The following is a 57,671-nucleotide window of genomic DNA, read 5'->3' on the forward strand; positions in this document are numbered from 1 at the left end:
CAGGCCCAGACGTTCGGCATCGACCACGCGCAGGTTGATGTTTTGTGCGTGAGCCTTGTCGTGCAACGCGGCAGTTTGCGTGCCGGTGTTGAGGGGCAGGGTGTCGAAGAAGCTTTCCTGCTCGACCTTCAGACCGATGGTTTTCAAGCCTTGGGCCAGAATCGCGGTCAGGTGATGCACGCGGTTGGCGATCTGCGTCAGGCCTTTCGGGCCGTGGTACACGGCGTACATGCTGGCGATGTTGGCCAACAGCACCTGGGCGGTGCAGATGTTCGACGTGGCCTTCTCGCGGCGGATGTGTTGCTCGCGGGTCTGCATCGCCAGGCGCAGCGCCGGCTTGCCGAAACGGTCCACCGAGACACCGACCAGACGGCCCGGCATGTCGCGCTTGAACGCATCCTTGGTGGAGAAATACGCCGCGTGCGGACCACCGAAGCCCAGCGGCACGCCGAAGCGTTGCGCGCTGCCGATGGCGACGTCGGCGCCGAATTCGCCCGGCGGGGTCAGCACGGTCAGGGCCAGCAGGTCGGCGGCCACGGCGACCAGTGCGTTGGCGGCGTGGAAGCGTTCGGTCAGGGCGCGGTAATCAAACACATCCCCGTTGCTCGCCGGATATTGCAACAGGGCGCCGAAGAACGGCGTCACGTCAGTCAGTGTTTGCTCGTCGCCAACGACAATATCGATGCCCAACGGCTCGGCGCGGGTGCGCAGCACGTCGAGGGTTTGCGGGTGGCAATGCACGGAGGCGAAGAACGCATGGCTGCCTTTGTTCTTGCTCAGGCGTTTGCAGAAGGTCATGGCTTCGGCAGCGGCGGTGGCTTCGTCGAGCAGCGAGGCGTTGGCGATCGGCAGGCCGGTGAGGTCGCTGATCAGGGTCTGGAAATTCAGCAGCGCTTCGAGACGGCCCTGGGAAATTTCCGGCTGGTACGGGGTGTAGGCGGTGTACCAGGCCGGGTTTTCCAGCAGGTTGCGCAGGATCGGCGACGGCGTGTGGGTGCCGTAGTAGCCCTGGCCGATGAAGGTCTTGAACAGCTGGTTTTTGCCGGCGATGGACTTGATCAAGGCCAGGGCATCGGCTTCGCTCAGGCCGTCTTCCAGACCGAGGACGCTGGTGCCCTTGATGCTGTCGGGGATGACGCTGGCGCTCAGGGCTTCCAGCGAGTCGAAACCCAGGCTGTTGAGTATGGCTTGCTCGTCGCCGGCGCGCGGGCCGATGTGGCGGGCGATGAATTCATTACGGGTGTCGAGGAAGTTAGTCATGCAGAAGTCCTCAAGCGTGTCGAGGAAGTTAGTCATGCAGAAGTCCTCAAGCGTCGTCGTTGGTCAGGCGCTCGTAAGCGGCCTGGTCGAGCAGGGCGTCCATTGCACTTGTGTCGCTGGGGCGCATACGGAAGAACCAGCCCTCACCCAGTGCGTCTTCGTTGATTAATTCGGGGGAGCTTTCCAGCGTCGAATTCACCTCGACCACTTCGCCGTCCAAGGGCATGTACACGCTGCTGGCGGCTTTCACCGATTCCAGCACCGCCACCTCATCGCCAGCGCCGAAGGTGCGCAGTTCAGGCACCTGAACGAAGACCACGTCACCCAACGCTTGCTGGGCATACGCGGTGATACCCACGGTGATCAGGCCATCGCTCTCAAGACGCAGCCATTCGTGATCGACGGTAAAACGCAATTCGCTCATATCAACTCCTCATTGTTCAGACTCATCCACTGCTGGTGGCGGATGACGATGGACAGGCTCGCGTCGGGCAGCGAGCGTGGCTTGAGGGTTGATAGCAAGGGTGGTGCCAATCTTAATTATTTGTTTTAAATCAATGGCTTGATGTGTCTATAGGAGAATTGGTATGCAGCTTCCGTATTGAAATCAATACAGGCATGCGCAGAGGAAGGAGCGAAGTCTGGGCCAGACGCGCCGAGAAGGTTTTGTCTTGATTTCGATACGCTGTATCGATTTTAAGACAGTAGTCAGGATTTTCCGGGAATGCCGTATTTACGCAGCCGGATAGCGATCGCACTGTGCGAGGTGTGCAGGCGCGCCGCCAGTAAACGGCTGGATGGATAGCTTTGGTAAAGCTGTTCCAGCAAGTTCTTTTCAAACCCTTCGACGGCCTCTTCAAGGCTGCCAACCTCACCGTCGTTTTGCCGCTCCATCGTCGTTCTGGCGATGTCGAGGTCGTCGATGTCCACCAGCGGATTTTCGCAAATAGCGGCGGCGCGAAAAATTACGTTTTGCAGTTGCCGCACATTGCCCGGCCAGCGGTTACCGAGCAGCGCCGGGTAGGTCCCGGGCGCCAGGCGGCAGACCGGACGCTGGATTTGCGCGCACGCCTGCTGCATGAAATGGTTGGCCATCAATAGGATGTCGTGGCCGCGCTCGCGCAACGGGGGTACTTGCAGGTTGAGCACATTCAGGCGGTAAAACAGGTCCTCGCGAAAACTGCCTTCGCTGACCATTTTTTCCAGATCACGGTGCGTCGCGCTGAGGACGCGGACGTTGACCCTGACCTCACGATCGCCACCCACTCGACGGAAGCAGCCATCGCTTAAAAAGCGCAGCAACTTGGCCTGCAAGTAGGGCGACATTTCACCGACCTCGTCGAGGAACACCGTGCCCTGGTCGGCCAGTTCCAGCAGGCCGAGTTTGCCGCCGCGCTGGGCGCCGGTGAAGGCGCCCGCGGCGTAGCCGAACAGCTCGCTTTCGGCCAGGCTTTCCGGCAGTGCCGCGCAGTTCAGGGCCAGAAAGGGCGAGTCATGCCTGGCGCTGATCGCGTGGCAGGCACGCGCCACCAACTCTTTGCCGGTGCCGGTTTCGCCCTGAATCAACAGCGGCGCATCGAGCGTTGCAACACGCTGGGCGCGGGCCTTGAGGGTACGAATCGCCGGAGATTCACCGAGCAGCGCGTCGAAACCTTCGGCATGGTCATGGTGCAGCGCCGAGAGCCGTTCACCGATGCGGTTGGGTTGATACAGGGTCAGCAGGGCGCCGGCATCGGTGATCGGCATGGCGTCCAGCAGCAGCGTCTGGCCACCGAGACTGACCTCGTGCATGGGCAGGCGGTAACCGTGTTCGATCAACGTCTGTTGCAAAGAGGGATCATCGAAGAGCGCCGTCAACGGCTCACCGGCGGGTTCACGGCCGCAGAGTGCGATCAGCGCCGGGTTGGCCAGCAGCACATGACCGCGCTCATCCACTGCCAACACCGGGTCGGTGCTGGCCGCCAGTAACGCATCAAGTTGCAAGCGTCGGCGCTGCCCCGGGAGGATGTCGACCATCGTCACCGCTTGCACGCCCTGGACGCCGAGAAAGGCCTCGCGCAACTCCTCCAGCACATCGGCGCCGAGGGTGGGCGCATCGATGTAAACGTTGGGCGGCACCATCTCGACGGCATCCAGATTGAAACGGCGCCCGCCAAGCAGGGCCAGCACTTCCTGGGTGATGCCGACGCGGTCGATGAAGGTGACGTGGATGCGCATAGGTGACCTGCAAGGGTTGCGAACAGAATGAGTATGACCGGCACCACCTGTGTCTGTCAGGTGGTGCCGGTGGTGCGTGAACAGGCGGCCAGATCCTCAAGGAACGCCTGAAGGATTGGCGGCGGGGCAGTGCCGCGTCGGGTGATCACGTCGAACGGCGACATCAGTTGCAAGCTGCTGGGCGCCAGTTGATGCATCTCGCCGGTCTTGACCCACTGGGCGGCGAAGTGCATCGGCAGAAAGCCCAGATAGGCGCCGGAGATCAGCAGAATCGCTAGCGCTTCGATGTTGTCCACCGTAGCCGCAGCCTTGCTGACGCCCAGGTGTTCCAGGTCGTATTGCTGCATGTAGCCCCTGACCACAATCCGGCTTGCGGCAATCTCTTCGAGCAGTTCGTCGCCCTCGGCCTTGCTCCCATACAGCGGATGCCGCCGCCCGCAATACAAGCCCAGTGCTTCCTGATACAGCGGCGAGTGCAGCAGGCCCGGAACGTAGATCGGGAAGTGCCCGATGGCCAGGTGCAGTCGGCCGTCGAGCACGCGTTCTTCCAGTTCTGCGGGGGTGCCGACGTACACGTTCAGGTGCACATCATGCCCTCTGGATACGAAGCGCTGGGTGGTGCGCGGCAGTGGAGAATCGGGATCGGTAATGGTGGTGTCGATGATCCCCAGATTGAGTTTGCCGCTGATGTGCTGCTTGAGCACGTCAGCGTCCATGCAGAAGTTTTCCACCGCCGAGAGCAGGCGCTGAGTGGCTTCGTGGATCGCCACACCTTGCTCGGTCAGGCGAAAGCCGCTGCGCCCGCGTTGACAGAGTTTGACCCCCAGCCGGGTTTCCAGATGAGTCATCTGTTCGCTGATGGTTGACTGGCCGGCATTCAACGCCGCCTGCGCGGCAGAGAAACCGCCGCACCTGACAATCGTGGCAAACACCCTGAGCAGTTTCAGATCGACATCGTGTAGCTGGATCACCTCGAACCTCCCGCGTGTGGATGCATCGGTAATGCCGATATGAGTATCTGATGTTTAGCATTTTTTCCACGAAAACCTGCGCCCATAGTCATTCCAACGGCGGTCGCCTTCCACGTCCGCTAGCTGATAACAAGAATTGGAGATGCCTGAAATGTCGAACAACGGTTATGAATCCGGTCGCCTGAACCTGCCATTCGTGGGTCACTGCACCTTTGGCAAATCCCCGGTGTGCACCGATTGGGATGCATTGGATGCGGACGTGGCGGTCCTCGGTGTGCCCAACGACATGGGCACCCAGTGGCGTTCCGGCGCACGCTTTGGACCACGCGGCATTCGTGAGGCATCGACCCTGTTTTCCTTCGGCCATGCCGGCGCCTATGACCACGAAGATGACGTCATGTACCTGACCGCCGCCGACGTGCGCATGGTCGACGTGGGTGATGCCGACATCGTGCACACCGACATGGTCACCAGCAACGAGAACACCGAATACGCCGTACGCAAGATTCTGGATGCCGGTGTCATGCCGGTTGTACTCGGTGGCGATCACTCGGTTCACGCGCCGGTGATCAAGGCGTTCGAGGGCCGTGGCCCGATCCACATCATCCACTTCGATGCACACCTGGACTTCGTCGACGAGCGTCATGGCGTTCGCTACGGCCATGGCAACCCGCTGCGTCGCGCGTCCGAAATGAACCACATCGTCGGCATGACCCAGATGGGCATCCGCAACGTGTCGTCGTCCAACCGTGACGACTATGAAGCCGCCCATGCAGCCGGCTCGAAGATCCTTTCGGTCCGTGATGTACGTCGCCTCGGCGTCGAAGGTGTGCTGGCGTTGATCCCGCAGAACATCAACTACTACATCACCATCGACATCGACGGTTTCGACCCGTCCATCGCCCCTGGCACCGGTACCCCAAGTCACGGCGGCTTCCTTTATTACGAAGTGCTGGAAATCATCCAGGCCCTGGCCAAACGCAGCCAAGGCAACATCGTTGGCATGGATCTGGTGGAGGTTGCACCGGTTTATGACCCTACCGGCATGACCTCGATTCTGGCGGCGCAACTGCTGCTCAACAGCATCGGTTTCATCTTCCATGAGCGGGCTCAAGCACGGAACGCCATGAGCGAAACCACCACGGCCACGGCGTGATCTGACCGCCGCACAGAGGGTATGAAAATGGACACGATCGTTAAGCAGTATTTGCAGAAATTCGGTGTATCCGAAGCCACCCAAACCTTCCTCAGCAAGGTTCAGAAAATGTTCATCGGTGGCGCCTTTGTCGAGGCCAGTGACGGGCAGACATCCGATGTTATCGAGCCGTCGACCGAGGGCCTGATCACCCGTATTCCGATGGGCACTACCGAGGATCTGGACCGCGCCGTGCAAGCCGCCCGCGCACAGTTTGACGGTGGCGCCTGGCGTCAGGCCAAACCGGCAGAACGCGAGCGGTTGATGCAACGCCTGGCGGACCTGATTGAAAGCAACGCAGCCGAACTGGCGGAAATCGAATCAATCGACATGGGCAAGTCAGTCGCCTTCGCGCGGGATGTCGATATCCAGGGCACCGTCGACACGCTGCGTTATTTCGCCGGCTGGGCGACCAAGCTGCATGGCCGAACCGTTGAACCGTCTCTGCCCGGCAACTACCTGGCTTATACCCGCAAGGAAGCGGTGGGTGTGGTCGGCGCCATCGTGCCCTGGAACTTCCCGCTGCAAACCATGGCCTGGAAGCTCGGCGCGGCGCTGGCAACCGGTTGCACCGTGGTGGTCAAACCCGCTGAACTGACTTCGCTGTCGGCCTTGCGCTTTGCCGAACTGGTGCAGGAAGCCGGCATCCCGGACGGGGTGATCAACATCGTGACCGGACGCGGCAGCGTGGTCGGTGCGGCGATGGCCACACACCCCGGTATCGACAAGCTCACCTTCACCGGCTCGACCCCGGTCGGCCGTACCGTTGGCCGCGCCGCGCTGGACGAAATGAAGCGACTAACCCTCGAACTCGGAGGAAAATCACCGGTAATCGTATTGGCCGATGCCGACGTGCCGGCCGCCGCCCAGGCCATTGCCAACGGCGTGTTTTTCAACTCTGGCCAGGTGTGTGATGCCGGTACTCGCGCCTACATTCATCGCAGCGTCTACGACGAATTCCTGCGCGAACTGATTGCCTACACCCGCACGCTGAAAATCGCACCGGGCCTGGATCCGGACTGCTTCATCAGCCCGTTGGTCTCGGCGTTGCAGAAGCAGCGAGTGACCGACTACATCGAAACCGGCAAGCAAGAGGGCGCCGAACTGGTCTACGGCGGCCAGCCTGTCGAGGGCCCCGGCTTCTTCGTCGAGCCGACCATTTTTGCCCATTGCCGCAACGACATGCGCATCGTCCAGGAAGAGATCTTTGGTCCGGTGCTGGTCACCGCACCGTTCGACGATGAAGAAGAGGCTTTGGCCCTGGCCAATGACTCGCCCTACGGCCTGGCGGCGGCACTGTATTCCAATGACCTTGGAAAGGTGCACAGCCTGATCCCGCGGCTGAAAGCGGGTTCGGTCTACGTCAACGCCCATGGCACCCTCGACCCGTCGATGCCGTTCGGTGGCTACAAGCAGTCCGGGTTCGGCAAGGACCTGGGCGCGGAGCAGCTCGATTACCTGCTCGAAACCAAGGCGGTCTGGATCACGCTCCCCTGAGTCATGGCTGACTCAACCCCTGTGGGAATTCGCTCCCACAGGGTGCGTCGTATACCCAAAAGAACGCAGTTACCTCGTCATGATCTTCCAAAAATAAGAGTACATCATGAACATTGACGCCAAAGCCGCCCCAAGCGTGTCGCTCCTCGACGACAAACCTATCGTCGAAGGGCATTCAATCGATTTCATTCCGGAGAACGAGCGCACCGATAAACTGTCGAGCCAGGGCCCGTTCTGGTTCCTCGGCAATTTCACCTTCTTCACCATGACCATCGGCTTCGTCGGCCCGAGCGTCGGCCTGACCGCGCTCTGGACCACACTCGCCGGCACGCTGGGCATCATGTTCGGCACGCTGTTCATGGCGTTTCACGGCTCGCAAGGCCCGCACCTTGGCCTGCCGCAGATGATTCAGTCCCGTGCGCAGTTCGGCTATCGCGGTGTGATCCTGGTGCTGCTGGCGACGCTGTTTGTGTTCGCCGGTTTCAACATCGTCAACCTGGTGTTGATGATGCAGGGGCTGCACACGCTATTCGGCTTCGACCCCGCGCTGATCGCGGTGGCGGTGACGATACCGGCGGCAGTGTTGGCGATCCTCGGGCATGACTGGATGCACCGCAGTTTCAAATGGGCGTTGTACCTGTCGCTTCCGCTTTACGGCCTGGTGACGTTAGCGGTGTTGATGGGCTGGGTTCCCGATGCCGCGATGCCGGTACTCGCGGCCGGTGAAGTGGCCCCGGCGCCATTGGGCTTCAACTGGACCGGTTTCATCGCCCAGTTCGCGGCAGCGGCGAGTTACAACATCGCTTACGCCCCGTATGTGTCCGACTATTCGCGTTACCTGCCGAAGAACACCTCCAGCGGCAAACTGATCGCGGTGGTATTCCTGGGTGCCTCGTTGTCCGGCGCATGGATGATTTCCGTCGGTGGATGGCTGGCCGATCACCTGCATTCCACGGACGTGCTGGTGGCCCTTGGGCAAGTCGGCAACACCGTGTCGCCGCTGATGGGAACTGTGGTGGTGGTCGTGACGATCCTGGCGTTCCTGCCGGTCATCGCCATGAACATCTACAGCGCGAAGTTGACCACGCTGACCTGCGTCGACTCTATCAAGCACATCGAACCGACGCGCAAGGCGCGCATCCTGGCCATCGGCTTTGTGATCCTGCTGCAACTGGGCGTCGCGCTGAGCATCCAGAGTTCGGGCAAAGGCTTGTCGGTGTTGGGCATCTACCTGGTGGTGATGCTGTACTTCCTGGTGCCCTGGACCTCGGTCAACCTGACGGACTACTTCTTCGTCCGCAAGGGTCGCTACGCCATCCCGCACTTCTTCATGCCCCACGGCAACATCTACGGCAGCTGGGGCCTGCGCGGCATCGCGGCGTACGCCATCGGCTTCATTTCGATGATCCCGTTCTTCTACATCTACGATGGCGTTGAGCAGCGTGAGGTCTATGTCGGCCCGCTCGCCAAAGCGCTCGGCAGCATCGACATTGCCTGGCTCGTCGGGCTGATCGTGTCGGGGCTGGTGTACTACTGGTTCAGCCGCTCGATCGACCTCAAGCGCGAAGAAATGGTCATCCAGCACATCGAAAAAACATCCCCGCAATACACCACCGGCGACACGTTGACCAAGCCGTCGTTGCCCGTTTTCGACAAATCGGCGGTCCGGAGATAATCATGGTTACGCAAAAGTACGACTACATCATCATCGGTGCCGGCTCGGCAGGTTGTGTGTTGGCCAACCGCTTGAGCGAAGACCCGGCCGCTTCAGTTTTGGTGCTGGAATTCGGCGGCAGCGATCGCAGTGTGGTGATCCAGATGCCGAGCGCGTTTTCGATCCCGATGAACACCAAGAAGTACAACTGGCGCTACGAGACCGAGCCCGAGCCGTTCCTCAACGGACGTCGTATCCACTGCCCAAGGGGCAAAGTGCTCGGTGGCTCATCGTCAATCAATGGCCTGGTGTACATCCGTGGCCACGCCTATGACTTTGACGAATGGGAGTCCCTCGGTGCAGAGGGTTGGGGCTACCGCAATTGCCTGCCTTACTTCAAACGGGCCGAGCATTACGAGGAGGGCGGTGACGGCTATCGCGGCAGCACCGGCCCCTTGCACACCACCAACGGCAATCACATGAAAAACCCGTTGTACGGAGCCTGGGTCGAGGCCGGCGCAGAAGCGGGCTACATCAAGACCGATGACTGCAACGGCTACATGCAGGAAGGCTTCGGTGCCATGCACATGACGGTGAAAAACGGCGTGCGCTGCTCCACGGCCAACGCTTACCTGCGCCCGGCCATGGGACGTCCGAACCTGACCGTGATCACCCATGCAATGACCCGCCAGATCATCCTTGAAGGCAAGCGAGCCGTCGGCGTCATGTATGACCACGAAGGCCAGACGCACCAGGTCTATTGCAACCGTGAGGTGCTGATTTCCTCGGGCCCCATCGGTTCACCGCACCTGTTGCAACGCTCCGGTATCGGCCCGGCCGAGGTCCTGCGCAAAGCCGGGATCGGCGTCCGTCATGACCTGCCGGGAGTAGGGGAGAACCTGCAGGATCACGCCGAGGTTTACATCCAGTTCGGCTGCAAGGAACCGGTGACGCTCAACAGCAAAATGGACCCGCTGAGCAAACTGATGATCGGCCTGCGCTGGCTGTTGTTCAAGGACGGACTCGGCGCCACCAACCATTTCGAGGCCGGTGGTTTCATTCGCTCGGACAAGGGCCTGCGCTGGCCGGACATTCAGTTCCACTTTCTGCCCGCAGCCATGCGTTATGACGGCAACAAACCGATCAAGGGCCACGGCTTCATGGTGCTCACCGGGCCGAACAAACCGAAGAGTCGCGGCTATGTCCGGGCGCGTTCCGCTGACCCTTACGAACATCCGCAGATTCAGTTCAACTACCTGCAACGCGAGGAAGACCGCGAAGGTTTCCGCCGTTGCATTCGCCTGACTCGCGAGATCATCGGCCAGCCGGCGATGGACCGTTTCCGCGACGGCGAGATCGCCCCCGGACCACAGGTGAACACCGACGAAGAAATCGACGCCTTCGTGCGTGAAAACCTCGAAAGCACCTACCATCCTTGCGGCTCATGCCGCATGGGCGAGGACGAGATGGCAGTGGTTGATTCCGAGTTGCGTGTGCGGGGCATCGCGGGTTTGCGGGTGATCGACTCATCGGTGTTCCCGACCGAGCCAAACGGCAACCTCAATGCACCGACCATCATGCTGGCGGAGCGGGCCTCCGATCTGGTTCGCGGGCGCACCATGCTGCCAGCGTCCGATGCGCCCGTCGGGCTGGTCCAGGATTGGGAAACCAGCCAGCGCTCATCGTTACCAGGACGCAATGTCAGGGTTTGAACCCGACGGGTTAATCGCTTGGGAAACATGTAAAACGGGCGCCCTTAGGGCGCCCGTTTTTTTTACTTCGCATCACCTACAGGCGCTAGCTCATTTCAGTACCAGCAAGCGATAAACTCCGCCCTCACTTTCGATCCCATGGGTGTCATGGGTGAAACCCGGGAAGGATCTGTCGAAGGCTTCCAGCGCCTTGAGATACGCCAGCAAAGGCCCATCCGCAGCCCCGGCGTTTTCACCTGGCATCAGCAATGGAATACCCGGTGGATACGGCACGATCCCGGTTGCGGCGATGCGTCCGGCGGCTTCTTCGAGCGTCACCCGTTCGATTTCGTTTCTGACCAGTTTTTCGTAGGCCTCCACCGGGCTGAATTCGGCTTTCGGCAGTGTGCCGAACGCTTGGGCCATGTTGGCGGTGGTTTTGTGTTTCTTCATGGCAGCGAAGATTTCGTCGGCCAGGTCCTTGAGGCCCATGCCAGCGTAACGAGACTGGTTGGCGGCCAGCAGATCCGGCAGGCACAGTTCCAGTTCGGCGTTGTCGTCGTAGTCGCGTTTGAAGTCGAGCAGGGCATTGAGCAAGGTGCCCCATTTGCCTTTGGTGATGCCGATGGAGAACAGGAACAGGATGGTGAAGTCGGTGGTTTTCTCGACCACGATGCCCTGACGTCCCAGGTAGGCCGTGAGCACACAAGCCGGGATACCCGAGTCGAGCAGTTTGCCGTCGTCGCCCATGCCCGGGCTGAGCACCGAGACCTTGATCGGGTCGAGCATGCAGTAGCCTTCTTCGATGTCACCGAAGCCGTGCCATACCGCGTTGGGATGCAGTACCCAGCAGTTCGGCTCGGTTTTCAACAGCACCGGGTCGACTTCATGGAACGGCACGGTGGTCGCGCCAACCTGCACGGTCGGCGGCTGCCAGCAGGTAAAGAACCAGTCATCCTTGCTCAGCATCTCGTTGTGCATGCGCGAGACGACCTGGCGGAAACTGATGGCTTCTTCGATTGATTCGGTGGTGAGGATTTGCCCGCTGGGCGCTTCCATCATCGCCGAGCTGACGTCGCAGGACGCCATGATCGCGTAGTTCGGTGAAGTCGAGGCGTGCATCATGTACGACTCGTTGAAGCGCCCGTGTTCGATCGGGTTGCGGCCGTTACGCACGTGAATCATTGAGGCCTGGGACAGGGCAGCCAGCAACTTGTGGGTCGACTGGGTGGCGAACACGGTCGGCTTCGAGTCGTCGTGATCGTCCGGGCTACCGTGCATGGCGTGGCGCTCGCGGTACAGCGGGTTGAAACGCGCATAACCGTACCAGGCTTCATCGAAATGCAGGCGATCGACGCTTTGCCCCAGCAACTCTTCGACGCGGGTGACGTTATAGGTCAGGCCGTCGTAGGTGGAGTTGGTGATGATGGCGTGGACGGGTGTCGGGTCGATGCCTTGCTTGACCAGCGGGTTGCTGGCGATAGCGGCTTTCACGCCTTCGGCGCTCAGGGTTTGCGGCAGGATCGGGCCGATGATGCCGTAGCGGTTGCGGGTCGGCACCAGATAGGTCGGAATCGCACCGGACAGGGTCATCGCATGTTCGGCAGACTTGTGGCAGTTGCGGTCGCACAGGGCGATCTGATTGCGCGTGACGCTGGCCATGAGGATGACGCGGTTGGACATCGACGAGCCGTTGGTGACGTAGTAGGTGCGGTGGGCCCCGAACACTTTGGCGGCGTAGCGCTCGCCCTGGCCGATGGGGCCGCTGTGATCGAGCAGCGAACCGAGTTCACCGACCGAAATCGACAGGTCGGAACGCAGCAGGTTCTCGCCAAAAAACTCGTAGAAGGCGCGGCCCGCGGTGCTCTTCAAAAACGCTGTGCCACCAGCATGTCCAGGGGTGTGCCACGAGTATTCATAGGTGCGGGAAAACTTCACCAGCGCCCCGAACATGGGGGGCAGGGCGGCTTGGCGATAACGCTCGATGGCCGCCAGGATGCGTCCGCTGAGGAAGCGGCTGGTGTCTTCGGGCAACCAGATGAAGTCGTCGGCGTGTTGCATGACCACCAGCGGAATGCTCGACGCGGTGCTGCGGTCGCTAATCAAGAAAACCGGCACCCGGGTGTTGCGCTCACGCAGGCTGACCAGCAGTTGGATACATTCCTCGTGGCCTTCGCTTTTGTCCATTTCCCAGCTGAGCAGCACGCATTGAATGGCGGGGTCCGAGCGCAGGATCGACGTGGCGTCGCTCAGGGATTCCGACGCCAGTACCCGGACGGCGCGTTCCTCCACATCGTTGATCAACTGATGCAGGGCGCGACCAAAGACAGTGCGTTTGTCCGGCGGGCTGCTGACCAACAGCGTGAGCATTCCGAGCGAATGTCTATATTCCGTCATGATTAAGCCTCCACTTTGACTGCTTGCAAGTTATTGACCGGCACCGGCTCGCCCGTGATGTGTTGAGCGCTGACGGTCTGCGTCGGTACGCTGTTGTTGAGCGCTTCGAGGCGGATCAGGCGGTTGTTGACGAAGCCAAACAGCGTGTAACCAAAGATCGTTGCCACGCCGCCGAGCATCAGTGCCTGCGCGCCCGAACTGTAGAGCGCCAGGTAGCTGTAAGCCGCCGCCACCCACGCGATGATGTTGGTTATCAGCGCCGAGCCCGCCGGTACGTTGGAGATCTTTTGAATGGTCATCAACGCGGCCATGGAGAGGATGTAGGGCACCAGGTTGGTGACCACCGCGAGATTGACGAGCGTGTCGAACTGCTTGCTCAGGTCAGGGCTGATGGTGAGCAAAGCCAGCGCCGTCTGCACCGCCAGCAGTACCAGCATGCCGATAATGGGGGTTCCGGCCTTGTTGGCCTTGGCAAAGATCGACAGGAAATAACCGGTGTCTGCCGAGCTTTTGTAGACCTGAGCAATGGTGAATTGCCAACCCAGCAGCGAACCGATGCACGCCAGTACCATCGCGGCCATCACAATGTCGCCGACCAGAGGGGTGAACATTTTGGCAAAGACCAGCCCGAACGGTGCAGTGGAGGAGGCCAGTTCCGGGTTGCCGACGATACCGGCGATGACATTGGTGGAGACGATGTAGATCACCGCCGCGCCGAGTGTGCCTCCGAGTACTGCAATAGGTACGTTCTTCTCCGGATTTTCCACGGCATCGGTGTTGGCGCACGCCGACTCCAGGCCGAGGAACGCCCATAAGGTGATCGCCACCGATGCACCTGCAGCTTCGAACCAGCCCATGTTGTGGGGGTTCCAGCCGGCGGCGTAGACACTGCTGTCGAACCAGAACCAGCCAATGGTGGACACCAGCACCACCGGCGCAATCACTCCCCAAACCGTAACCGCACCGATCCGCCCGGTAATCCGCGCACCGCCGAAGTTGGCGAAAGTGGTGATCCACAATAGAGCGATGGTCGCCAGACCCACTTGCAGTGAGCCCAGTTGAATATGGAACAGCTCCTGAATATAGCCGACCGCCGTAATACTGATCGCCACGTTGGCAATCAACAGCGAGAGGCCATAGGTGTAGTTCGTAATGTAGTTGCCCGCCTTGCCGAAGGTGTATTCGGCATAGCCGCCCATGCCCCCGGTCTTCCGGCTAAGCATCCCGCAACGCGCAAAGGCATAGGCCAGCGCCAGGGAGCCAGTGGCCGTGATCAGCCAGGAAAGGATGGAAATACCGCCGACTTCGGCGAGTTTTGTGGGGAGCAGCACAATGCCGGAGCCCAACATGTTGACGGCTGTCAACATCGTCAGTTGCCCCACTGTCATTTTCTTTGCGACTGACATTCCGTTGCCTCATTTGGTGGCGGGAGAGAGTGTTAGCTATAGCAAAAGATTGAAATGTCGCAAGAAATGTCCGTAAGACACCGAGAAAACAAGCTATAGCGCATGTAAGGCATTTTGCTGGCCCCGAAGTCTGAAAGTTTTGACCAAAATCAATTTACTTTCAGTTAGTTGGGATCGAATGCAAATGCGGAATGTAATGGTTGCGCTGATTTCGTTAGGCCTGGCGAGCGTTGTCGCCTCTGTCCAGGCCAAAGAACTGGCCTCGAATGATCGTTACCTTTGCAGCTGGGGCGCAGGTACCGCGGCGAGAGCCCAGGAACTCAAGCTGTCCGGGGTTTCACTGTATGCAGCGCGGCAGAAGTTACATACCTACAAGTTCAGCAAGCCGTGGATGCACATGATGGCGATGGGCATTACCGAGCAGACCTATGACAGTAATTCGCGAATGAAGCCCGCAGCCCTGCGCGAGAGCTTTTATGAGGAGTGCGTCCGGTACAAGTTGGCACGCAAATGACGAGGGCGGTCCGCCATAATCACCCGGACACGGCTCCTGCGCCGTGTCGGGCTGGTTACGTCAGGCATTGGGTACTTCAGACCTTCCTTAAAGGGAGAAAACTATCGGGTTCTTCTCAGGTTTTTTGCCTTTAACCTCCGGAGCATACCCATTACCGGCCGCAGGAGAGGCACCCTGTCAAAGAGGGAAAGCTCATGCAGGTCCGTCCGCGAGGGCCTTTGATAGCCACAATTCCAGGTGAAATAGTAAGCCAGAATGTCTTTATTCTTATGAATAAGCGTATTGAGAGCCGCGTCATAATGCATCGGACCTCCGTCAGGATGTCCCGGTGGCCGCTCCAGAACCTGGAATAAAAAATCCCTCAATTTCCCAAAGCATTTCCCGTTTACGGCATAGAAATGGGCCAGATGTATTGGCCGGTCGACTGCTTTCCAGGCGGGCAGGTTTGAGTTTTCTTCAAACGGATGCCCAAAATAGACGATGTCCCACTCCATACCTTCCAGAGACTCGATCGCCGCTCTCCCATATTGAGAAATATGTCTGGAAAACTGTATGTCGTCCTCCATGATCAAGATGTTTTTCAAATTCAGGCGCATTGCCTCTTCCAGCACCCCCAGATGACTCAAAAAGCAGCCCCTGACCCCGACGCTCGGGAAGCCATTTCCCTCGCTGGGCGTAACAGCCTCAAAAAAGCCTATTTTTTCATCATCAATGGGGAAGCCGTTGCGATGAAATTCTTCAACTGTTTCTAAACGGCGATCCTTTCTTGACGAGATGTTGATGATTCTTACTCGATCAAAATATTCGATCACATTCATCTGTCAGGTCCTTAGGGCAGACAATCAGGGCAGTTGGATTGGGGAATCCGCAGAATTCGGAAAAAATCGTACGGTAAGTACTGCCGACAGGAGGCACTCCCTTACGTCTTCTGGGTTGTATTCGATTGAAGTACACCTCATCAACCAGGCGTCAGGCGGTTCACTCGCGCAGCGTCATAGCAGGGCCACTTTCTGCTTTGCCTGACGGCTCGGCGTCAACTTCCATGAACTCAACCTGACAGGCTGAATGCTTGGCGATTTTGTCCGTTTCTCTATCGACCCCGGTTTGCAGTATAGGCAGCATTTCGGGCTGAAGTTTTAGTCTCGTAAATCGGCGTGCTGCACCAGTAAGTCTTCAAGGTCTCCTATACTGAATCGTTCCGATTGTTTCCCTACCCTGCACAGCGAGGAGAACGCACATGACCATTCGTATTGGCGACGAAGCACCGGATTTCACCGCCGAAACCACCGAAGGCACGCTCCATTTCCACGAATGGATTGGCGACAAGTGGGCCATCCTGTTCTCACATCCGAAGGACTTCACCCCGGTCTGCACCACTGAACTCGGTTATATGGCCGGGCTCAAGCCGGAGTTCGACAAACGCAACACCAAGATTGTCGGCCTCAGCGTCGACCCGGTCGGTAACCATCAGACCTGGGCCAAAGACATCGAAGAAACCCAGGGCCATGCGGTCAACTACCCCATGATCGGCGACGAGAATCTGGTGGTGGCCAAGCTCTACGACATGATTCACCCGAACGCCAGTGGCGGCGCTCGTACTGCCGTGGACAACGCCACGGTACGTTCAGTGTTCATTGTCGGCCCGGATAAAAAGATCAAGGCGATGCTGGTCTACCCGATGAGTGCCGGGCGCAACTTCGATGAAGTGTTACGGCTGCTCGATGCTATCCAGTTAAACGCCAAGCACACGGTTGCCACGCCGGTGAACTGGCGTCCGGGTGAGGACGTGATCATTCCTACGTCGGTATCCGACGACGATGCGAGGAAGAAGTACCCGGATGGCTTCACGACGGTGAAACCTTATTTGCGTACGGTGGCGCAACCGAAGTAATGGTCAGTCATTCACCCTGTCTTCAATCGCGATGCCTTTTACGCGCATTGCATTGATCTGCTCGGCGCGGGTGCCAGGGAGGTTGAGCATGGCTCCCTGGTGCAGCGCCGAGACTTCTACAGTGTTCAGGAAAGGGAATGCACGGGGAGCCTTTACTTGGCATGCTGTCTTCATGCGTCAAAAACTCTCGTCAGCCGGGTACTTTCAGAAAACTGCCGATAAACCCCGCCTTTACAGGCGTCGTCGGCGACCATTGCCCTGGTGCGTCGTTACCCGGTGCAAGGCGCTGCTCCGGGTCGTGGGCTAGCATATTGATGTGGGCTGACGCCCATGCGTGAAGCTGTTTCGCATGGATAGAAACCACCGGACTGACGTGCTTGTTGTGGCGTTATTTTGACGCCATCCTCCCTAAAATTAAATTTCGATTTATTATTGTGACGAGCTATTGACGTAATGGCGATGTGCTTATAGGCTCAATTTAGCCGATATAGATTCCTTCAACCGACAAAAGAATAACCCCCTACGCAAGGAGGCGGTGTTATGCGCTCAACACTTGTCATTAAATTCGTGTTGTTGTCTGTGATCCTGAATGGTGCGGTCGTTGCTAGTGCTCAGGCGACCAGTTTGTCCTATGAATTTGGCCGTATAAGCAGCGCTTGCGATGAGTTAGGGTCTCAACTTTGTACAGCTCTCAAAGAGCACGCGGGTGGCGCCCTGCTTACTTTTGGAAAGGGCCTTGGCTTACCTTCATTGATCACTGATATTTACGTGGATGATGCCCATTCTGCGAAAGTTAACAGTGTCATTCATCAGGCTGACTCAAGCGTGAATGTGTCCGTCAATTCTTCTTCGCGTGACGGATTAATGGCGGCGGTTGACAATAAACAGTTCAAGATTGATTCATCTCTCCAGGAAAAAAGTCTGGTGGGGGTATCGGATATCAACCAACCTAATGCAGTACCGCTTTCTGCGGCGGCATGGTTATTTTCTTCCGCGTTGTTTGGTTTTATTGTGGTCGCCAACCGACGGAAGATATAGGTAGTGGTTAGCAGTTTTTGGCAATAAGGGTTGTTTAGACAGTTACTCTGGTTGCTGGGTAAACACTCAGCTTTATATGTTGTTTTTGCGGACGATGTTTGTCTTGCAGTGATGCTTTGTTTGTAATTGTTGATATCAGTTAGTTGTCCTGGCAAACGCAGTCATCGTCAGGTTGACAGTGTCGCAGTTGAGCCAGTTTAAACGGGTATGGTGTGATTAATATTGGCGCGGAATACATAGGGGGTGATTTTCTTGTTCCAACCTGTTGTTAAATAACACTATTTTTCTGTTTTGCACTAGCGTTCCGGTTTCGGGTGTGTGGTATGGGCGGAATTGACCGCCCGGACGCTCAAGATGATTGCTGTTTAGTCGTTTCTTTGGCGTGAAATAGGCTAGAGTGATTTGACTAGGTTTTTTTGTTCTAAACTCCTTGCATGGCTACTGAGACGGAGGGATCCCGATGTTCCGTTCATTGATACCTGTGCTTTGCGCGCTGGCTGTTTGGCCCAGCATTTCCAGTGCCGTCGAAAACGACCCGACTTACCGGCTGAGTCCGGGAGATAACCTGTCTGTTTCCGTGTGGGGCGAAGACAAGCTCAAGCAGGATGTGCGCGTGCTTCCTGATGGCAGCATTACTTTCCCGCTGGCAGGGCAAGTCAATGTTGCGGGGCTTGATGCCACCGCTGTCGCGAAGCAAATCGCTGCCAAGCTTGAGGCTTTCATACCTGATCCGCAGGTGAGCGTAGTCGTCACCGGCACCGAAGGTAATCTCGTCTACGTTCAGGGCAAAGTGCTGAAGCCGGGCACCGTGCATATGTCAGGTCAAACGTCAGTGCTGCAGGTAATAAGCATGGCGGGCGGGCTCGACAAATTCGCCGATAAAGACGACATTAAGGTCGTTCGGCTCAATGGAGCTAGACAAGAGATCCTGCGCGTCGACTACAGCGAGTTGATGTCAGGGAAAGACATGACCACCAATTTTCTACTTAAAGCCGGCGACACGCTGGTCGTGCCTTAGCCTTGCGCGAGGCACTAAGGATTACTTTGCTTGGATTTCGAACTACCGGGGTTGCGACGGCAATCCTGGCTTTGTCGTGTTCGGACATGGCCTATGCTGCTACTTGGCAATCAGCAATAGCAGTGCCTACGACGGTCGAGTACGACAGCAACCCACTGCTGCTCACGAGTGATGAGAAAGGGGTGACCCGTACGATCATCGCCCCCGATTACAGCCTCGTGGGTACTTCCGGACGGGATGAGTTCCAGTTCGGTCTCGGGGTAAATGTCGTGCGCTCGTCGGATACGTCCGTCGTTTCGGACCGTGAAGATCCCAGATTGAGATTAGGCTGGCAACGCGAGACCGAAACGGGTGCTTTTGGACTCACGGCGAGATATGAAGAAAACTCTACGCTTTCCACGGTGGTTCAGGAAACCGGCGTAGTTGCCTCCGATGGCACGCAAAAGATGTATGTGGTGGGCGGCAACTGGAGCACGGCTCTCAGCGAGCGAAGCACCCTGGTGAACGAGACTGACTACACTCATGTCACTTACGACATTAATACACTGACCAACTATGACGAACTGGCGACCCGCTTCAGCTGGAACTATGCATGGAGTGAGCAGGTCGAGCTGTTCACCCGTCTTGGCGTGAGGCGCTATGAGCCGGAGAAGGGATCTGGGGTGGCTTCCTCAAACAGCTACACTCCCACGGTCGGCATGAATGTCCAGCTCTCCGAGCGGTTTAAGGGGACGGCCTACGTGGGTCTTAACCAAGTCTCCGGCACAGGTAGCGGGCCCAAAGGCCAGGGCGGTTTATTGTTGCAATATGCCGGTGAGCGTATTGATACCAGCATCGACGCCAGTCGTAGCACTCTGGCCAGCGGGGACGGTGGTTTCGTCGAGGTTGATGCCCTGAGGGGAACATGGAGCTATGCCATCGACGAGACCCGGCGCACCGGTTTCGATGCCTCCTGGCAAGACGCCAAAGGCCGGACGCCTAATACCCTGAAAAATTACAGTGCCTGGTTTAGCCAAGAACTCTCGCCTTTTTGGATTGCACGCCTATCCTACACATACAAACAACGCCAGCAAGATGGCTTGCCGGATGCCACTGCAAACGTCGTCGGGCTGATGCTGACTTATAGTTATCCCGGTCTCTGACATTCAGCTGTGTGAGAAATATGGCCTCTGAATACGAAATGTCGTTCAACGACTACCTAGCTATCATCAAGCACCACGCCCTGCTGTTGATCCTGAGTTTCGTGGTCATACTCGGCGTGTGCATAGCGGTAGCGATTTCTCTCCCGCCTACCTATGAGTCATCCGGCACGATTCTGGTGGAGTCTCAGCAGATTTCGCCAGACCTGGTGTCAGCCAACAACAATACCTTTGCTGATGAGCGTATCGAAGTCATTCGCCAGCGCGTGATGACCCGTGAACATCTGGAAGGGATCATCAACAAATACAATCTTTTCGCTTCGCAAAGTCGGCAACTGAGCGTTACCGAGAAGATCGAAGAAATGCGCAATGCGATTGTGGTCTCCCTGGTCAGCGCTGCCGTCAAGGGGCGCGGAGAGGTGACGATTGCTTTCCGTCTTTCCTTTGAACACAGGGAGCCAGAGATTGCGAACAAAGTTGCCAAAGAACTGGTGACGCTGTTTCTGGATGAAAACATCAAGCAGCGCACCGAACGCGCCAGTGAAACGACAGAGTTCCTGACGCAGGAGGCGGACAAGCTCAGGGTGGAACTGGAAGCCCTTGAGAACCGGTTGGCGGACTTCAAGCAGGCACACAGCAACGCGCTGCCCGAGCATCAGGAGCTGCGCATGAATATGTTGACGCGCGCCGAAACCGAGCTTAAAGAGGTCGACCGTGACTACAAAACTGCCCGTGAGGAGTTGCGCTTCAATGAGTTGGAGCTTTCCGCCGCGAATGCCGGGCTAGCGACCAAACCTGGAGCACCCGGTGCGGCAGCTGATAAACCACAGGATCTGGCTAGCCTCAAAGCGGAGTACACCCGGTTGCAGTCGCTGTATACGCAAGCCCACCCTGACGTGCGTGCCGTCAAACGCAAAATTGCTGCACTTGAGGCTGGCAAAGGTGCTGATGGTGCAGCGTCGGTCAACCTGGACATTGCCAAGGCCCAGGCGCGGATCTCCGCAGCAGAAGCACGTATCAAGTCGCTGGCGGATCAAAAGCAGCAAATACTCAGCAAAATAGCCGAATACGAGGCACAAATTCTTGAGACGCCGCAAGTCGAGCGCGGCTTGGTCACGGTGATGCGTGACCATGATAATGCTCGTAAAAAATATGAGGAGATTCGCACGAAGGAAATGAGTGCGAAAATTTCCGAAAGCCTGGAGCAGGAAAACAAAGCCGAGCGTTTTGTGCTTCTGGAGTCACCGCTGATGCCCGAGAAGCCGGTACGGCCGAACCGTAAAAAAGTGGTTGCCATGGGATTCTTGCTTGCCCCGGTAGGTGCTGGCGCGCTGGTGATGCTCATCGAGATGATGAGTCAGCGTGTGCGCGGTGCCCAGGCCTTGGCCAGCGTGCTGGGTAGACGCGTATTGGTTTCCATTCCCTACATTCACACCAAGGCTGAACTGGCACGCCGCAGGAAGTGGCGAATGCTATTGATCGTCTGTGGGGTCGCGACTATCGCGATCTTTCTGGTGCTCCTGCACTTCCTCTACATGCCTCTGGATCTTCTGATGTTTAAAGCTCTGGGCCGGTTTGCATAAGGAATATAGCCATGGAAATGTTCAATCCCGATACCGAAAAAGCCGAGCAACAGACCTCGTCAAAAGCCATGACACCGACCGTGCAGTCCACAGGTCTGAATGCTCTCAGTTATGTGCAAACCAAAGTTGTACCTTTGCGACCCGATCACCTTGAGCGCCACCGCATTGTGGCTTACAACAAAAATTCGAATATGGGCGGGGCATTCGATCTACTGCGTACACAAGTGCTGAAAATCATGGAAGAAAATGGCTGGCGCACGCTCGCCATCACCTCGCCGACTCCAGAGGCAGGCAAGACGGTGTTGGCTATAAACCTGGCAATGAGTATCGCGCATCACACGACCAAGACGGCGTTACTGGTGGACTTCGACTTGCGTCGTCCGAAGGTGGGTGAGTATCTGGGTCTGCCGATGGATAAATCGCTTAATGAATTGTTGGCCGATGAAGCTGAACTGCAAGAAGTACTGGTCAATCCGACCTTGCCGCGCTTTGTGGTCCTGCCGACGCGTGAGCCGATTCCTCTTTCCACCGAGGTGTTGTCATCGCCTGCAGTGAGCCATTTGATTGCTGATCTGCGCGAGCGCTACAACTCACGCATCGTGATTTTCGACTTGCCGCCGCTGTTGAGTTCGGATGATGTGATTAACGTCCTGCCCAGGTTCGACTGCGTCCTGCTCGTTGTCGCTAATGGATTGAACAGCAAGAAAGAGATCGAGGAAAGCCTGCATCATCTTGGGACAGCCAACCTGATTGGCACGGTGTTGAACAAAGCCGAGCCCGAAAACCGCTCCTACTACTAGAGCATCCCCGCAGGAGATCGGCGCTATTGGCTAGCGCCGACAGTCAGTGCCAAGGGTACTTCTGCTCCCAGCTCCAGGCGTGCGCCACTATCTGTTCAAGTGAGCCAAATTGCGGCTGCCAGCCAAGTAATGTGTTGGCCCTGCGGGGATCGGCCACAAGGCGTGGTGGATCGCCCGCGCGACGTGGCGCTTCACTGACAGAGATATCCTGGCCGGTCACGTAGCGCGCCGTATCTATGACTTGCTGTACTGAGAAACCTTGACCGTTACCGAGGTTGAACGCCGTGCTTGCACCTCCTGCCAACAGATAATCCACAGCAAGCGCGTGAGCGGCAACGAGGTCGACAACGTGGACGTAGTCGCGAATGCAAGTGCCGTCAGGCGTGTCGTAATCACGGCCATAGACAGTGATGGTTGCGCGCCGTCCGGAGGCGGCTTGCAGGATCAGGGGCAGCAGGTGGGTTTCCGGTTCATGGCGTTCACCCAGCTGTCCCTCAGGGTCTGCTCCGGCGGCGTTGAAGTAGCGCAGGCAGACCGATTTCAGCCCGTATGCGCGGTCGAAATCTTCAAGCATCTGCTCCACCATCCACTTGCTGCGACCATAAGGGTTGATCGCGGCCTTGGGATGCTTCTCGTCGATAGGCACATACACCGGGTCACCGTAGACGGCGGCGGTCGAGGAAAAAATGAAGTTTTTGACTCCGGCGCGAACCATCGCCTGGAGCAGCGTCAGGGTGGCGGCGACATTGTTTTGATAGTACTTGGCAGGTTCAGCGACGGATTCGCCCACCTGTATAAAGGAGGCGAAGTGGAACACGGCATCGAAGTGGTGTCCCGCAAACAGGGCGTCCAGCGCCTGTTCGTCGGCTATGTCCAGTTCGATCAATGTCCCGCCCCTCAACGCGCTGCGATAACCCGTTGAGAAATTGTCTGCCACCACCAGTTCGTGACCTGCACTCAGTAGCTGTTTCAACATGTGCGAGCCGATATAACCCGCGCCACCCACCACCAAAAATTTCATCCTGATCTCCGATTTCCTGGGCACTAGTGCTGTGCAAGCGCAGATTGCAACGACAACGCGATCCACCTGACCATTAATAGCTGAGGCTCACTACGTTTGGAACGCCAAAGGAGAGAATATTTCGAACACGATACGGCGAGCGCGCCAATTGGAGCTACCCTCTGAGGAGGCATATGGGTAACCTGCGAGAATAATTATCAAATGAAAAACTCTGCCAAAGTTATCGATTACTCATTAAAAATATTTAAAGCAGAATGGCCAAATTTAGTGTTGTGGTCATTTCTGTTGTCGCCGTTGATTGTTAGAACGCTAACAAACTATCAATACTCTAAAATTGATTTGTTGGTTGTTTACACCCTTGGCATGTCAGTGTTGTGGCTGTTGGCAATTAGATTCATTTCATCCAATCAATTCAAGGTTCACCTCATTCTGTTGCCGTTCTATTTGGCAGCAGCCATTGATCTGTTTTTGGTTTTGAATTTCAACTCGAGACTAACAGCTGCTTATATATTTATTGGCTTGACAAACTTTCAGGAGGCCAGCGAATTTCTACCGACCTATTGGCAGCCCATCAGTATCGTTTTGGTGATTTTAATATTTTGCTATGGGGCTGGATTAATCGGCCTGCATAAGCGCGAATTATATAAAAACAAAGGTGTTTTTGTTTTGGTTATCAGCGCCTTGGTAGTGGGGTATGGGGCGTATTTTTATAAAACCGTCAAGCTTAATTCTTTCGGGAAATCTGCAGTCATGGATCTCCTGGCAAAAGATCAAAGCACGCCAGCAGGTTATTTGTCGCAAATTACCCTTACTGCAAATTTGTATATGGGGACGGGGGAGCTTATCAAGCGCCGTCGGGAATCTGAGGTAAAAATAACCAGCCTGTCGAATCAATCAAATATAGAAACCATTGTTTTTGTCATCGGTGAGTCGTCACGGCCGCAGAACTGGTCCCTCTACGGCTATAACAAGGAAACCACGCCGAATCTCGGTAAGCAGGCGGGGCTTTTCAAGTTTAATCAGATCTGCACGACAGCCCCCTATACCTCCTATGCGGTTCCTTCAATGCTGAGCCTTGAGCCTATATCGGATTGGGACGCCATTGCGTCAACCAAATCATTGGTGGGTATCTATCGGGCAGCCGGGTACATGACCTATTGGTTGTCTGTACAGGAGGTTGATAGTTTTGGTGGAATAATTCCACAAATAGCTGCAGAGGCACAGTACCGTCAATATTTTGAGAGAAGCTATGATGGAGCAATGATTTCAGAGTATGAAAAAATACTCAATAAAAGCGGTACAGAAAAGAAAGCCATATTCATTCATGTCAAAGGTAGTCATTTCGAATACTCACGCCGATATCCAGAAAATTTCGATAAGTTCAAGCCGTCTACAGACAGCTTCAAAGACAAAATCACCGCAGAATATGATAATAGTATTTTGTATACGGACTGGCTGTTAAGCACGATTATTGAACAATTGAAGTCAAGCAAGAAGCCATCTGTTTTGTTTTATTCGTCGGATCACGGTGAAAACATGATGGATGACAGTCGAGGGCTCTTGGGGCATGGGATTGGCAATAAATATGACCTCCCGGTTTCGGCATTTATCTGGGCATCCGATAATGTTTCAAGCCCGCAAGCGCTTAAGCTTTTAAAGCTGAAGGAAAGAGAAAGTCAGAAAATCAGCGTATCGTCCTTGCCGCATACGCTTTTAAATATCACAGGGGTCTTCACGAACAAGTACAAAAGTTCGGATGATTTATTAAGTGATGATTTTGTATCGTCGAAGTGTCCACATCTGCTCGGCGCAGGCTATGTTCCAACGTTTGATTTTGACGCCCTTTAAAGAGCCTCGCGGAACAACGCCGCAAGGCGTTGTTCCATCAAGTTGAGGTCGGCTGCGCATCGCCTAAGGTTGTGCTGGCGTGACACCTTTTTTCAAAAACAACCAGTTCGACGCCTGCAAGCCATCGAACTTGATGGTATAGCGGCCATCAAGGTAGGTCGCGGGAAGCTTCTTCATTTGCCCCAGAATGCCGTGGGTGAACAGTGTCAAGCCTTGCGGCGCCTGGATGGTTAGCGTGCCCTCGAGGGGCTCAACGTAAAAAGGTATTTTGTCGACGTCCTGGGGGATGGCACGGGTGCCTAACGAAATCAGTAAATCCTGCGATCGGCTCAAAGGCGCGTCGTCCAGACTTTGCACCACCACACTGGCGTTGGCGGTCTTCACTTGAACCTGAATGTTGCCTAGGCTGATCGATTCGCCGCCGATCCAGCCGGTAGCGGCCTGGGTACGCGCTGTGTTGATGGTGTAGATGCCTTGTTTCCAGTTGCGCTTCAGCTCACCCGTGTCTGTCGTGGACTCGCTGGCATTGGCGTCCAGCAGCGACTGGTCAGGGTCATGAAATTGCTGTGCATTGCCTGGGATAACGCTCTGTTGCAACCAGGGCAATTCCGGTGTCTGTGGCATAGCGATTTCCAGCTTGCCTTTCTCCATGGCTGTGCGCAGTAGAGCAGAGTTGGCCGGTGTGATCATTTGGTTGAACAGGGTGCCTGGCGTCGGCGCGAAGACGTAGGTCGTTGTTGCTTCGCGAACGTCTGCACGGCGATAAAGCAAGGCGGCGGCGGGCAGGGTGGCCAGCATTGCAGGGTCGTTATAGGCGTGCCAGTTGTTGGCACTCATCCCTTGGGCCCCTAGTGGCTCCTGGCTGTAGGCATATTGCATCAGTGCATCCCAGCCCTGATGGCGGGCGGTACCGGCGATATAGAGTGGCAACGAGTGACGGTCTGGTATCGGGAAGGGCTCATTGTTCCACTCGGTCACGGTCAAGGGTTTACCAATGACCTGGCCGGCGGCAATCCAATTCACTATGCCGTCGCTGTAAAGCGGGTTTTTCTCTATCTGTCCCGAGCCCCCGTAGCTATGGACATCGATTACGTCGCCGGCAGTAAGGGCCGGCAGGGAGTTCAGACCGTTGCGGCCCCAGCTACTTGTCGTGGCGATGGGGACCTTCACGCCTATTCCACGCAGGTGTTGAATCATGTCGACGTTGAAACGTCGCTCCAGATCGTTGAGGAACAGCTTGGAGGGGCCTGGCTCCCAGGAACGCCAGGTCTGGTCTGCAGATAGATTGTGCTGCTTGGCAAAGGCCTCGGCCTCGGCCATGTAGACGCGGTTGTGCTTCGGCAGATTCTTGTCTGGCAACAGAGCGTTGGCAAAGTGGTTGGTGACGTCGTTTTCGTTGGTAATCAGTACGGCGGCGATCGCCGGGTCGTCTTTATAGGCGAGACCGGTATAGCTGTTTACATGAGTCATGTAGGCTTCGGCAAAGCGCTTCATGGCTTTCTGAATGGTGAGATTCACATAGGAATAGCCTTTGAGATAGGTGAAATTTCCCGATTCTTTTGGCAATTCATCGAAGCCAAAAATGTTGTCGTTTTCAGTAAAGACTCGCTGGACGTGCAGATCGAGCCACACATAAATGCCTTCGTCTTTCAGGCACTTGATCCACCAGTCGATTTTTTTCAGCGATTCCGGGCTCAGTTGCTGGGTGCTGCGCGTGACCCTGCCGTCGCCAAAGACGTTCGGGAAGACCCATGGCGAGTCATGGTGGTGCAGTCGAACAAGGTTGAAGCCCAGTGCCGACAGGCGTTTGGCCTGCAGCTTGATTGCATCGTCTGACGTTTGGAACAGCGAGTAGGCCGAAAGGTTGGTGCCCCAGAAACGCGCCTCAGTGTTGTCCGCAAATAGCAATTGCTCGCCGGAGGCTTTGATGAAGCCGCGCTTGCCTGCCGGTTTTTCCTGAGCGTTGAGAAAGGACAGGTCGACCGGCGAGGTTTTCCAGTCAAGCTTGTCTGTCGGCCAGCTCTTTGGGTCCGACAACCCGAAGCGCTCGGTAGTGGTTGGGCCGATCGCCACATCGCCAGAAACGGTCAAGGTGGCGGTGAAATCCAGGCGGCCAGGTTTGATCGTGTTCTTGAAGAAAAAAGCACGCACCTCGGATTTACTGCCCGGTTCAAGGTACACACTCGCCAGCGCGGGCTCGAAGCGCATCTCGATGCGTCGCCCTTGTGCATTGCCCCAGGTCCAGCCGCGGTTGTCGGGTAGCAAAGTGGGCTCGCCCATTTCTCCAGCAAACAGAGCAGGGTCGAATTCGAAAACGATGCCGCCACCTGAAATGCCCGACTTCCCGCTGTGTGCATCCACGGCAAAGTTCCAGGTCAGCTTTTGCTCGCCTTGCTTCTGAATCTGCGCAGCCAAGTCGAAATCCAGCGCTTTGTTTTTACCGGCAAGGGAGTATCGATAAGGTGTATTGACCTTGAATTCGGTCTGCAAATACGTCCAGTCCCAGTTGCGCCCAAAGAACGAGAATGTCGTAGCAATTGCCGGACTGCCTCCACGCTCCAGCATGGGCAGGCCGTTGCGCTCATCGACACTGATGACCCAGTCCGACGCCCAGGTACGAAACGGCCAAATAGCAAAAAACAGCAGCAGGATCAGTATCCGTGGGCGGCGAAACAACTGGATCATGGGGTCTACCTGAGTTGGAGGTGGGCGCTCGCCGTGACGGCCGTCGAGGTCTGCTTGAGCCTGCGTGCCATCTGAGCGTAGGCGACGCCTAGCCCAGCCACCGACCAATACACCACGGGGATGACCGTGATACTGCTAACGGTAACGATGGTGATCAGGATCCCGGCCAGTGTCGCCAGAAGTGCACGTCCGAGTCGGCGTGCCTCATCGTCTTGGTTGGGGAACGAACGCATCCCCTTGCGGATGCCCTGCAGGACAGTGGCGAAAAAAACCACGAAAAGCGTCAAGCCAATCAAACCGAACGACAGCGCGATGCCGATATAGGTGTTCACGATATCGATGATTCCCTGGCCCTGAATCATGGACTGCATTTCCGGCGTGTTGCGGAAATTGAAAGAGCCCAGCCAAGGGTTGCGCTGGATGACGATCACGGCGTTGTCAATCAAGCGCTGCCGGTAGGTGATATTTTCCACTTCCACCGTGCCGATAAACGGTAGCAGATCAAGGACTTTTTGCCCGCCCGGCACGATGGCCAGCAAGGGAAGGGCGAGCGCACCGGCGGCGCCCAGCAGCATCAGGCGTTTGATCGCTTTACGACCGGTGCCGATGAACACGACGATGATCACGGCTGCACCGATCCAGGGGCCACGCGACAACGGCGCGAACAAACCACCGGCGAGCAACAGTGCGCCGAGGCTGCGCTGCAATTTGCTACGTACAGCCTCCTGCAAGTACAGGTAAAAGCCGATGGCCACGCTGATGACAAAGCCCAGCGCAATGGCCTGGCCGGTCGTGGCGCTGGCGCGCAATGAGCCACCACGACTCAAGTAGCCGGGATCCCATTGCATGCCCATGGCGTAGACAACCGCGCTGTACATCAGCCAGTGCTTGGAATATTCGAAGAGACCTATAAGCGACAACAGCATGGCGGCGAGTACAAAACCGAACAGCGCGTCCTTGAAGTCGCTGAGGTTCTTCAACGCCCGGCTGGCAACGTAGTAAGGCAAAAAAACTTCGAGGAACAGGTAGAGCATTTGGCGCAAGGTGTCAGTGACGGTGGTTTCTCGCAGGAAAAGCAGGCTCGTCAGCAGGAGGTAGGCGGCTAACAGTTTGTCAGGCCAGGTGCGCCCGAAAGGGACCGTGTCGGCGCGTTTGCGCAGAACCAAAAAAGCCGGAAGCAACACACACAGTGCCAGCAGACGAATATGGTTAAGGGCAAAAAAATAGTTGATCAGGCCGAAGCCCGGAATCTCCGCGGTGGACGGCGGGATAAGAAACACCAGAAGGAAAAATAGCGCCACGGGATTGCGTTCGCGATTTCGTGCGAAGGTCAAAACGATCGCGGCAATGCCTGCGTACACCCAGAAACTGTGCGAAAAAAATGCCAGTAGCGTCAAGACGAACCACAGATTGCGCCGACGAGTGAAATCACGGTCGGGAATCAGATCTGCTGCTGGTCGACGTGCCATGGCAAAAACGACAACAGCAAGGACCAGAATGACGATTAACGCTCGGAAGTGCTCAGGCATGGATGATTGGACTTATTGATTGATGAGCGACCGCTAGTGGAATGGCCAAACGCGACTATAGTTCCTTTTGAGCCATTGAGTCGGGGGATGATGCTATGTCGCTAGTTGATTTGTCGCCAACGTTGGGCCTTCGTAAGCGAGCGATCTCTGCTGGGGCATGGAATCTGGGAGCGCTGGTTACGTCTCAAGCCTTTCGCTTGGGCGGCAACCTGATAATGGCTCGTCTGCTGATGCCGGAGATGTTCGGCATCATGATGATCGCCATCACCGTTTCGCTGGTTCTGCACATGCTTTCCGATGTCGGCTTGCGCCAGAACATCATCCAGAGCCCGCGTGGCGACGATCCGGCATTTCTCAATACCATCTGGACCGTGCAGATCGTGCGCGGCTTTATCCTGTTTGCTTCGACACTTCTTCTCGCAGCCCTCGCCTGGTATGCACAGACCATTAATCTGTGGTCGCCCAATTCCACCTATGCCGCACCCGAGTTGCCGCTGGTGTTGGCCGTGACCGGTTTCTCGGCAATCATCGTTGGCTTTCAGTCGACCAAAATGGACCTGGCAGTGCGCGCTTTCCAGCAAAAGAAAGTGGTGCTCACCGAGTTTGGGTCTCAGGTCGTCGGGCTGGTGGTCATGCTGGCCATCGGTTACTTCACCCGGTCCATCTGGTCGCTGGTGATTGCAGGCCTGGTCCAATCGATGGTCAACACGCTGTTGGGGCATCTCTGGTTTGAGGGCCCTTCCAACCGTCTGCGGTGGGAGCGTGCTGCGCTCGATGAATTAGTCAGCTTCGGCCGTTGGATACTGTTGTCGTCGGCAGTGGGCGTATTGGCCTTGTACGGTGATCGTGTCTGGTTCGGCGGCAGCATGACGCCCGCTGAACTGGGGGTTTACTCCATTGCCGTGCTGATTTTGGGAGCGGTTCAGCTTGCGTTGCAAAAGATCGTCGGGGCCGTGGCCTTGCCGGCCTTCAGTGAGGCCACAAGAACCAATGACACCGCACGGCTCCACGCTTTGTACTACCGCTTGAAATTGATGCTCGATCTGGCCTGCCTGTTTCTCTGTGGATTGTTCCTGACCGGCAGTCCACTGCTCATCAGCATCTTGTACGACGAGCGTTACGCTGAGGCCGGCAACATGATGGCCATTCTTTCACTCTCTTTTTTCACCATGCGCTACCTGCTGTCGAATCAGGTCTGGATTGCCTTGGGACTCACCAAGTACCAGGCCATCGATAACATTATTCGCGTGGTCTCGTTGTGGGTGCTGCTGCCTCTGTTACTGGCGATTGGCGGAGTCAAATATGCGATTTGGGGCGCTGCCCTGTACACGTTTCCTACGCTTATCCTGGTTTTTTATGTCAATGGTCGTCTGGGGCTGTTGAGTCTCAAGCGTGAGCTGGTAGTGCTGCCAATGCTGGCGGTGGGGGCTTTGTGTGGGGAGTTATTGACGGATCTTTTCAAATGGCTTTGATCTGATCCATTTCTCTTGATGTTTCCAAAGCTGTGGCACAGCGTCGCCATTGAGGTATTGATGGCGGTCGCCAAAAAATATGGCCTTGATGTGTGGTTGAAATTTCCAACGTAATCTTGATGTCGTGGAGCTTTGAATCATGAGAGAAACTGATTTGAATACCTCTGTGATGGGGCGCAGAGGCTTCCTCCAGGCTTCTGCTCTATTGAGTCTTGGGGGGCTCATGTTCGGATTTTCCAAAGCCGTTGCCCGGCCTTCTGCTATTAAATCCGAGTTTGTTGTCATCAACGGATGGGTGCTGCCTGCCCGGCATTTTCGGCAAACACAAGCATGATCAAAGACTACCAATCGCAGAAAGAGCTCCGCGACCACTATGACGTCTGCATCATAGGCGGGGGGCCAGCTGGCATTACGCTGGCCTTGCGTTTAGCCGGTAATGGTCGGCGTGTGTTGCTTGTCGAGGGCGGCGGACACGAGTATTCGCCGACCTCGCAGAACCTCTACAACGTCTCCTCATCGGGCCTCGAGGTCTACGCTCATGAAACACGCCTGCGTTTTCTTGGCGGGACCTCCAATCACTGGGCCGGGCGATGCCGTCCATTCGAACCGTCGGACTTTGCCGTAGGCCCTCCGGTGCCCGTGCCCGGTTGGCCCATCGCGTTTTCCGAGATCGAGCGCAATCTGCCGGGGGCCATGGATATTGTCGATCTTCCGCCGCACTCCGGATTCAAGGCCATCAATGCGACTTTGGACGGCACTGACTTTGAGGCTGATCGTTTTCTGCTAAGCCCGCCGACGCGATTTGCACAAAAATATGCCAGGGAACTGAATGAGACCGAGGGGCTGGATGTCTTCATCCATTGCAATTGCGTCGATCTTGAGTTCGACAGCAAGACCGGCCGCATAGCAACGATAGTCGTCTCGGACTATGAGTTGCATCGAGAGCGAGTCACGGCAAAACAATTCATTCTGGCGACAGGCGCGATCGAGAATGCCAGGCACCTGCTCAACAGCGAGTCTCTCGCAGCTGGCGGTGTCGTAAGCAAGGATGGTTTCGTCGGCAGATGCTTCATGGAGCACCTGAACGTCGAAATGGGAAACTTCATCCTGAAAGACGGGGAGGGTACAGATGCTCGGCAGGAGTATTTCACGACCGATGCATTCGTGAGGGAGCACAAGTCAGGTAAAGGGAATGTGACGGCCACGCTTGTAGCTGAAGTGAAATCCTATGGGCGAATGGCGTCCATCAAGAGTTTTTTCGAGAACCTGGTTTGCGAAGTGGGTGCGGAGCGCAAGGTTGAATTTATTGCCAAATTCGATTGCCCTGGAGATGGGGTGCTCGGCACGCTGATCGAGCAGTTTCCCAACCCTGATAGCCGCATCTCATTGCTCGATGATCGAGATGCGTTAGGGATGAGGAAGGTCAAGATTCATTGGGAGCTAACGCCTGCAGACAGGGAAACAGTCAAGTCCATAGGGCTCGAAGTGGCCAAGTGTTTTGCCGATACAGGGCTGGGCTTCGTCAAGCTGGAAGAATGTGTGTATGACGTCGATTTGCCACTGAAGCTCAATCCCCATGCTCATCATATGGGGACCACGCGGATGGCGACTTCGCCTGAGTTTGGTGTGGTCGACGAGAACTGCAAAGTGTTTGGCGTCGAGAATCTTTACGTTGCGGGCAGCAGTGTTTTCGCTACAGGCGGTGCCTGTAACCCCACGATGCCTCTTTTGCAACTTGCTCTAAGGTTGGCGGATCATCTTAACCATCAGATGGGGCCCGGGGTGGGCAGATACTCATGAAGGGGGGAGCATGTGTGGATTATTTGAGTGTTGGGTTTTAGAGAAGCGTCTACTCTTGGAGTAGTGGTAATGAAGAATCAGGGTGTATCTAACTCTGGCGCAGATGTCTATCGCTAAATAATTGAGGCTGACAGGATGATTGGTCTACTGAAACGTACGATTGCTTATATTGCAAAAACAACGGGGCATGGGACGTCGCTCTATAAAAAATTCTGTAAGCCGAACGGGTATGACTGGGCTAAACATATGGTTCGGTGGGGGGGGCTATACTCCATCGGTAAAGGCGTATGGATCAATCCTGCTGCCAACATAACTGACCCTTCGCTAGTACGACTTGGAGATAATGTAGGTTTATCGTGTTGCACGCTGTTCGGCCACGATGGAGTAGTTGGCATGCTCGAGGTGCGCTATGGTAAAAAACTTGACTCTGTCGGCGCTATCGACATACGTGATAATTGTTTTATCGGTTATGGCTCTATCATCATGCCGCGTGTGACTATCGGCCCAAATTCGATTGTCGCAGCCGGTGCTGTAGTCATAAAGGATGTTCCGCCTGGGGTAGTGGTTGGGGGTAATCCAGCCAAGGTTATTTGTACGCTGGAAGAGGTGTTGGCGAAAGTCGAAGAGCGTAGCGCCACTTATCCGTGGATTGACCTTATCAGGCAGCGCAGTGGTGTATACGACCCGGAACTTGAACCGAAGCTTATAGCGATGAGATCGCAACACTTTTTTGGCGAGCAACCCAATGGCTAGTGCTCCCCTTGACGTGTTGGTCGTTAATTACAACACAGCGGAGTTGTTGCAGCCGATGTTTAATGCGTTACGCCAGTCAAATAGTGTGGATCGCACGCGCTATTTAGTGGTGGATAATGCCTCTGCGGATAATTCGCTGGAGTGTCTGGCAACTATTTGTCCAGAGGCATTGCAACTGGCCAATGAAAGTAATGTTGGCTTTGGGCGTGCCAATAATCAACTGGTTGAACACCTGCAGGGCAAGTATGCGTTGCTCCTCAATACCGATGCCTTTGTTGCTGCGGATACCCTGAGCAAGACCCTCGAGTACATGGAGGCTAATCCTGATTGCGGTGTCCTCGGCGTTCGCCTGGTTGGACGAGAGGGCGATTTACAGCCCTCGTGTCGCTATTTTCCGACGCCGTTGAATATCTTCCTCGGGCGTACAGGGCTTGAACGTTTTTTCCCTGCGGTGAAGAGAGTCGACGACATGACCTGGGATCATGCTTCGGTGCGTGAGTGCGACTGGGTGCCCGGGTGCTATTACCTGATCCGTCGTGAAGTCATCGACCAGGTTGGCTTGTTCGATCCGCGCTACTTCCTTTATTTCGAGGAGATAGATCACTGCAAACGCGTTAAACAGGCAGGCTGGAAGGTGGTTTACTACCCGCATACCACGGTGGTGCATATCGGCGGTGAAAGTGCCAAGTCTGTTGACAAGCTCAATGCGGCTAGTCGTCAGCTACCCACGTTACAAATCGAAAGTGAGCTTTTGTACTTCCGCAAGCACCACGGTCTGTCTGGTTTGGCCTCACATATGCTACTGGTGAGTATGGGTGATCTGATTTTGGCGCTCAAGGCGCTATTGAAAGGCCGGGGTCGGGCCGCTTTAGGGGCGTGTTGGCAGCATACTCGTGTGACCTGGGCGCTGCTGCGTGATACCAAATTCGCTAGCCAACCAACACGGTAGAGCCAGTTATGTTCGAAAACATACGTGCGGACTTACGTGCATACGCCGGAGATTGGGGGGCTCAGGGGTTTTGGGTGATGGTGGTTTATCGCTTCGGGCGCTGGCGTTACGGTGTGCGACCGGCACTGTTACGCAAGTTGTTCTCCTTTATATACAAAGTACTCTTCAAACTGGTGCAGATCGTCACGGGTATCGAGCTGCCGTGTGAGGTTGTGGTCGGGCGCAACTTCGTCATCGATCATTTCGGCGGCATCGTAATCAGTGGCTATGCGCAGTTCGGCGATGATTGCCGTATTCGCAATGGTGTCGTCGTGGGCCTCAAGAATGTGAGTGACCCGATTGCTCCGGTGATGGGTAACAATGTTGATATCGGTGCAGGGGCCAAGGTGCTGGGCAATATCCGCATTGGTAACAATGTCGTGATTGGTGCCAATGCTGTGGTGCTGACCGATGTACCGGACGACTCAGTGGCAGTGGGCGTGCCTGCGACTATCAAGAAAAGGAAGTACGCAGATTCGAGGGAGTTCTCATGAACCACCCGATGGATTACTTCAATTGCGTCGCTGAGTGAACGCCATGGCTATGGGTATCGGTGTCGTTGTTATCGGTCGCAACGAAGGCCTACGGCTTGAGCGTTGTCTGACTTCCCTCGTCGGTTCGGTGGAGAAGGTCGTTTATGTCGACTCTGGATCAACGGACGATTCAGTGCCGGTGGCACTGAGGCTTGGGGTCGAGGTGGTCGAGTTGGACATGACCATTCCCTTCACTGCAGCGCGTGCGCGCAATGAAGGATTTTCCCGCCTGCAACGCCTATTGCCGGCGATGCGTTATGTGCAGTTCGTCGACGGTGATTGTGAGGTTGTCGGCGACTGGCTGCCCCGGGCGCAGGCCTTTCTTGATACTCATCCTGACGTCGCGGTGGTCTGTGGACGGCGCCGTGAACGTTTTCCGCAGCACTCGGTTTACAACTTGTTGTGTGATTTCGAATGGGATACGCCGGTCGGTGAGGCCAAGGCATGCGGTGGCGATGCGTTGATGCGGGCTGACGCCTTCGCCGATGCGTCCGGATTTCGACCGGGCCTTATTGCCGGGGAAGAGCCTGAGTTGTGTGTGCGTCTGCGTGGGAATGGTTGGAAGGTCTGGCGTCTGGGTGAGGAAATGACCTTGCACGATGCAACCATGACCCGGTTCGGCCAATGGTGGCGGCGTACCCTGCGCGGTGGTTATGCCTTTGCCGAGGGGGCATTTTTGCATGGGGCGGCGCCGGAGCAACATTGGTTGCGTGAGTCGCGCCGTGCCTGGTTCTGGGGATTGGGTGTCCCGCTGGTGACGGTTCTCGCGAGTTGGGTGTCGGGATGGTTTGGGCTGCTGGTGCTGCTGGTGTATCCATTGCAGGTCGTGCGCCTGGCTCGTGGGGGCGATAGGTCCACGCGCGAAAACTGGCTGCGGGCTTTCTTTCTCGTGCTGGGGAAATTTCCCGAGATGCTCGGGCAAGTCAAGTTTCTACTGAACAGATTCGGCGCCGGTAAGACGGCGCTGATCGAATACAAGTGAGACTGATATGAATAATTGGGTGATATTGAAGAGCGTGTTTTTTTTACATGCCGGGTATTCTTTAAGGGCATTGAATAATAAGTTTAAAATGCTGGTATTAGTTGCAAAAAACTGGTCCGAGCTGAAGTTGTTTTGCGGGCGGATGTCGAACGCTCTGGGCAAGTCCGGAGTTGAGAAATTAGGCGGGGATTGTGTAGGCGTTGTTCATTGGCCATACATCAGTAAAAGCTGGAACCCCAAGAATAAACTGAGTGTGTTGGCCTCGCATTACGAAGTGGTGACCAAAAGCTGTCCGCAGCTATTGCTGTTGGGGCGAAGTGACAGTTTGCTGCTGAGTGATTTGTCGGAGTTTGCGGCTGGCTGTTCCCTGGTGCTGGATCGGCCCTTCTGGTTTATGCGTGAAGGGGAGCTGGTGCTGAACTTGTTTCAGGGGGATCTGCGCATTGCGTCAATAGCCTTCACCTTGTGTCGTACGGACACTGAGTTATGTATTTTTATCGGCGCCGTTCAAGGGATACATAAAGGCGTCGAGAGTGAACTGTCGTTGAGTATCTACAGGGACCTGACAAAAGACTTTGAAGGCCTTCGGCCAAGAAGCTTTCTGATCGAAGTTATTAAATACATTGCCATCAATATCGGTGTTGAAAAAATCTATGCGGTAGGGGATGGCTATCGCCACCATCGTCATCCGTATTTTGGCGCTCACAAAGCGCTAGAGCTGGCGGCCAATTATGATGTGATCTGGTTAGAGCATGGAGCGACTCCATCAGAGCGCGAAGATTTTTTTGAGATCCCCATGATTCTGTCCAGGAAGCCGCTCGACAGTATTGCTTCAAAAAAACGTGCCATGTATCGCAGGCGCTATGAGCTGCTGGACGATACCTTTAAAAAGATAGACAGCGTGTTGATAGGCAGTTATAGCAGCAGCCGTGTGGCTAGTTGACGTTCCTGATACCTGTACTACTGTGGGGTTACTTGCAGTAATAATCCACTGAAACGACAACTAAGTCTGGTTCCTATGCGTATTGCTTATTTCATCAATCAATACCCCAAAGTCAGCCATAGCTTCATTCGTCGCGAAATTTTGGCGTTGGAACGTCAGGGGTTTGTGGTGCAGCGCATTGCCCTGCGTGGCTGGGATGCCGAATTGGTGGATGCCGAGGACGTGTCCGAACGCGATAAAACCCAGTATGTGCTGCAGGGCGGGGTCAAAGAGCTGTTAGTGCCTGTGCTTCAGGTGTTGCGCGCCCAGCCGCGACGCTTTTTTTCGGCGCTGTGGCTGGCGCTACGCATGGGCCGGCGTGCCGATCGCTCCTGGCCCTACCATTTGGTTTATTTGGCCGAGGCGTGTCGCGTGCTGATGTGGTTGCAGGCGTTCGGGGCCGAGCATGTGCATGCGCATTTCGGCACCAACTCAACCGAGGTGGTGATGCTGGCCAATGTACTCGGTGGGCCGGCGTACAGTTTTACCGTACATGGGCCGGAAGAGTTCGACAAACCGCAGTTTATTCATTTGGGCGAGAAAGTCCGGCGCGCAGCCTTTGTCGCTGCTATCAGTTCTTATGGGCGCAGCCAGCTGTATCGCTGGGTGGCTCATGCCCACTGGCCAAGGGTAAAGGTGGTGCATTGTGGGCTGGAGAGGGCGTTTCACGATGTGCCGGCCGTTGCCGTGCCATCCGCGCCGCGGTTGGTTTGTGTAGGTCGTTTGTGTGAGCAGAAGGGTCAGCTTTTGCTGCTTGAAGCCGCCCGCATCCTGACAGCTCAAGACGTGGAGTTCGAAATGGTACTGGCCGGCGATGGAGAAATGCGCGCGGAAATCGAAACCCTGATTGCACGGCATGGCTTACAGGCACGGGTGCGAATTACCGGCTGGATCAGCAGCGATCAGGTGCGGGCGGAGATTCTTGCGGCGCGGGCCTTAGTGTTGCCGAGCTTCGCCGAGGGGTTGCCGGTGGTCATCATGGAAGCCATGGCGTTGCGCCGACCCGTGCTGACGAGCTATGTGGCGGGCATACCCGAGTTGGTGCGACAGGGGGAGAACGGTTGGTTATTTCCGGCCGGAGCTGTGGATGAGTTGGCGGCGGCGCTGGCGGACTGCCTCGCGCAACCTGTCGAAGTGTTGCAGCGGATGGGCGAGGCGGCGTATCAGAGAGTGCTGGAACGACACGATATCGATATCGAAGCAGCCAAGTTGGCTCATTTGTTCAGGGAGCAAGCATGATCACATTACTTAGTTGGCTGTTCAGCGCACTGCTGATACTCATCCTCCTGCCGGTGTTGGTGCTGTTTGTGCAGGTGCTGATGGCCTGCCTGCCTGTACGGTCGCGCTCGCCTGCGCAAGGACCGCGACCGCGGGTGGCGGTGTTGATACCGGCACACAATGAATCCTCGATCATCGTCGCGACGTTAAATAGCATTCGGCCGCAGTTGCTTTTGGGTGATCGCCTTTTGGTGGTGGCGGATAACTGTTCTGACGACACGGCCGCGCAGGCCCGCACAGCGGGCGCCGAGGTGGTGGAACGCAGCAATGATCAGCAGCGTGGCAAGGGTTATGCGCTGGACTGTGGGGTGCGTCATTTGGCGAGCGATGCGCCGGACGTCATGATTGTTGTCGATGCGGATTGCCAGGTGGCCGAGGGTTCTATTGAACGTTTGGCAATCTGTTGCATCGACTCAGGGCGACCAGCGCAAGCACTTAATTTAATGCGTGCTCCAGCAGGTTCCGGGCTGAAAGTGCGGCTTGCCGAGTTTGCCTGGTGTGTGAAGAACCGGGTGCGGCCGCAGGGTTGGACCCGGCTCGGTTTGCCCTGTCAGTTAATGGGCACGGGAATGGCTTTCGTCTGGCGGGATATGACGTTGATCAGGTTGGCCAGTGGCCACATCGTTGAAGATTTGAAGATGGGCCTGGATTTATGCCGAAGCGGCAAGCCGCCAGTGTTCTGCCCCGATGCTCTTGTGACCAGTTATTTTCCGCGCAGCGAAGAAGGTTTAACGACCCAACGTACGCGCTGGGAACATGGTCATCTAGGGGTCATCCTTGGGGATACGCCGAAGTTGCTGGTGGAATCGATTGGCCAGCGAAACTGGAGTCTGCTGGCGATGACGCTGGATTTGCTGGTCCCTCCGTTGGCCTTGTTGACGTTGGCCTTGGTGGCGGCATTTGGTTTGTCATGGTTGGTATTCATGCTGTCGGGAGCTTTGGCCCCAGCATTGATAGCTTCTTTCGGGGTGGCAATATTGGGTGTGACTGTCTTGCTGGCATGGAGCCGGTTTGGTCGCGGGATTATTTCTTTTTCAGCCTTGTTGTATGCGCCGTTCTACGCGGTGAAGAAAATCCCTCTGTACCTCGGATTTTTGCTTAAGCGCCAGGTTGAATGGGTGCGTTCGAAGCGAGATGACACTTGATGCGCGCTTTATCCTGGTTGCACAGCTGGCAAACGATTATCCAGGATCTCAGGGTGGTCAGTGATGTGGGTGATGAACAAGGATTGATTGATGCTTTATCCAGGACTGAGTCAACGAAGGTGCTGGGCTTCGTCAATGCCCATGCCATGAACCTGGTGGCGGGCAACACCGATTACTATCACGCGTTGTCGGCTGCTGACGTGTTATTACGCGATGGCTCCGGCATGGCTGTCCTGCTGCGTCGCCTCGGCCTGGAGCCGGGACTGAATATGAATGGCACCGATTTCATTCCCAAATTGCTGGCCGCGTTCAAGGGCCGGCGCGTGGCTTTCTGGGGGACTGAAGAACCCTTTCTAGCCAACGCAGTGCAGCATAGCGAGGCGGTATTTGCGGTCAATGTAGTCTCTGCCCACCATGGTTTCGCGCCGGTGGAGACCTACATCAACCTTGCCCGGCAGTTTCAACCGGAACTGGTTGTGTTGGGTATGGGCATGCCCAAGCAAGAAGCTGTTGCTGCCAGGTTAGCCGTCAGTGGCGTGCCTTGTCTGGTCGTGTGCGGTGGGGCGATTCTGGATTTCCTCGGCGGCAAGGTCACTCGGGCTCCGCAATGGGTGCGTCGTCTCGGTTGTGAGTGGGTGTTCAGGCTACTGAGTGAGCCAAAGCGATTATTCAGACGCTATGTGGTGGGTAATCCGATGTTCTTGTTGCGCACATTGATCTACAGGGATTCCTGACATTACAAGAATTTGACGCCTGGCCGGCGCCATAAAAAACGCAGCTGAAATATCTTGCAAAACCCCGACGTAGCACCTTTACTCAGGTTGGAATTACCGACTTGACGGGTATGTTCGGGGTCGTTTTCATCATTAAGATTGGCGTCAACAAAATGTTGTCAGACGCCGCATATTTTGAAAAAAAGTGCTCGGCTGTCGAGCGCTCATTTCGAGTAGTTAGGTTATTGATTTGTAAACTCAAATGGCCATTCCTTGAAGTGTGCTAATAACCAAATGAAAAAATACATAGCCGAATTAATACGTAAGTTAATCTCTCCTTCAATGCGATTTGAGCTAAGGAAAGCGCTCGCCTGGCTGCAAGATATAGGGGGGAGGGCATGTTTTTGGCGTTGGGAAATCGCCAGATTCAAACTGCGCGAAGACAGTGCCTTTGAAATTCTCTATGTGGGCAGGAAAACACAGCGGGAATTTGTAAAGGTACTACTGGGTGCTGAATCTAAAACGGTTAATAGCCAATTGAAGTTGGATAATTCAGCGCGAACAGTGTGGGTCAGTGAAATGCCGACCTTGGGTGCATTATATGTGCCTCAATATTTAAGTGCTGTCGTTCCGCTGAGCCGGTCAATTGAGGATATTACCGCCAGGTACAATACCGAGTTGCGTCGAAATCTGCGCAAGAACCGGTTGCGCTATCGTATGAAACAGGCCTTGAACGATGATGAAATTGAAATCGCAGATCGGGAAATGCTGAAGCCCTATGCCAGAGCGAGGCATGGAGCATCCGCCTCTCAAATTGAATCGCATGAGGTTCAAAGGGTGGCAAAAAATGCCGGGCGGCTCGATCTGGTACTGCTGGAGGATGAAATTGTTGCATGCCATCTTGGATGCGTCATTACCCGGGCAGGAAAACGCTACTGGAGCACGATCCGTTTCGGCTATCCCGATGTTGTATTTTCAGATGCCAAGAAGTTACGTGAAATCAACTCGATTACCACGTTCATGGCGCTTGAATGGGCGATAGAAAATGGTTTTGACTATTATGATATCGGCACTTGTCTGGCACGCCCGGATGATGGACTTCTTGAATGGAAGAGAAGACGTGGGGGTGATGTCGATACGCTGGGCAATCACGGCTATTTGTTTGTTCGACTGCCCAAGGTGGGCGCGGCCCAATTTCTTTGGGAGACCCCTCTATTTGCTGTCGAAGGCAAAAAACTGACACTTCATCTTGGGTTGCCGGACGGACCCAGTGATGAGGAGGTCGCGGGTCGATATCGTGAAATGGGTTTTGGTGGACTGTTCAAAATATATCTTCATTGTTCTAGAAAACCGGAAGAGGCGCTCCTCGACACGTTGCGCGGCCGCTATGCTCATCTGGCATTACCCCCTATTCTGGAAACTATTGAATCCACCTGAATAGGTTGCTTTAAAGAAGTACGGTTTACGTGTTTGGCCATAAAGGCTGTTTCGGTATAACCACATTACGATGAGGTGCATATGTCGAAATTTAACGCATTGACGAGTGGCGGCCAATCAAAGTGGAGCCTTGCTGCGTATAAACACATTCTTAAAACGCGACTTATACGCAAGCCGTCGTTAACGCTGCAAAACCTGGCCGTGAAAACGTGGGAAATTGCTCCAGGCGAAATCTCAATGGCTCCGCCCGCTTTTTTCCTTCCCAATCAACTCGAACGTGTGACGGGATGGGCAGGGGAGCTTTTCTATCCTTACGAGCATCCCCGTCGCACAATGGAAGGAGTGGGCAGTGTTGAACATGGGGCAACACGAGGCTACCTGCTTAAAGATGTCTGGTTAATGGATGGCACTCTTTACAAAGGTAATGCCAAGTCTTCGTTGTCGCCTAGATCTGGATGGTTACCAAAGATTCGCGTAGAAAACGAAATTGATCGCGGTGCGATGTTTTGTACGGCGGGAGGGAATAAATGGTTTGGCTCGTGGTTAATGGATGATTGCATAACCTATCCAATAGCCTGCGAGGAAGGCGTTCCGGTGACCACGGCAGTGCCTGCCAACGGTGTGTCCACCGCTACGACCTGCATACTTCATGCCCCCGGCTATGAGGACTGGCTTGGTATGACGCCGGTTCGTTTACGCGATGCATTTTTTCGTGAGCTCGTTATCTTTGACGACCTGAGTCAAAATCGACATAAGCACCTGCGCTTTCGGGCGATGGGTGAAAAGTTACTCTCGCACGTAAAAGTTTGCGATCACCCAGGCGTGTTCGTTCTGCGAGGCGGCACGGGAGAATTGCGATTGTTACGCAATGAATTGGAACTTGCCGAGCGTCTGCGTGACCGCAGGGGGTTTCGGATTATCGATCCTGCGAAATCCGACGTTGCCACTATCGTGGCGGCCTGTGCCGGTGCAAGAACAGTGGTAGGGATTGAAGGGAGTCATCTAATACACGGCGTTAATGTACTCCAGCCGGGTGGTTCGCTGCTGGTTTTGCAGCCCCCTAATCGCTTCCTCTGTTTTTTCAAATATCTTACGGATCGTGATCATCAAAACTTTGGCTTTGTGGTCGGTACGCAAGAGGGCAATGGCTTCAGGATCGATCCCGATGAGGTTGAGCGTACGCTGGATCTATTTCCGGCATAACAGCTTCTTCAGGTTTCTGGATATCTGAATTCATGCCGGGGCAGGAAGCCACCCCGGTATTCTGGGTCATTTCAGCTCAGTAGGCATGCTTGCCCGAGAAAGCAAACACCGTTCGTACAAGGATGATGAAATCGAGCCAAAGCGACCAGTTGTTGATGTACTCGATGTCCGAGTCAACACGTCGGATCATCTGCTCTATATCCCTCGTTTCGCCACGATAACCACGCACCTGAGCCAGGCCTGTGATGCCCGGTTTAATGTTGTGACGCGCAAAGTAGCCCGAGACATCGGGCGAGTACTGCACATCGTGTTGAATAGCGTGTGGGCGAGGCCCCACCAGAGACATTTCCCCCATCAACACGTTGAACAACTGCGGTAGTTCATCGAGGCTGGTCCGCCGAATAAAGGCGCCAACCCTGGTCATGCGCGGGTCATTCTTTTGCGCCTGCTTGACGACGCCGTCTTCCGGCTGATGGACGACCATGCTTCTGAACTTCCAGATCCGGAAAGCTTCACCACTCCACCCCATGCGTTGCTGACGAAAGAATATGGGGCCGGGGCTATCGAGCTTGATGGCAATGGCGACGACTGCCAGGACTGGCGCTGCAAGAACCAGAATGAGAAAGGCCAGGACTTTGTCCTCAAGGTTCTTCAGAAACAGACGCATGCCCATCAGCGGAGTTTCAGACAAGGTCAGCACGGGGATGCCGGCAATTTCGCGAACACTGTGGTTGATCAGGCGCAACGAGAAAATGTCAGGCACCCAGTTAACAGAGATGTGTTTATCGAACAGCCTTAGATAAACATCCTGGATGACCTCTGAGCCACCCAGAGGGGTCACGAAATAGACGGTACGAATGGCATGTTTAACGACTAACTCGTCAAGGTCGGAGATATCGCCCAGTATCGACAGACGTTGCGCGCCTTCCAGACTTTCCTTTCCCCGATCATCGTCCGCGCCAATCAACACACAGCCGACGATGCGCTCACCGAGCCAGGGGTTATTGCTGATTTTTTTGTGAAGATAGCTGGCCAGTTCGCCCGAGCCAATGATGAGCGAGTTTTCCAATTGAGTCGGGTGGGCCAAAAATTTCTTCTGCATCTCGCGTGTCGCGAGGTGCAACAGCAACTGAGCAAAATATCCAAGAATAAATAGCTGCCCGACCAATAAGCGCGAGTACTGTTCGCTTTGCTTGGTAAGAAAGGCCATGGCCACGAGAAAGCCAAACGTGGCAGTCCACGCTTTCAAAAGCTTGAAGGCTTTGACGGTAAAAACAACGTTGCTGCGGTAAATGGCGTAGTGGTCGTACACGACGGCCAGCGCCCCCAGCAGCAACAGGAGCAGGATGACATAGGACTGCGTTATGAAGCCGATATGATAATTGATCAAAAACCACGCAACACCGGTCACTGCAACACAATCGAGACCAGCCTGAACAACGATACTGGTACTGCTTCTTCGCTGGAGAACGGAACGGGTACTGTTGGGCTCAAATATCATATCTAGACCTCATGTCTGCTGCCCCTCGCGCTCGATGATGGCGCGATTCAGTTCATGCTGCCCTCGCTTGAGAGCCTCGGCATCACCGTAATCTGCCACCCACCTTCGAAAATTACAGGCTTTGGGAGCATGTGGCGACGCGTGCTATCACTTTAGCAGTACTGTGAAATCATTCACTGAATCTGCCGTAGTTCTGCGTAGTCTAGTAGAACCTCCGGGACTGAAAAAATGAAGCGCGTCGAGATACCGACCGGCGCCTGCTGCGGGGCCGTCCGCGGTGTCTGCAGCAAGGTTTTGCCTGGTCATTCATCGGAAATGGGGCGCGGGTTTGGTCGCGCAGTGATCGAGGTTTACGCCGAGCTGAAATCGGAGTGCATTGCGCACAGATTCCATCGCGGTAAAACAAGACGGCGCCCACAATGGGCGCCGTCTTCGTTTGGGTCGATCAGACGCGTTCGAACAACACGGCGATGCCTTGGCCGCCGCCGATGCACATGGTTGCCAAGGCATAACGGCCCTGAACACGGTGCAATTCGTGAATGGCTTTGGTGGCGATAATCGCACCGGTCGCGCCCACCGGGTGGCCCAGAGAAATCCCCGAACCGTTCGGGTTGACCTTCGCCGGGTCGAAGCCCAGTTCCTGCGCCACGGCACACGCCTGGGCCGCGAATGCTTCGTTGGACTCGATGACATCCAGGTCGGCAACGGTCAGGCCGGCGCGTTTGAGGACCAGGCGGGTGGCAGGAATTGGTCCCAGCCCCATCAGCTCTGGCTCCACACCGGCATGGGCATAACCGACCAGTCGGACCATCGGTTTGAGACCTTGATCGAGAACCATCTGACCGGTGGCCAGGATCAGTGCACCGGCACCGTCATTGAGGCCCGATGCATTGCCGGCGGTGACGCTGCCGTCTTTTTTGAAGGCCGGTTTCATCTTGCCCAATTGCTCTGCATTGACCTCGGCGCGGACATGTTCGTCCGTCGCAAACGTCACGGTACCTTTGCGGGACGCCACTTCGATCGGCACGATCTGGTCGGTGAATCGCCCTTCGGCAATCGCCCGGGCCGCCCGTTGCTGGCTGAGCAGCGCCAACTCATCCTGAGCCTGACGAGTGATGCCATAGCGCTCGGCGACGTTTTCCGCAGTAATGCCCATGTGGAAACCGCCAAACGGGTCTTGCAGAACGCCGAGCACGTAGTCGATGGCTTGCATATCACCCATGCGGGCGCCCCAGCGCGCCTGCGGCAACAGATAGGTTCCGCGGCTCATGGATTCGACACCACCCGCCAGCGCAGCGCCTGCGTCTCCCAACATCAAACTCTGTGCTGCGCTGACGATGGCCTGCAAACCAGAACCGCAGAGGCGGTTGACGTTGAAGGCAGGCGTCTCTTTCGGCAGGCCGGCATTCATCGCCACGGCACGAGAGATGTAGGCGTCACGTGCTTCCGTCGGGATCACATGCCCCATCACCACGTGACCGATGTGTTCAGGTGCCAGCCCCGAACGTTCAATGGCGGCACGGCAAACGTCAGTGGCCAATTGAATGGGCGGCACATCTTTGAGCGAACCGCCAAAGCTGCCGATGGCCGAGCGGACGGCGCTGATAACAAAAATGTCGGATGGGTTCATGCGGGTTCCCCTGGAACAGTCCTGGATTCAAGTGTGCTTTTGCACTGTTATATGGAGGTGAGTCTAGACACCGCGATGATGTTGGCCTATGCCAAAACTGCTCAAGGGGGGTGGCTTTTTTGGCCATTTCAGTCGAAGTCGCTTTTTGATCCGGTCAAAAGCGCAGAAAAGAAAATAAAAAGCCCGGGACACGTCCGGGCTTTGTAATTCAGGTCTTGGTCAGGCGCACGTTTGGTCTTGCTTGTGCCATCCATCTTCAAACTGAAGGTTGAGCTTATGAAGCTCATGATCCAGTTCGTTGATCGAGTTAATGGCGGCCATCAGATCCGCCTCGCCAGTCTTGGCTTCCAGGTAAAGCCCACGCAGGTAGCGATCATTTACAGTCGGAATCTTGTCAGTCTTTTCCCAGATCGCCACCGCTTGAGAGGTCAGCCCGACAATGCTGGCCAGTCTTTCTTGAGACAAACCCAGCTCTTTACGCAGGAACCGAAACTCTGCACCGGTCAGAGCTGCCGGTTTTTGCGCAATCGTCTTGCCGATAAAGTCGTGAAGGCCAGGGAAATAAAATGAGACATGTAGCGGGGCAGAGACGGGCAGATTCAGTTCATACGACAGGCCGGTCCGACATCATTCATCCTGTTGCCGCGCCGGAAAAAACAGCTCGAAGCAGGTGATGCCTTCGCTGCTGCTAACGCTGTAAGCCCCATTGTGCAGCTGCATGATCGTCGCCACGATTGACAGGCCCAGGCCGTTGGAGTGCGCCGAGCGTTCGCGGGATTCGTCGACGCGGTAGAAGCGCTCGAACAGTCTGGGCAAGTGTTCGGCGGGGATGGTCTGGCCTTGGTTGCGCACGTGCAGGCGGATGCCGTCGGCCGCGGGTGTGGCGCGGATTAACAGCTCGGAGTCAGGCGCGCCGTATTTGATCGCGTTGGCGCAAAGGTTGGCCAGGGCGCGGCGCAGCAACATCGGTTCGGCCCAGATCACTCCGCAGCCCTGGGCATCGATGTTGATGCCGACTTCCGCCGCCAGCCCTTCGAAATAGTCGGCCATGCGTTCCATTTCTTCGGCCGCATCCAGTTCCTGCCGTTGGCGCAAAGCGCTGGCCGGGTCGGTGCGGGCCAGAAACAGCATGTTGTCGAGCATCCGTGCCAGACGCTCCAGCTCCTCGACATTGGAGGCGAGCAGTTGCTGATAGGCCTCGATGTTGCGGTTTTGCTGCAGGGCGACCTGGGTTTCGCCGAGCAAGTTATTGATCGGTGTGCGCAGTTCATGGGCCATGTCGGTCGACACCTGACCCAGTTGCACGAAGCCCTTGTCGAGACGGTCGAGCATCGCGTTGAACGCCTCGATCATCGGCAGCAGTTCCCGCGGTGCACCCTGGCTGTCGAGGCGCTCGGTCAGGTTGTCGACGCCAATGCCTTGGGCGTGTCGGGCCAGGCGTCGCACGGGCAAGAGCCCCCGATGCACCAGCAGATAGCCGGACAGGGCCAGTAGAATCGCTGCCACGCTGGCCAAGAGGTAAACGTTGAGACGGTAGCGCGCGAGGACCGCGGTGCGCTCGGTCATCAGGCGCCCGGTGACCACTTGCAGGCTGCCTAGGTCGCCGGAGTCGATGGTCGCCGCCAGCGCTGCGAAGGGCACGCCGTCCACACTCGGGTAGTGCTGCACGTCGGCCAGCGCCAACGGATGGTCCATGGCTACCGGTGCCAGCGATGGCACGGCGAGGTTTCCGGGGTTGACCACCAGCAACGGTTTTTGTCCGGGGGCGCCGATGGTCAGCAGCGCCTCGCGATTGCCCAGCATGTTCTGAAACAACGCCGGTTTTGTCCTGATCAGGTCCAGCGTGTTGCTGTCGTTGAGGAAGGTGCGCAGTTGATCGATGCGGTTCACCAGAGCGGCGTCGTCACGACGAATCAGTTCGCGTTCCAGATCCCGGTACAACGCCACACCCAGGAGGGTCAGCGAGACAAAGGCGAGCAAGGCAAACACAAGGGCCAGGCGCAGTGTTAATGAGTGGCGAAGGCGGGAGGTCATGGTTGCGTATCGAAGCGGTAGCCGATTCCGCGCACGCTGTGAATCAATTTGAGCTGGAACGGGTCGTCGATTTTCAGCCGCAGGCGCCGCACCGCGACATCCACGACGTTGGTGTCACTGTCGAAATTCATGTCCCAGACTCGCGAAGCGATCATCGAGCGCGACAGAACCTGGCCTTGGTGCGTGGCGAACAGATGCAGCAGGGCGAACTCCTTGTTGGTCAGGGTGATTCGCACGCCGGCACGGGTGACTCGGCGTTTGAGCACGTCGATTTGCAGGTCGGTGACTTGCAACTGTTCTTCTTCCCGGGTGGGACCGCGCCGGGTCAGGGTGCGCAGGCGCGCCACCAGTTCGGCGAAGGAAAACGGTTTGATCAGGTAATCGTCGGCGCCCAGTTCCAGGCCCTTGATGCGGTCGGCGATGTCATCGCGGGCTGTGAGAAACAGCACCGGGGTGTCGGCTTCTTTGCGCAAGCGGCGCAGGACTTCCCAGCCATCCATTTTCGGCATCATGACGTCCAGCACAATGACGTCGAAATTGTTCTCCAGGGCCAGGTGCAAGCCATCGACGCCATCGCGGGCCAGGCTGACGGAGTAGCCGAGTTCCTGCAGGCCGTTGAGCAGGTAGTTACCGGCCTTGGGTTCGTCTTCGACTACGAGGATATTCATGGGATTTGCCTGGTTCGGTGTCAGCAACATACATGTCGCGGCGGCGGGCTACAGAGGTCTGCCAGTGGCGCCAGTGTAGCCCGATCCTCTGTGAGTACAGGCGTCTGATCAATTATCACCAATGCAACCCATGCCCTGGACCTGGTAATCCAGCACATGCTTGCGACCCTGATGGTCGAGGTAAATCAGCTGCGCGGGGACGATGCCGCAATCTTGCGTGATGATATTGCTGGACAGATCTTTGGCGATATCGAGGTGGACGAAGAAACCGGTCTTGTCGTGGATGACAGGTTCGGCGGTCTGGGTGTCGGCAAGCGCCGAACCGGTGGCGAGGAGAGCCGCAAAACCGAGGATTAACATTTTCATGATTATTCCCTTTTTTCGGGGGCGAGTTGGCTGCTGATGGGTTGCCTGGCAGTGAATTCAGGTTAACCAGGCGATCCGCACAGCCGACCCACAGTTGAATGACAATTTTGTAATGAAACGGCGCCGAAGTTACGGTTGGCGACCAGCGGCTTCGAGGATCAGGTCAGCGATTTCTTTGGCGTGGGAGACCAAAGACAGATGGCTCGACGGCAGCTCGATGGTGGTCGCGTTCATGCGTTTGGCGAGGAAGCGTTCCAGGTCTGGGTTGATGGTCTGATCGAGGCTGGAGACCGCGTACCAGGATGGTTTGGTGTGCCAGGCGGCAGCGGTGGTGCGGTCGGTGAACAGGGTTTTGGCGATCGGTTGCTGGACGGCAAACAGTTCCATTGCCTTTTCATGGGGCACGTCACTGGCGAAGTACTTGAGGAAGGCGTCTTGCTTCAGGCTGATGAAACCATCGTGTTCTTCGGTGCCGGCGCGCACGGGCATGGTCGGGTACTTGGCCGACAGCGCGACGAAGTCCTCGCCCGCATCCGGTGCTCGGGCGGCGACATAAACCAGCGAGCTAACATTCGGATTGACCCCGGCTTCACTAACCACAGTGCCGGCGTAGGAGTGGCCGACCAGCACGGTTGGGCCGTCTTGTCGATCGAGCACGCGCTGGGTTGCGGCAACGTCGTCGGCGACTGAGGTCAAGGGGTTTTGCACCGCAGTCACGTGCAAGCCGGCAGCCTGCAACCGGGTGATCACGTCCGACCAGCTCGAGCCATCGGCCCAGGAACCGTGCACCAGCACGACGTTGTTGGCCTTGACCGGCGCGATGTCGCTGGCCATGGCGGAACCGGTGCCCAGTATCAACAGGCTGGCGGCGATCAGGCAGAGTTTGCTCATTGCTTTCATGGTGTCGACCCTTTTTCATCAGTGGTAGGTGTGTCACCCGCGGTGGGTGACTGACGACGCCACTGTATGAAGCGAGGGTGCTGGCTACGCTGACAACTCAATGACAAGTTTGTAATGCACGGCGCAACTGTCTTTATGCCTGCCGTATGTCGGGAGCGAGGAACGTCCCCCATGAGAAAACTGCCAAATGAAGACTGTCTTTGGGAGTTTCAGCATGAGTGATGATCAAAAGAGTGAAGCCCTGGCGGCCTGGTATCAGCTCCTGAAAGCGCCTGAAATCCGGATGGATGCCGAAGAGCAATATGACGAGTTGCTCAGGGCTGCCGATGAGATGGAGCGCACCGGACTCATCAACAGCGTTGAATGGCGCAAGCTGGTTCAAGAGGCGAACGCTGCTTTTGCCAATGCGACACAAGGGGTGGGAGGCGGAACGTAGTGTTTAAACCCTGATGGTCAGACGTCGCCTGCGGGCTGTTCGGCCTGTTGGGCAAACCACTGCATGATCAGCGAGCAGGCTGGATGAGCGGCGGCGGAAGGTTGCAGGTTCAAAGCGTAAATGCCGCGAGTCTTCAAGGGGTGGCCGAAGGGAACGACGAGCACGCCTCGTTCGAGTGATTCGCCTGCCAGGGTCAGGTCGGTCATGGCGACCCCCAGTCCTCGCGCCGCCGCATCGAGCGCCAACTCGTCGAGATTGAAGGGAATATGGCGGTAGTCCTCGAGTGACTGGCCGCCATTGGCGTGCAGCCACTGGACCCAGTCATGCTTGTCCGCCGAGCGATGCAACAGCGGGAAACGCACGAGATCGGCCACCGATTCCAACGGCTCGGAGGTGCTGCCCAGGCCCGGGGCGCACACCGGCACCAGCGCCTCTTCAAACAACGTCAGGCAGTCAGGATCGCGGGACGGCTCGGGCAGATAGAGGATGTAGGCGTCGCTGTCGATGGCCGGCTCCACCACTTCCGTGGCCACGGTTTCGATCGACAGCGAAACCTGCGGATGACTTCGATAGAACTCGCTCAACTTTGGCAACAACCATCGAACCGCCAGCGACACATGCATGCGAATGCGGAAGGGTCGTTTTTGCGGTGTCAGCCGATCTTCAAGGGTTTTCAGTTGCGCCAGGATACTTCGGGCGGTCGCAAGGACCTGCTCGCCTTCCGGTGTCAGTCGAACACTGCGGCTATTCCTCACGAACATCGGCAAGTCGAAGTGGCTCTCCAACTGCTGGATTTTTCGGCTCACTGCGCTTTGGGTCAGGCACAGCTTTTGCGCCGCTTGCGTGAAGCTGCCCGAGCCTGCGACCTCGACCAGCGCCTGCAAGGCCTGGAGAGAAGGAACGTGGTGGATTTTATCCATGCGTTTTATGAATGGCTCGATGATTTTATAACGTTGGTTGTATCACTACAGGCCTTATAAATTCTAGCTCTAGCCAGCACCCTCCGAAAATACTCATGCGATGACGTCATGTGAGGTGCTTGCGGAACGACAGGCAGATGAGGTGATGCATGACCAATGTATGTGGCTGGATTGCGCAGGCGGGGAGTTCTCCCGCTCGCGATGCTCTCAAAGGCGCGCAAAAAGCCGATTGGCTGATTGTCGGTGCCGGTATCACCGGGCTGTGCGCCGCTCACACACTCGCTGAAATGCACCCTCAGGCGAGGATCGTGATCGTCGACAGACAACGGGCCGCACAGGGCGCTTCGGCGCGCAATTCGGGCTTCGTGGTGGGGCACGAACATCCGGCCAAGGATGAGTTGATCGGCAACCCGGGGTTCGCCGGTTTTGAAGTCGATACCTCGATTTCCCGCGCCGCCAGTGACGAAGTGCGCCGACGCATCGCTCGTCTGGGTATCGAATGTGAATTCAGGGAGTCGGGCTACTTCTTCGCCGTCAACGATCCCGGCAAGTTGACCGATGTCGCCGCCAAACTGGCGACGCTACGCGCTGTCGGCGCCTCTGCGCATTTTCTGGAAGGTGAACCGCTGAGCAAACAACTGGGCACCGCGCATTACCAGGCCGCGATCTGGTGCGGCAATGGCAACGCACTGCTGCAACCGGCGAAATACGTGAAGGGCCTGCTGGACATGCTGCCGGACACGGTAACCCTGTTTGAGAACACCGATATCACCGGCCTGGAGCGTTCGGGTAAAGGACGTATTCGCGCCAATGGCACCGATGGAAGCATTGAGGCCAGGCAAGTGCTGGTGTGCTTGAACGCGTTCATCCCGCGCTCCGGAATCGAGGACAGCGGGACGTTCCCGATGGAACTCAGTGCCAGCCTGACACGGCCGCTCAGCGACGCCGAGTTCAAGTCCATCGGCGCGGTTGAGCCTTGGGGTGTGCTGTCGACCCGGCCCTTGGGCGCCACGGTGCGACTGACCCCGGACCGCCGCGTGATGATCCGCAACACGGCGGAATACCGTTCTCGGGATTTATCCAACAGTGAGCTGCTGCACCGTCGTCAGCACCATGTGCTCGGCTTGCAACGACGCTTCCCATTCTTGAACGAGCAGGACATTCAATACACCTGGACCGGACATTTGAGCGCTTCACGCACCGGGCAACCGTATTTCGCCAAGGTCGACGAAGGTGTGTTTGCGGTGGCCGGCTGCAATGGTTCGGGCGTCGCACGCGGAACCCTTTGGGGACGCTTGCTCGCCGAACTGGCATCGGGTGCCAGCTCGCCCATCCTCGAATCAGTGATGCGCAGAGCCCAGCCAGGCTGGCTGCCACCGCGGCCCTTGCTCGATATCGGTGCCATGCTTCGAATGCGCGTGGAGGCGGTCAGGGCCAAAACAGAAATCTAGAACACCCGGCGATCAAAGAATAAAAACTCATCAAACACACGGTGATTGAACATGCGCGTCAAAAACATTTCCCTGATGGTCGTGCTGACGACGTTGTCGGCAGCCACTTACGCCGACGAAGCCGTCAATATTTCAAACTGGAACGGCTACATCGCCGACGACACCTTGGTCACCTTCACCAAGGAAACGGGGATCAAGGCAACGTACGACATTCACGACAGCAACGAAGTGCTGGAATCCAAACTGATGACCGGCAACACCGGCTATGACGTGGTGAGCCCTTCGAACCATTTTCTGTCCCGATTGATCAAAGCCGGGGCGGTGCAGAAACTCGATAAAAGCCAGCTGCCCAACTGGAAAAACCTTGACCCGGCGTTGATGAAAAAACTCGAGGTCAATGATCCGGGCAACCAGTACGGTTATCCGTACATGTGGGGCACGGCGGGTATCGGCTACAACGTCGAGAAGATCAAGGCGATCTTCGGCAACACCGATGTCACCCATTCCTGGAATCTGTTTTTTGATGAAAACAACATCAAGAAACTGAGCCAGTGCGGCGTGGCGATTATCGATAACCCTACGCAGATCCTGCCGATCACCCTGAACTACCTGGGGCTGCCACCCCATAGCCACGAGCCGGCGGACTACAAGAAAGCCGAGCAGGCGCTGCTCAAAATCAGGCCTTACGTCCAGTATTTCCACGCCTCCAAGTACATCAGCGACCTGGCGAACGGCAATGTCTGCGCGGTGATCGGTTTCAATGGCGACATCGTGCAGGCGGCCGCCAGCGCCAAGGAAGCCAACAACGGCATCGACATCGCCTATTCGATCCCTGACGAAGGCTCGACGCTGTGGTTCGACATGGTGGTCATGCCCAAGAGCGCGCCACACGAGAAGAATGGCTATGCCTACATGAACTACCTGCTGACGCCGCAGGTTATTGCCAACATCAGCAACAGCATTCATTACGCCAACCCCAACCTTGCGGCGGATGAATATGTAACTCCGGTAGTGAAGCAGGACCTGGCGATCTACCCGCCGAAAAGCGTGCTGGACAAGTTGTTTACCGTAGAGGAGTTGCCTGCGGCCATCGCACGGTTGAGCACTCGCCTGTGGACCAAGCTGAAAACCAACACATAACAACATCGGCATGATCCCAGGGGGGCACCGATGCCTAATGCCAGTCAGTTAAGCAATTTCAGCTGCTACAGATTGCATTGCGGCTTAACTGATTGGCATCAGGCTTACTTCAAGGGATTTTGCGTTGTATGTCGTCGCCCGAACCATGGCCTACGCTTATCCCGAGATGGATATCCATTGATCAGGGTTTATTCCTGATCGACGCTCAACGGGTGCCATAAAAACAAAAGTCTCGGGAGACCACTTATGTCCGCTTTGTTCCGTCGATTCAGCCGCTGCATCGCAACGGCCGTTACCGCAGCTGCGCTCGCGACACCGGCCTTTGCGCTGGACACCGTCAAGTTCATGGCCCCGGGTTCTGTGGGTGGCGGTTATGACCAGACCGCCAGGGTTCTGGGCAAAGCCTTGATCGAGGCCAACACGGCCAAATCCACCACCTTCGAGAACAAGGGCGGAGCAGGGGGGACGTTGGGGTTGGCGCAGTTCGCCAACAGCACCAAGGGCGATCCGAATGCGCTGCTGGTTGTCGGCGCGATCATGGTCACTGCCATTGAACAGAACAAACCGCAGATCACCTTGAAGGACGTGACGCCGATTGCCCGGCTGTTTACTGAATACAACGTGATTGCCGTTCGCAAGGAGTCTGAATTCCAAACCCTGGAGGACTTGCTGAAAGTCTTCAAAGACAAGCCGACCAGCATCTCCTGGGGCGGTGGTTCCAAGGGGTCGATCGATCACATCGGCATTGCCGAATTGGCCGCGAAAATGGGTGTCCCGGTCAACAAGGTGAATTACGTTGCCTTCGCGGGCGGGGGTGAAGTCGTTGCTCAAGCATTGGGCGGACAGATCAAGGTGATCACCGGTGGTTATGCCGAGCTTGGTCAATACATCAGGAACGGCCAGTTCCGAGTACTCGCCATCGGCGCGCCGGAACGCATTGAAGGCATCGATGCACCGACCCTCAAGGAGAAAGGCTACGACGTGACCATCGGCAATTGGCGGGGTGTTTACGGTGCCGCGAACCTCACGCCCGAGCAGCGCAAAGAAGTGATCGACGCTGTCGTGGCCGCCACCAACAGCAAAGTCTGGAAAGACAATATCGACACCAACAAATGGTCACCCAACGTCCTGACCGGCGATGAGTTCGGCAAATTTGTCGACGACGAGCATGTGCGGCTGCGTGCGATGCTGGTCGAGGTCGGGCTGGTTTCGCAATGACTGAGTCTCGCGCAATCGTGCCGGTGCAACTGGCGATCGGCGGCGGAGTGATTGCCATCAGCGCCGTGTTGGCGGTGGGCGCATTCCGGTTTCCGCCTGAGATGGGGTTCGTCATCCTGGGAGCCCACGTCTATCCGTACGCCGTCGCGGTGTTCCTGGGCGTCGTCGGTCTATTGCTGTGTTATCAGGCCATCACCGGTGGATTTCGCGAGTTGGCAGACCACAGCGACGAAGCTGCCCAAGCGCTGCCCGGCGGCAAAGCCGGCGCAGCCTGGGTGACGGCGGGGCTTGTGGGGGTAGCCGTGCTGATTAACCTCATCGGCTTCGTATTGGCCGCCGGGCTGCTGTTTGCCTGTTCGGCGCGAGGGTTTGGCAGTCGTCGGCCAGTGAAGGACCTCGCTATCGGCATCGCCTTGACGCTGCCGATTTACTGGCTGTTCAACGCCGGGCTAGGGGTTTCCCTGCCGCCCCTTGTCAATGCCTGGATCTGACCGGGTCGAAGGAGGTAAACAAGGTGGAAACTCTCGCGAACCTGGCCATTGGTTTTTCCGCTGCACTGACACCGATCAATTTGATGTGGGGTTTTATCGGCTGTTTGCTCGGCACCGCCATTGGTGTCTTGCCGGGTATTGGACCGGCGCTGACCGTTGCTCTGTTGTTGCCGATTACCGCCAAGGTTGATCCTACGGGCGCCTTGATCATGTTCGCCGGGATCTATTACGGCGCGCAGTTCGGCGGCTCGACCACTTCCATCCTGCTCAATACGCCCGGTGAATCCTCCTCCATGGTCACGGCCCTGGAAGGCAATCTCATGGCGCGTAACGGCCGGGCAGGACCGGCCCTGGCAACGGCGGCGATAGGCTCATTTGTAGCCGGCACCATCGCGACGGTGTTGCTGACGTTGTTTGCCCCGATTGTTGCCACGCTGGCGCTCAAGTTTGGTCCTGCCGAGTATTTCGCGATTCTGGTGCTGTCCTTCACGACGGTGTCTGCGGTACTCGGTGCTTCGATGCTGCGCGGTTTTGCCTCGCTCGGGATTGGACTGACCATCGGCTTGATCGGCCTGGACTCGACCTCGGGCATTGCCCGCTACACCTTGGCGGTGCCGGAGTTGGTTGATGGCATCGAAGTCGTGCTCGTCGCGGTCGGTTTGTTTGCCGTAGGTGAGGCCTTGTACAGCCTGCTGTATCAAAAAGAAGAAGCGTCCGGTCGGCACCGCTTGACCTCGTTGTGGATGACGCGCGCTGACTGGAAACGCTCGGTCCCCGCCTGGCTACGGGGCACGTTGATCGGTTTTCCATTCGGCTCGATTCCAGCCGGTGGTGCTGAAATTCCGACGTTCCTGTCCTATTCGGCGGAACGCAAATTGAGCAAGTACCCGAAAGAGTTTGCGGGCAGCAAGGGCGAAGGAGCGATCGAGGGGGTTGCCGGTCCCGAGGCGGCCAACAACGCGAGCGCGACGGGTTCTTTGGTGCCGTTGCTGACGCTCGGTATTCCGACGTCCGCCACCGCGGCGATTCTGTTGGCCGCGTTCCAGAACTACAACCTGCAGCCGGGGCCGATGCTCTTCCAGACGTCGGGGGAACTGGTCTGGACCCTGGTGGCCTCGCTGTATGTCGGCAACGTGATTCTGCTGGTGTTGAATCTCCCGCTGGTGGGGCTGTGGGTCAAACTCCTGCAGATTCCCCGGCCGTACCTGAACGCCGGCATTCTGGTGTTTGCCACCATCGGCGTGTACGGCATGCGTCACTCTTCCTTCGACCTGTTGCTGATGTTGGGGATTGGTTGGGGCGGGGTGCTGATGCGTCGTTTCGATTTCCCCGTCGCCCCCGTAATCGTCGGCATGCTGCTGGGGCCCATGGCTGAAAAGCAGCTGCGTAATGCGTTGTCCATCAGCGAGGGAGACTGGCTGGTGTTTGTCACGCAACCGATATCGGCCGCGTTCCTCGCGCTGACGCTGCTGGTGCTGGTGGTTCCGCACCTGCTTCACGCCCGCGGTATCAAGTTGCATGAGGATGATTGACCGAGCGCAGCCTGCCGGGAAGGCAGGCTGCGCGGGGTGCTTTGGTTAAACCAGATTGATCGTGACGTCGATGTTGCCACGGGTCGCCTTGGAGTACGGGCACCGCTGGTGGGCGCCATCCACCACCGCCCGTGCGACAGCAGGGTCCAGGCCCGGAAGACTGACATTGAGGCGCGCCTGGAGGAAGAAGGCGTCTTCGGTCTTGCCCAGGTCCACTTCGGCATCGACGGCGACGTCGCTCGGCAGAGTCACCTTCAACGCGACAGCCGCCTTACCCATTGCACCGATGAAACAGGCCGACCAACCTGCCGCCAACAGCTGTTCGGGATTGGTGCCGCTCCCTGACGAGCCAGGCGCGGATAGCTTGATGTCCAAACGTCCATCGTCGCTTCGCGCCTCGCCGTTACGGCCTCCGGTCGTGTGGGTCTTGCCGGTGTAAAGCACGGTATCGATTTCATTGATCATGAGGTGGCTCCTGCTGGGGGTGTTGGGCTCTTTAGCCTGGGTTCATCGGAGAACGCCAGGTGTTCGACGCCACCAACTTTTTCACCTTCATGTACTGCGTATGTGTCCTGATCCGGCGGTTGTGTAACGCTGTGTAAGATCTCCAGCGAACATACAGAACGATACAAATCTTCGGGCTATCCGATGCTTCACTGATACGTGTTCAGCCGTTATTCGCGAGGGGCCGTTACACCGTTTGTGGGATCACCTTCTTGCAGCATCTGCGTCAGGATTTCTCGC

The 57,671-nt window shown here is 56.5% G+C and carries 50 protein-coding genes and 2 pseudogenes (1 of these 52 running past the window's edge); 31 read left to right on the forward strand and 21 right to left on the reverse strand.

Annotated elements, in window-relative coordinates:
* The 4 genes and pseudogenes from QF010_RS26050 to QF010_RS26065 form a co-directional block, all read right to left on the reverse strand.
* Positions 1-1,260, reverse strand: a pseudogene (locus tag QF010_RS26050) (glycine dehydrogenase); the annotation flags it as partial.
* A gap of 46 nt (positions 1,261-1,306) precedes the next feature.
* Positions 1,307-1,684, reverse strand: a complete 378-nt coding sequence (gene gcvH, locus QF010_RS26055) for a glycine cleavage system protein GcvH (protein ID WP_033056715.1) — start codon at positions 1,682-1,684, stop codon at positions 1,307-1,309.
* Positions 1,685-1,968: 284 nt separating this feature from the next.
* Positions 1,969-3,477, reverse strand: a complete 1,509-nt coding sequence (locus tag QF010_RS26060) for a sigma-54-dependent transcriptional regulator (protein WP_429534210.1) — start codon at positions 3,475-3,477, stop codon at positions 1,969-1,971.
* A gap of 56 nt (positions 3,478-3,533) precedes the next feature.
* Positions 3,534-4,448 carry a LysR family transcriptional regulator gene (locus tag QF010_RS26065; protein ID WP_033056713.1) on the reverse strand — a complete coding sequence of 305 codons (915 nt, stop codon included), beginning with the start codon at positions 4,446-4,448 and terminating at the stop codon, positions 3,534-3,536.
* A gap of 151 nt (positions 4,449-4,599) precedes the next feature.
* On the opposite strand from QF010_RS26065, the gene speB reads away from it, so the two are divergent.
* The 4 genes from speB to betA all read left to right on the forward strand — a co-directional run bounded on the left by speB (position 4,600) and on the right by betA (position 10,506).
* The gene (speB, locus tag QF010_RS26070; protein ID WP_033056731.1) at positions 4,600-5,604 is read left to right on the forward strand and encodes an agmatinase; all 1,005 of its coding nucleotides are present in this window, start codon (positions 4,600-4,602) and stop codon (positions 5,602-5,604) included.
* Positions 5,605-5,631: 27 nt separating this feature from the next.
* On the forward strand, positions 5,632-7,140 hold the full coding sequence (locus QF010_RS26075) for an aldehyde dehydrogenase family protein (RefSeq protein WP_429534211.1): 1,509 nt from the start codon (positions 5,632-5,634) through the stop codon (positions 7,138-7,140).
* Between the two features lie 106 nt (positions 7,141-7,246).
* Positions 7,247-8,815, forward strand: coding sequence for a purine-cytosine permease family protein (locus tag QF010_RS26080; protein WP_429510339.1), 1,569 nt, complete (start codon positions 7,247-7,249; stop codon positions 8,813-8,815).
* Positions 8,816-8,817: 2 nt separating this feature from the next.
* On the forward strand, positions 8,818-10,506 hold the full coding sequence (gene betA / locus QF010_RS26085) for a choline dehydrogenase (RefSeq protein WP_033056710.1): 1,689 nt from the start codon (positions 8,818-8,820) through the stop codon (positions 10,504-10,506).
* Positions 10,507-10,596: 90 nt separating this feature from the next.
* On the opposite strand, the gene QF010_RS26090 is transcribed toward betA, so the two are convergent.
* Positions 10,597-12,882, reverse strand: a complete 2,286-nt coding sequence (locus QF010_RS26090; protein WP_033056709.1) for an Orn/Lys/Arg family decarboxylase — start codon at positions 12,880-12,882, stop codon at positions 10,597-10,599.
* Between the two features lie 2 nt (positions 12,883-12,884).
* The gene (potE, locus tag QF010_RS26095) at positions 12,885-14,288 is read right to left on the reverse strand and encodes a putrescine-ornithine antiporter (protein ID WP_429510336.1); all 1,404 of its coding nucleotides are present in this window, start codon (positions 14,286-14,288) and stop codon (positions 12,885-12,887) included.
* Between the two features lie 184 nt (positions 14,289-14,472).
* Here potE and QF010_RS26100 point away from each other — a divergent pair, with 184 nt between their 5' ends.
* Positions 14,473-14,802 (forward strand): hypothetical protein, encoded by a 330-nt coding sequence (locus tag QF010_RS26100; protein ID WP_429534256.1) that lies wholly within the window; start codon positions 14,473-14,475, stop codon positions 14,800-14,802.
* Positions 14,803-14,903: 101 nt separating this feature from the next.
* Here QF010_RS26100 and QF010_RS26105 read toward each other — a convergent pair whose 3' ends face one another.
* A complete protein-coding gene (locus QF010_RS26105) occupies positions 14,904-15,620 on the reverse strand; it encodes a glycosyltransferase family 25 protein (RefSeq protein WP_429534212.1) in 717 nt (238 codons plus the stop codon).
* Positions 15,621-16,039: 419 nt separating this feature from the next.
* On the opposite strand from QF010_RS26105, the gene QF010_RS26110 reads away from it, so the two are divergent.
* The gene (locus tag QF010_RS26110) at positions 16,040-16,693 is read left to right on the forward strand and encodes a peroxiredoxin (protein WP_033056703.1); all 654 of its coding nucleotides are present in this window, start codon (positions 16,040-16,042) and stop codon (positions 16,691-16,693) included.
* Positions 16,694-16,696: 3 nt separating this feature from the next.
* Here QF010_RS26110 and QF010_RS26115 read toward each other — a convergent pair whose 3' ends face one another.
* On the reverse strand, positions 16,697-16,867 hold the full coding sequence (locus tag QF010_RS26115) for a hypothetical protein (RefSeq protein WP_429534213.1): 171 nt from the start codon (positions 16,865-16,867) through the stop codon (positions 16,697-16,699).
* 366 nt (positions 16,868-17,233) lie between these two features.
* Between QF010_RS26115 and QF010_RS26120 the strand changes: the two genes are divergently transcribed.
* The 5 genes from QF010_RS26120 to QF010_RS26140 all read left to right on the forward strand — a co-directional run bounded on the left by QF010_RS26120 (position 17,234) and on the right by QF010_RS26140 (position 22,271).
* Positions 17,234-17,731 (forward strand): hypothetical protein, encoded by a 498-nt coding sequence (locus QF010_RS26120; RefSeq protein ID WP_033056701.1) that lies wholly within the window; start codon positions 17,234-17,236, stop codon positions 17,729-17,731.
* Positions 17,732-18,191: 460 nt separating this feature from the next.
* The gene (locus tag QF010_RS26125; protein WP_033056700.1) at positions 18,192-18,749 is read left to right on the forward strand and encodes a polysaccharide biosynthesis/export family protein; all 558 of its coding nucleotides are present in this window, start codon (positions 18,192-18,194) and stop codon (positions 18,747-18,749) included.
* A gap of 86 nt (positions 18,750-18,835) precedes the next feature.
* Positions 18,836-19,891 carry a hypothetical protein gene (locus QF010_RS26130; RefSeq protein WP_429534214.1) on the forward strand — a complete coding sequence of 352 codons (1,056 nt, stop codon included), beginning with the start codon at positions 18,836-18,838 and terminating at the stop codon, positions 19,889-19,891.
* 20 nt (positions 19,892-19,911) lie between these two features.
* A complete protein-coding gene (locus QF010_RS26135; protein WP_033056699.1) occupies positions 19,912-21,471 on the forward strand; it encodes a GumC family protein in 1,560 nt (519 codons plus the stop codon).
* Between the two features lie 68 nt (positions 21,472-21,539).
* Positions 21,540-22,271, forward strand: coding sequence for a CpsD/CapB family tyrosine-protein kinase (locus QF010_RS26140; protein WP_231670535.1), 732 nt, complete (start codon positions 21,540-21,542; stop codon positions 22,269-22,271).
* A gap of 43 nt (positions 22,272-22,314) precedes the next feature.
* Here the strand turns inward: QF010_RS26140 and galE are convergent, their stop codons facing one another.
* Positions 22,315-23,292, reverse strand: coding sequence for a UDP-glucose 4-epimerase GalE (galE, locus tag QF010_RS26145; protein ID WP_033056697.1), 978 nt, complete (start codon positions 23,290-23,292; stop codon positions 22,315-22,317).
* Positions 23,293-23,493: 201 nt separating this feature from the next.
* Between galE and QF010_RS26150 the strand changes: the two genes are divergently transcribed.
* On the forward strand, positions 23,494-25,140 hold the full coding sequence (locus QF010_RS26150; protein ID WP_033056696.1) for a phosphoethanolamine transferase: 1,647 nt from the start codon (positions 23,494-23,496) through the stop codon (positions 25,138-25,140).
* Positions 25,141-25,203: 63 nt separating this feature from the next.
* Here QF010_RS26150 and QF010_RS26155 read toward each other — a convergent pair whose 3' ends face one another.
* Together QF010_RS26155 and QF010_RS26160 are read right to left on the reverse strand one after the other, a co-directional pair.
* Positions 25,204-27,825 (reverse strand): glycoside hydrolase 5 family protein, encoded by a 2,622-nt coding sequence (locus QF010_RS26155; protein ID WP_033056695.1) that lies wholly within the window; start codon positions 27,823-27,825, stop codon positions 25,204-25,206.
* Between the two features lie 5 nt (positions 27,826-27,830).
* Positions 27,831-29,354, reverse strand: coding sequence for an O-antigen ligase family protein (locus QF010_RS26160; protein ID WP_033056694.1), 1,524 nt, complete (start codon positions 29,352-29,354; stop codon positions 27,831-27,833).
* Between the two features lie 95 nt (positions 29,355-29,449).
* Here QF010_RS26160 and QF010_RS26165 point away from each other — a divergent pair, with 95 nt between their 5' ends.
* From QF010_RS26165 to QF010_RS26225, 13 genes are all read left to right on the forward strand, one after another.
* The gene (locus QF010_RS26165; protein WP_033056693.1) at positions 29,450-30,826 is read left to right on the forward strand and encodes an oligosaccharide flippase family protein; all 1,377 of its coding nucleotides are present in this window, start codon (positions 29,450-29,452) and stop codon (positions 30,824-30,826) included.
* A 139-nt stretch (positions 30,827-30,965) separates the two neighbouring features.
* The gene (locus QF010_RS26170; RefSeq protein ID WP_082459078.1) at positions 30,966-31,160 is read left to right on the forward strand and encodes a hypothetical protein; all 195 of its coding nucleotides are present in this window, start codon (positions 30,966-30,968) and stop codon (positions 31,158-31,160) included.
* Entirely contained in the window at positions 31,157-32,626 is a 1,470-nt protein-coding gene (locus QF010_RS26175) for an FAD-dependent oxidoreductase (protein WP_033056692.1), read from the forward strand. Before QF010_RS26170 ends, QF010_RS26175 begins: the two co-directional genes overlap by 4 nt.
* A gap of 135 nt (positions 32,627-32,761) precedes the next feature.
* Complete coding sequence (locus QF010_RS26180) at positions 32,762-33,379, forward strand: acyltransferase (RefSeq protein WP_033056691.1); 618 nt, start codon at positions 32,762-32,764, stop codon at positions 33,377-33,379.
* Positions 33,372-34,328 carry a glycosyltransferase family 2 protein gene (locus QF010_RS26185; RefSeq protein WP_429534215.1) on the forward strand — a complete coding sequence of 319 codons (957 nt, stop codon included), beginning with the start codon at positions 33,372-33,374 and terminating at the stop codon, positions 34,326-34,328. Before QF010_RS26180 ends, QF010_RS26185 begins: the two co-directional genes overlap by 8 nt.
* An 8-nt stretch (positions 34,329-34,336) precedes the next feature.
* Positions 34,337-34,861 (forward strand): serine O-acetyltransferase, encoded by a 525-nt coding sequence (locus tag QF010_RS26190; protein WP_033056687.1) that lies wholly within the window; start codon positions 34,337-34,339, stop codon positions 34,859-34,861.
* A 43-nt stretch (positions 34,862-34,904) separates the two neighbouring features.
* Positions 34,905-35,882, forward strand: coding sequence for a glycosyltransferase family 2 protein (locus QF010_RS26195; RefSeq protein WP_033056685.1), 978 nt, complete (start codon positions 34,905-34,907; stop codon positions 35,880-35,882).
* A 7-nt stretch (positions 35,883-35,889) separates the two neighbouring features.
* A complete protein-coding gene (locus QF010_RS26200) occupies positions 35,890-36,825 on the forward strand; it encodes a DUF535 family protein (protein ID WP_033056682.1) in 936 nt (311 codons plus the stop codon).
* Positions 36,826-36,900: 75 nt separating this feature from the next.
* On the forward strand, positions 36,901-38,103 hold the full coding sequence (locus QF010_RS26205; RefSeq protein ID WP_429534216.1) for a glycosyltransferase: 1,203 nt from the start codon (positions 36,901-36,903) through the stop codon (positions 38,101-38,103).
* Positions 38,100-39,287, forward strand: a complete 1,188-nt coding sequence (locus QF010_RS26210; protein ID WP_429534217.1) for a glycosyltransferase family 2 protein — start codon at positions 38,100-38,102, stop codon at positions 39,285-39,287. The genes QF010_RS26205 and QF010_RS26210 overlap by 4 nt, the downstream gene beginning before the upstream one ends.
* A complete protein-coding gene (locus QF010_RS26215) occupies positions 39,287-40,021 on the forward strand; it encodes a WecB/TagA/CpsF family glycosyltransferase (protein WP_429534257.1) in 735 nt (244 codons plus the stop codon). The genes QF010_RS26210 and QF010_RS26215 overlap by 1 nt, the downstream gene beginning before the upstream one ends.
* A gap of 273 nt (positions 40,022-40,294) precedes the next feature.
* Positions 40,295-41,437: a hypothetical protein gene (locus QF010_RS26220; RefSeq protein ID WP_033056672.1), complete on the forward strand. Its 1,143-nt coding sequence runs from the start codon at positions 40,295-40,297 to the stop codon at positions 41,435-41,437.
* Between the two features lie 81 nt (positions 41,438-41,518).
* Positions 41,519-42,640, forward strand: coding sequence for a glycosyltransferase 61 family protein (locus tag QF010_RS26225; RefSeq protein WP_033056669.1), 1,122 nt, complete (start codon positions 41,519-41,521; stop codon positions 42,638-42,640).
* Between the two features lie 76 nt (positions 42,641-42,716).
* Here QF010_RS26225 and QF010_RS26230 read toward each other — a convergent pair whose 3' ends face one another.
* The 7 genes from QF010_RS26230 to QF010_RS26260 all read right to left on the reverse strand — a co-directional run bounded on the left by QF010_RS26230 (position 42,717) and on the right by QF010_RS26260 (position 49,739).
* Positions 42,717-44,141 carry an undecaprenyl-phosphate glucose phosphotransferase gene (locus QF010_RS26230; protein WP_033056667.1) on the reverse strand — a complete coding sequence of 475 codons (1,425 nt, stop codon included), beginning with the start codon at positions 44,139-44,141 and terminating at the stop codon, positions 42,717-42,719.
* 445 nt (positions 44,142-44,586) lie between these two features.
* The gene (locus QF010_RS26235; protein WP_033056665.1) at positions 44,587-45,771 is read right to left on the reverse strand and encodes an acetyl-CoA C-acyltransferase family protein; all 1,185 of its coding nucleotides are present in this window, start codon (positions 45,769-45,771) and stop codon (positions 44,587-44,589) included.
* Positions 45,772-45,990: 219 nt separating this feature from the next.
* Entirely contained in the window at positions 45,991-46,236 is a 246-nt protein-coding gene (locus QF010_RS26240; protein ID WP_231670534.1) for a hypothetical protein, read from the reverse strand.
* 162 nt (positions 46,237-46,398) lie between these two features.
* Positions 46,399-47,805 (reverse strand): heavy metal sensor histidine kinase, encoded by a 1,407-nt coding sequence (locus QF010_RS26245; RefSeq protein WP_033056663.1) that lies wholly within the window; start codon positions 47,803-47,805, stop codon positions 46,399-46,401.
* Entirely contained in the window at positions 47,802-48,473 is a 672-nt protein-coding gene (locus QF010_RS26250; protein WP_033056662.1) for a heavy metal response regulator transcription factor, read from the reverse strand. The genes QF010_RS26245 and QF010_RS26250 overlap by 4 nt, the downstream gene beginning before the upstream one ends.
* A gap of 108 nt (positions 48,474-48,581) precedes the next feature.
* A complete protein-coding gene (locus tag QF010_RS26255; protein ID WP_033056661.1) occupies positions 48,582-48,839 on the reverse strand; it encodes a DUF2790 domain-containing protein in 258 nt (85 codons plus the stop codon).
* A gap of 129 nt (positions 48,840-48,968) precedes the next feature.
* Entirely contained in the window at positions 48,969-49,739 is a 771-nt protein-coding gene (locus QF010_RS26260) for an alpha/beta hydrolase (RefSeq protein WP_429534218.1), read from the reverse strand.
* Between the two features lie 214 nt (positions 49,740-49,953).
* Here QF010_RS26260 and QF010_RS26265 point away from each other — a divergent pair, with 214 nt between their 5' ends.
* Positions 49,954-50,175 carry a hypothetical protein gene (locus tag QF010_RS26265; protein ID WP_033056726.1) on the forward strand — a complete coding sequence of 74 codons (222 nt, stop codon included), beginning with the start codon at positions 49,954-49,956 and terminating at the stop codon, positions 50,173-50,175.
* Positions 50,176-50,192: 17 nt separating this feature from the next.
* On the opposite strand, the gene QF010_RS26270 is transcribed toward QF010_RS26265, so the two are convergent.
* Positions 50,193-51,095 carry a LysR substrate-binding domain-containing protein gene (locus tag QF010_RS26270; RefSeq protein ID WP_429534219.1) on the reverse strand — a complete coding sequence of 301 codons (903 nt, stop codon included), beginning with the start codon at positions 51,093-51,095 and terminating at the stop codon, positions 50,193-50,195.
* Positions 51,096-51,244: 149 nt separating this feature from the next.
* On the opposite strand from QF010_RS26270, the gene QF010_RS26275 reads away from it, so the two are divergent.
* The 5 genes from QF010_RS26275 (at position 51,245) to QF010_RS26295 (ending at position 56,927) form a co-directional block, all read left to right on the forward strand.
* A complete protein-coding gene (locus QF010_RS26275; RefSeq protein WP_429534220.1) occupies positions 51,245-52,546 on the forward strand; it encodes an NAD(P)/FAD-dependent oxidoreductase in 1,302 nt (433 codons plus the stop codon).
* Between the two features lie 51 nt (positions 52,547-52,597).
* On the forward strand, positions 52,598-53,686 hold the full coding sequence (locus QF010_RS26280) for a polyamine ABC transporter substrate-binding protein (RefSeq protein WP_429534221.1): 1,089 nt from the start codon (positions 52,598-52,600) through the stop codon (positions 53,684-53,686).
* Between the two features lie 246 nt (positions 53,687-53,932).
* Complete coding sequence (locus QF010_RS26285) at positions 53,933-54,904, forward strand: tripartite tricarboxylate transporter substrate binding protein (RefSeq protein ID WP_033056652.1); 972 nt, start codon at positions 53,933-53,935, stop codon at positions 54,902-54,904.
* Positions 54,901-55,395, forward strand: a complete 495-nt coding sequence (locus QF010_RS26290; protein ID WP_429534222.1) for a tripartite tricarboxylate transporter TctB family protein — start codon at positions 54,901-54,903, stop codon at positions 55,393-55,395. Before QF010_RS26285 ends, QF010_RS26290 begins: the two co-directional genes overlap by 4 nt.
* Positions 55,396-55,418: 23 nt before the next feature.
* Entirely contained in the window at positions 55,419-56,927 is a 1,509-nt protein-coding gene (locus QF010_RS26295; RefSeq protein WP_033056650.1) for a tripartite tricarboxylate transporter permease, read from the forward strand.
* Between the two features lie 45 nt (positions 56,928-56,972).
* On the opposite strand, the gene QF010_RS26300 is transcribed toward QF010_RS26295, so the two are convergent.
* A complete protein-coding gene (locus tag QF010_RS26300; protein ID WP_033056649.1) occupies positions 56,973-57,392 on the reverse strand; it encodes an organic hydroperoxide resistance protein in 420 nt (139 codons plus the stop codon).
* 209 nt (positions 57,393-57,601) lie between these two features.
* Positions 57,602-57,671, reverse strand: a pseudogene (locus tag QF010_RS26305) (FAS1-like dehydratase domain-containing protein) (its annotated part continues 237 nt past the right edge of the window); the annotation flags it as partial.

Origin of the sequence: Pseudomonas silensiensis, assembly GCF_050434865.1 — a bacterium.
In the GTDB taxonomy this organism is placed as follows: domain Bacteria; phylum Pseudomonadota; class Gammaproteobacteria; order Pseudomonadales; family Pseudomonadaceae; genus Aquipseudomonas; species Aquipseudomonas fluorescens_W.

Bases quoted from the DNA above. Each gene is read 5' to 3' on its own strand.
- gcvH (WP_033056715.1), bottom strand. From the start codon at position 1,684: ATGAGCGAATTGCGTTTTACCGTCGATCACGAATGGCTGCGTCTTGAG.
- QF010_RS26060 (WP_429534210.1), bottom strand. From the start codon at position 3,477: ATGCGCATCCACGTCACCTTCATCGACCGCGTCGGCATCACCCAGGAA.
- speB (WP_033056731.1), top strand. From the start codon at position 4,600: ATGTCGAACAACGGTTATGAATCCGGTCGCCTGAACCTGCCATTCGTG.
- QF010_RS26075 (WP_429534211.1), top strand. From the start codon at position 5,632: ATGGACACGATCGTTAAGCAGTATTTGCAGAAATTCGGTGTATCCGAA.
- QF010_RS26080 (WP_429510339.1), top strand. From the start codon at position 7,247: ATGAACATTGACGCCAAAGCCGCCCCAAGCGTGTCGCTCCTCGACGAC.
- betA (WP_033056710.1), top strand. From the start codon at position 8,818: ATGGTTACGCAAAAGTACGACTACATCATCATCGGTGCCGGCTCGGCA.
- QF010_RS26090 (WP_033056709.1), bottom strand. From the start codon at position 12,882: ATGACGGAATATAGACATTCGCTCGGAATGCTCACGCTGTTGGTCAGC.
- potE (WP_429510336.1), bottom strand. From the start codon at position 14,288: ATGTCAGTCGCAAAGAAAATGACAGTGGGGCAACTGACGATGTTGACA.
- QF010_RS26100 (WP_429534256.1), top strand. From the start codon at position 14,473: ATGCGGAATGTAATGGTTGCGCTGATTTCGTTAGGCCTGGCGAGCGTT.
- QF010_RS26105 (WP_429534212.1), bottom strand. From the start codon at position 15,620: ATGAATGTGATCGAATATTTTGATCGAGTAAGAATCATCAACATCTCG.
- QF010_RS26110 (WP_033056703.1), top strand. From the start codon at position 16,040: ATGACCATTCGTATTGGCGACGAAGCACCGGATTTCACCGCCGAAACC.
- QF010_RS26115 (WP_429534213.1), bottom strand. From the start codon at position 16,867: ATGAAGACAGCATGCCAAGTAAAGGCTCCCCGTGCATTCCCTTTCCTG.
- QF010_RS26120 (WP_033056701.1), top strand. From the start codon at position 17,234: ATGCGCTCAACACTTGTCATTAAATTCGTGTTGTTGTCTGTGATCCTG.
- QF010_RS26125 (WP_033056700.1), top strand. From the start codon at position 18,192: ATGTTCCGTTCATTGATACCTGTGCTTTGCGCGCTGGCTGTTTGGCCC.
- QF010_RS26130 (WP_429534214.1), top strand. From the start codon at position 18,836: ATGGCCTATGCTGCTACTTGGCAATCAGCAATAGCAGTGCCTACGACG.
- QF010_RS26135 (WP_033056699.1), top strand. From the start codon at position 19,912: ATGGCCTCTGAATACGAAATGTCGTTCAACGACTACCTAGCTATCATC.
- QF010_RS26140 (WP_231670535.1), top strand. From the start codon at position 21,540: ATGACACCGACCGTGCAGTCCACAGGTCTGAATGCTCTCAGTTATGTG.
- galE (WP_033056697.1), bottom strand. From the start codon at position 23,292: ATGAAATTTTTGGTGGTGGGTGGCGCGGGTTATATCGGCTCGCACATG.
- QF010_RS26150 (WP_033056696.1), top strand. From the start codon at position 23,494: ATGAAAAACTCTGCCAAAGTTATCGATTACTCATTAAAAATATTTAAA.
- QF010_RS26155 (WP_033056695.1), bottom strand. From the start codon at position 27,825: ATGATCCAGTTGTTTCGCCGCCCACGGATACTGATCCTGCTGCTGTTT.
- QF010_RS26160 (WP_033056694.1), bottom strand. From the start codon at position 29,354: ATGCCTGAGCACTTCCGAGCGTTAATCGTCATTCTGGTCCTTGCTGTT.
- QF010_RS26165 (WP_033056693.1), top strand. From the start codon at position 29,450: ATGTCGCTAGTTGATTTGTCGCCAACGTTGGGCCTTCGTAAGCGAGCG.
- QF010_RS26170 (WP_082459078.1), top strand. From the start codon at position 30,966: ATGAGAGAAACTGATTTGAATACCTCTGTGATGGGGCGCAGAGGCTTC.
- QF010_RS26175 (WP_033056692.1), top strand. From the start codon at position 31,157: ATGATCAAAGACTACCAATCGCAGAAAGAGCTCCGCGACCACTATGAC.
- QF010_RS26180 (WP_033056691.1), top strand. From the start codon at position 32,762: ATGATTGGTCTACTGAAACGTACGATTGCTTATATTGCAAAAACAACG.
- QF010_RS26185 (WP_429534215.1), top strand. From the start codon at position 33,372: ATGGCTAGTGCTCCCCTTGACGTGTTGGTCGTTAATTACAACACAGCG.
- QF010_RS26190 (WP_033056687.1), top strand. From the start codon at position 34,337: ATGTTCGAAAACATACGTGCGGACTTACGTGCATACGCCGGAGATTGG.
- QF010_RS26195 (WP_033056685.1), top strand. From the start codon at position 34,905: ATGGCTATGGGTATCGGTGTCGTTGTTATCGGTCGCAACGAAGGCCTA.
- QF010_RS26200 (WP_033056682.1), top strand. From the start codon at position 35,890: ATGAATAATTGGGTGATATTGAAGAGCGTGTTTTTTTTACATGCCGGG.
- QF010_RS26205 (WP_429534216.1), top strand. From the start codon at position 36,901: ATGCGTATTGCTTATTTCATCAATCAATACCCCAAAGTCAGCCATAGC.
- QF010_RS26210 (WP_429534217.1), top strand. From the start codon at position 38,100: ATGATCACATTACTTAGTTGGCTGTTCAGCGCACTGCTGATACTCATC.
- QF010_RS26215 (WP_429534257.1), top strand. From the start codon at position 39,287: ATGCGCGCTTTATCCTGGTTGCACAGCTGGCAAACGATTATCCAGGAT.
- QF010_RS26220 (WP_033056672.1), top strand. From the start codon at position 40,295: ATGAAAAAATACATAGCCGAATTAATACGTAAGTTAATCTCTCCTTCA.
- QF010_RS26225 (WP_033056669.1), top strand. From the start codon at position 41,519: ATGTCGAAATTTAACGCATTGACGAGTGGCGGCCAATCAAAGTGGAGC.
- QF010_RS26230 (WP_033056667.1), bottom strand. From the start codon at position 44,141: ATGATATTTGAGCCCAACAGTACCCGTTCCGTTCTCCAGCGAAGAAGC.
- QF010_RS26235 (WP_033056665.1), bottom strand. From the start codon at position 45,771: ATGAACCCATCCGACATTTTTGTTATCAGCGCCGTCCGCTCGGCCATC.
- QF010_RS26245 (WP_033056663.1), bottom strand. From the start codon at position 47,805: ATGACCTCCCGCCTTCGCCACTCATTAACACTGCGCCTGGCCCTTGTG.
- QF010_RS26250 (WP_033056662.1), bottom strand. From the start codon at position 48,473: ATGAATATCCTCGTAGTCGAAGACGAACCCAAGGCCGGTAACTACCTG.
- QF010_RS26255 (WP_033056661.1), bottom strand. From the start codon at position 48,839: ATGAAAATGTTAATCCTCGGTTTTGCGGCTCTCCTCGCCACCGGTTCG.
- QF010_RS26260 (WP_429534218.1), bottom strand. From the start codon at position 49,739: ATGAAAGCAATGAGCAAACTCTGCCTGATCGCCGCCAGCCTGTTGATA.
- QF010_RS26265 (WP_033056726.1), top strand. From the start codon at position 49,954: ATGAGTGATGATCAAAAGAGTGAAGCCCTGGCGGCCTGGTATCAGCTC.
- QF010_RS26270 (WP_429534219.1), bottom strand. From the start codon at position 51,095: ATGGATAAAATCCACCACGTTCCTTCTCTCCAGGCCTTGCAGGCGCTG.
- QF010_RS26275 (WP_429534220.1), top strand. From the start codon at position 51,245: ATGACCAATGTATGTGGCTGGATTGCGCAGGCGGGGAGTTCTCCCGCT.
- QF010_RS26280 (WP_429534221.1), top strand. From the start codon at position 52,598: ATGCGCGTCAAAAACATTTCCCTGATGGTCGTGCTGACGACGTTGTCG.
- QF010_RS26285 (WP_033056652.1), top strand. From the start codon at position 53,933: ATGTCCGCTTTGTTCCGTCGATTCAGCCGCTGCATCGCAACGGCCGTT.
- QF010_RS26290 (WP_429534222.1), top strand. From the start codon at position 54,901: ATGACTGAGTCTCGCGCAATCGTGCCGGTGCAACTGGCGATCGGCGGC.
- QF010_RS26300 (WP_033056649.1), bottom strand. From the start codon at position 57,392: ATGATCAATGAAATCGATACCGTGCTTTACACCGGCAAGACCCACACG.